Origin of the sequence: Enterobacter sp. DTU_2021_1002640_1_SI_PRY_ASU_LCPMC_013 (assembly GCF_032389435.1) — a bacterium.
In the GTDB taxonomy this organism is placed as follows: domain Bacteria; phylum Pseudomonadota; class Gammaproteobacteria; order Enterobacterales; family Enterobacteriaceae; genus Enterobacter; species Enterobacter hormaechei_C.
Genome location: NZ_CP135594.1, coordinates 4,480,347 through 4,538,017 on the forward strand (window position 1 = coordinate 4,480,347; position 57,671 = coordinate 4,538,017).

The window sequence follows — 57,671 nt, forward strand, 5'->3', positions numbered from 1 at the left end:
GATTAACAACATCCCGTCACATTTTTATTATTGCTGATAAAAACTATTCTCATTATCATCGCAGTGTAGATTATTTAACCTATCGTGGAATCAGGCGCTATGCAATTCACTCCAGACAGTGCGTGGAAAATTATCGGTTTTACCCGTGAGATAAGCCCGGCCTATCGGCAGAAGCTCCTGTCACTGGGCATGCTACCCGGCTCATCATTCCAGGTTGTGCGCGTTGCGCCGTTGGGCGATCCAGTTCATATCGAAACCCGACGCGTTAATCTGGTTCTGCGTAAAAAAGATCTCGCATTAATTGAAATTGAATCTTTATCCCGTTAACAAGCCAGCGGTTTCAGTGAGTCTACTACAATGAAAAAATTAACTATTGGCTTAATTGGCAATCCTAATTCCGGCAAGACAACCTTATTTAATCAGTTAACTGGCGCACGCCAGCGTGTGGGAAATTGGGCAGGCGTGACGGTTGAACGCAAAGAAGGCCAGTTCACCACGACAGATAATCAGGTCACACTGGTTGATTTACCGGGGACCTATTCCCTCACCACGATTTCATCCCAGACCTCTCTCGATGAGCAAATTGCCTGCCACTATATTCTGAGCGGCGACGCGGATCTGCTTATCAACGTGGTGGATGCCTCTAACCTCGAACGAAATCTGTATCTCACGTTACAGCTGCTGGAGCTGGGTATTCCCTGCATCGTGGCGCTTAACATGCTCGACATCGCGGAGAAGCAAAAGCTGCGCATCGACGTCGATGCCCTCTCCGCCCGTCTGGGCTGCCCGGTGGTTCCGCTGGTTTCCACCCGCGCTCGCGGCATTGACGCCCTGAAGCTGGCGATTGACCGCCACACGGGCAATGCCGACGTCGAACTGGTGCACTACGCCCAGCCGCTGCTGCGCGAAGCCGGGCAGCTGGCGCAGGAGATGGATAACAGCATGCCCGCCAGACAACGTCAGTGGCTTGGCCTGCAAATGCTGGAAGGCGATATCTACAGCCGCGCCTACGCAGGCGATGCGGCGGATAAGCTGGATGTCGCACAGGCTCGCCTGAGCGACGAGCTGGATGACCCGGCCCTGCACATTGCGGATGCGCGCTATCAGGCCATCGCCGCTATCTGTGACGTGGTCAGCAATGCATTAACCGCTGAACCCAGCCGCTTCACCGCCGCCGTGGATAAGATTGTGCTCAACCGCTTCCTCGGTTTACCGATCTTTTTACTGGTGATGTATGTGATGTTCCTGCTCGCCATTAACATCGGCGGTGCATTACAACCTATCTTTGATGGCGGCTCTGTCGCTATCTTCGTGCACGGTATTCAGTGGCTGGGCTACACCCTCCACTTCCCGGAATGGTTGACCATCTTCCTTGCGCAGGGGATCGGCGGCGGGATCAATACAGTCCTGCCGCTGGTGCCGCAGATCGGCATGATGTACCTGTTCCTCTCCTTCCTTGAGGATTCCGGTTACATGGCGCGCGCCGCCTTCGTGATGGACCGCCTGATGCAGGCGCTGGGGCTGCCGGGCAAATCCTTCGTGCCGCTGATTGTCGGCTTTGGCTGTAACGTGCCGTCAGTCATGGGCGCGCGTACGCTGGATGCCCCGCGCGAACGCCTGATGACCATCATGATGGCGCCGTTCATGTCCTGCGGCGCGCGGCTGGCGATCTTCGCGGTCTTTGCCGCGGCGTTCTTTGGTCAGGAAGGAGCGCTGGCCGTCTTCTCCCTGTATGTGCTGGGTATCGTGATGGCTATTCTCACCGGCCTGATGCTGAAGCACACCATCATGCGTGGCGAAGCGTCGCCGTTCGTGATGGAACTGCCGGTTTATCACGTTCCGCATCTGAAAAGCCTGATTATTCAGACATGGCAGCGCCTGAAGGGCTTCGTTCTGCGCGCCGGTAAGGTGATTGTGGTGGTCAGCATTTTCCTGAGCGCCCTGAACAGCTTCACTCTGAGCGGCCAGGCCGCGGACAACATTAATGACTCTGCCCTGGCCTCCGTCAGCCGGATCATTACGCCGGTCTTCAAACCGATTGGCGTTCAGAAAGACAACTGGCAGGCAACCGTGGGCCTGTTCACCGGCGCGATGGCAAAAGAGGTGGTTGTCGGCACCCTGAACACGCTTTACACCGCGGAAAACATCCAGGAAGAGGAGTTTAATCCGGCAGCGTTCAACCTCGGCGATGAACTGCTTGGCGCGGTGGAAGAAACCTGGCAGAGCCTGAAAGACACCTTCAGCCTGAGCGTACTGGCGAACCCGATTGAAGCCAGCAAAGGCGACGGCGAAATGGCGACCGGAGCAATGGGCGTGATGGGCCAGAAATTTGGCAGCGCGTCGGCGGCCTACAGCTACCTGATCTTCGTCCTGCTCTATATTCCGTGCATCTCGGTCATGGGCGCCATTGCCCGTGAGTCCAGCCGTGGCTGGATGGGCTTCTCCATTCTGTGGGGGCTGAACATTGCCTACTCGCTGGCGACCGTGTTTTATCAGGCCGTCAATTATAGCCAGCATCCGCGCTACAGCCTGGTCTGTATCCTCGCGGTGATCCTGTTTAACGTGATGGTGATTGGCCTGCTGCGCCGGGCGCGTAGCCGCGTTGACGTTAACCTGCTGGCGACGCGTAAAACCCCGACAACCTGCTGTAGTAGCCCTGCGGGCGACTGTCACTGAGGGAAAAAAACATGGCATCGTTGATTCAGGTTCGTGACTTACTGGCGTTACAGGGACGAATGGAGGCGAAGCAGCTCAGCCTCAGCCTGCATACGCCGCAGCCGATGATCGATGCCATGCTGGAAAGGCTGGAGGCCATGGGGAAAGCCGTGCGCATTCAGGAAGAGCCGGACGGTTGTCTGTCCGGCAGTTGTAAGAGTTGTCCTGAAGGTAAAGCCTGTCTCAGGGAGTGGTGGACGCTTCGCTGATAAAACCGGACAGCGCCGAACAAAACTCAGCAGGATGAGAGATGAACGGCGCATGTGCCGCTTTGGCAACCACCATTGATTTACTCTCCGGCCACAGCGCATCCAGCAGCGGAACCACCTTGCGCGGAACCAGTCCATCCAGATAGCCATAAATACGCAGATGCGGCACCGTTAACGACGCCAGCGGCTCGCGCAGATCGGCCGTTTTCAGGATTTCCAGCCCTCCGTTCAGCACCTCAACCTCCGGCATCGGCAGAGAAAGCACCGTCTGCTTCAGCGTCCGCGCATCCTGACGGGCGGTTTCTGTTCCCATCGTCTGTAATGCCAGGAAACGCTCCACCGTCCGCTGGAAGTCTTCGCTCAGCTGATGCTGGAACCCGGCCAGCACCTCAGGTTTGATGCCCGGCCACGCCTCGCGGGCGCTGAAACAGGGTGATGAGGCCACGGTCACCAGCGCCTGGACCCGTTCAGGATGGCGCAGCGCAATCTGGCTTGCCACCAGCCCGCCCAGGCTCCAGCCGAGCCAGACGGCTTTTTGCGGCGTCGCTTCCAGAACCTGCTCCGCCATGTCGTCGAGCGTCATCGCGCCGTAGCCGTGGCTGCGGCCATAGCCCGGTAGATCCACCAGGTGTACCGTGAATTGCGAGGCCAGTTCCTCACTTATGCAACGCCACACTTCGGCGTTCAGTCCCCATCCGTGCAGCAGCACAAGATGACAATTTCCCGTCCCAACGGTCTGCCACCACAGCGTCTTCATCAGTTAACGTTCTCTTTTTTCACATGGAGGTTGCGTATGCTAACAGTGCCCGGCTTGTGCTGGCTATGCCGAATGCCACTTGCGATGAGCGCGTGGGGCGTCTGTTCCGTTTGCACGCGAGCGCTGGGTTACCTGAAGGGCTGTCCGCAATGCGGCTTGCCTGCCGTAAGCCAGACGCTCCCCTGCGGCCGTTGCCTGAAAAAAGCGCCGCCGTGGAGCGCGCTGGTGGCGGTGGATGATTACGTTTTGCCGCTGAGTCGTCTGGTTCATCAGTTTAAGTTTTCCAGCCAGACTGCACTGGCGCAGCCCCTGGCACGCCTGTTGTTACTGGCGGTATTACAGGCGCGAAGAACGCGCGGGCTGCCGCCGGTCGACACGCTTGTGAACGTGCCACTGTTTCAGCGTCGGCACTGGCGGCGGGGATACAATCAGAGCGACCTGCTGTGCCGTCCGCTCGCCCAATGGCTGGGTTGCCGGTACCCAGCCTCTGCGCTGAAACGTACTCATGCCACTGCCGTTCAGCACCGGCTCAACGCCCGGTCGCGCAAAAGGAACCTGAAAAACGCCTTTCGCCTTGAATTGCCGGTCAACGGCCTCCATATCGCGATTGTGGATGATGTCGTCACCACGGGCAGTACCGTGGCTGAACTTTCCCGACTGCTTTTGCAAAGCGGCGCCGCGTCAGTTCAGGTATGGTGTCTGTGCCGTACCTTGTAGCCCTTCTTCAATGGGCGTATGATTATACCCAGGTAATTTAGTCAACTATTAGGCCAAAGCTATGATCCGTATTTCCGATTCTGCACAAGCGCACTTTGCCAAACTGCTGGCAAATCAGGAAGAAGGGACGCAGATCCGCGTGTTTGTGATCAATCCAGGCACTCCGAATGCAGAATGTGGTGTCTCTTATTGTCCTCCGGATGCTGTGGAAGCAACTGACACTGCCCTTAAATTTGAACAGCTCACCGCGTACGTTGATGAGCTGAGCGCGCCGTATCTTGAAGATGCGGAGATTGATTTCGTCACTGACCAGCTGGGTTCTCAGCTGACGCTGAAGGCGCCAAACGCGAAGATGCGTAAAGTTTCTGACGATGCCCCGCTGATGGAGCGTGTGGAATATCTGCTGCAATCGCAGATCAACCCGCAGCTGGCCGGCCACGGGGGACGTGTTTCCCTGATGGAAATCACCGAAGATGGTCTGGCGATCCTGCAATTCGGCGGCGGCTGTAACGGCTGCTCCATGGTTGATGTAACCCTGAAAGAAGGGATCGAGAAGCAGCTGCTGAACGAATTCCCGGAACTGAAAGGCGTGCGCGATCTGACCGAGCACCAGCGCGGCGAGCACTCTTACTACTGATTCAGTACCCGTCTGTATTGCCCGGTGGCGCTGCACTTACCGGGCCTACAAAAACAGTGCGGTCTGATGCCCTCACCCCGGCCCTCTCCCACGGGAGAGGGTGAAAACATTAAAAACGGTAACCTCAGGGTTACCGTTTTGCGTTTACCTCTCCCTCTGTATGTTGACCTGCGTCTCATAATTTAAATTTTACCTGCCTGGGTGATTCTCAATCACCGCATGTTACCCGTATCATTCTCGTGGGCACTCAACACCCTTATAACAGCCGACTAAACTTAACGTTTTCGCAGGCATCAGTATGAGTGCCGTTAACACTCTGTTCCCAGTTGGGACAACCGGAATTTGTCGTTGAAACAATGACGTTACCCATAACAATTCAAAGGCCAGGTCAATCATGCCATTAGTCATCGTCGCTATCGGTGTTGTGTTATTACTGCTCTTGATGATCCGCTTCAAAATGAACGGATTTATCGCTCTGGTTCTGGTGGCACTTGCAGTCGGTCTGATGCAGGGAATGCCGCTGGTTAAAGTTATCAGCTCCATTAAAGCCGGTGTCGGCGGTACGCTCGGCAGCCTGGCGCTGATCATGGGCTTCGGCGCCATGCTCGGTAAAATGCTCGCGGACTGCGGTGGCGCACAGCGTATTGCCACCACGCTGATCGACAAATTTGGTAAGAAGAACATTCAATGGGCGGTGGTGTTAACCGGTTTTACCGTCGGTTTCGCGCTGTTCTATGAAGTGGGCTTCGTGCTGATGCTGCCGCTGGTGTTCACCATCGCCGCTGCCGCCAACATCCCGCTGCTGTTCGTGGGTGTGCCGATGGCTGCGGCGCTGTCCGTCACCCACGGTTTCCTGCCGCCGCATCCGGGCCCAACGGCTATCGCCACCATCTTCCATGCCGATATGGGTAAAACCCTGCTGTTCGGTACGATTCTGGCAATCCCAACCGTGATTCTGGCAGGCCCGGTGTATGCGCGCTTCCTGAAAGGCATTGATAAGCCTATCCCGGAAGGGCTGTACAGCGCCAAAACCTTTACTGAAGAAGAGATGCCAGGCTTTGGCGTCAGCGTCTGGACCTCACTGGTACCGGTGATCCTGATGGCGATGCGTGCCATAGCAGAGATGGTTCTGCCGAAAGGTCACGCGTTCCTGTCCGTTGCGGAGTTCCTGGGCGACCCGGTGATGGCGACGCTGATTGCGGTCCTGATCGCCATGTTCACCTTCGGTCTTAACCGTGGCCGTTCCATGGATCAGATCAACGACACGCTGACTTCTTCCATCAAAATCATTGCCATGATGCTGCTGATCATCGGCGGTGGCGGCGCGTTCAAGCAGGTGCTGGTCGACAGCGGCGTGGATAAATACATCGCGGCCATGATGCATGAAACCAACGTCTCCCCGCTGCTGATGGCATGGTCTATTGCCGCGGTGTTGCGTATCGCGCTGGGCTCTGCGACCGTTGCGGCGATTACCGCGGGCGGTATCGTTGCGCCGCTGATTGCGACCACGGGCGTCAGCCCTGAGCTGATGGTTATCGCGGTTGGTTCCGGTAGCGTGATTTTCTCCCACGTGAACGATCCGGGCTTCTGGCTGTTCAAGGAGTACTTCAACCTGACCATCGGTGAAACCATCAAGTCCTGGTCCGCGCTGGAAACCATTATTTCGGTGTGCGGTCTGGTCGGGGTGCTGCTGTTGAATATGGTGGTTTGATGTAAAAAAGCCGGGTGGCGCTAACGCTTACCCGGCCTACATTCTATTCCCCCTCCCCCTGGGAGAGGGTTAGGGTGAGGGTGAAACTACCGCTTCTTACCCACCGCTCTTCTGCGCTTGTCCAAATCCTTAATCAACCTGTTCACCCCGTCATCGGCAAACATCGCTTCAAGCGTTGTGGACAGCTTGCGGCGCCAGTTTTTGTACTGATAGCTGGTGCCGGGGATGTTTACCGGCTCCGCCATATCAATCCAGTCTTCCGGTTGCAGACCGAGCAACGCGCTGTTGCTGTCGGCAATATAGCGCTGTAAGCCACGGTTAAGCGTTGGCGTCATCGACATCAGCGACGCCTTATGCCCGGCGCGCTTCGGCAGACAGCCATGCTTATGCAGCGCATCCAGCAACCCCTGCTTCGCCAGCTCGCGATCCTGATACAGCCCACGCAGAACCTCTTCATCCGGGTAGAGACCCAGCGTTTTGCCGAGCGTCAGGTCGCCGCTTTCCCAGTAGCCTCTGAGCGTAGGAAGATCATGCGTCGTCGCGACTGCCATTGACTGTTCAGGGTACGCTTTCGGCGCGCGGAAGGTTTTCTCATGGTCGTTTTCAAAATAGAGCACTTTGTAGGAGTAAACCCCGCTGTCGCGGAGCTTGCTGACAATTTCCACCGGCACGGTACCGAGATCTTCGCCAATCACCATGCACTGATGACGTTTACTCTCCAGCGCGAGGATTGAGAGCAGGTCGTCCACCGGATACTGCACGTACGCCCCGTGGTCAGCCGTTTCACCGTACGGGATCCACCACAGGCGCAGCACGGACATCACGTGGTCGATACGCAACGCACCGCAGTTCTGCATGTTAGCGCGCAGCAGGTCGATAAACGGCTCGTAGGCACGCGCCGCCATCACGTGCGGATCCATCGGCGGTAAGCCCCAGTTCTGACCGAGCGGGCCCAGAATATCCGGCGGCGCCCCCACAGAAGCTTTCAGGCAGTAAAGTTCACGGTCACACCAGGTTTCCGCCCCGCCTTCCGCCACGCCGACAGCCAGATCGCGATACAACCCGATCAGCATGTTATAGCCCTGGCTCACCTGCCAGCAGGCGGCAAACTGGCTGTACGCCAGCCACTGCAACCAGAGATAGAAATCCACCTCGTCGGCATGCGTCTCACAGAATGCCTTCACTTCCGGGGTATCAACGGACTGATAGGCTTCCGGCCACACCGGCCAGCCCCAGCGCATCTCGTCCTCCTGAACCTGATACGCATGCAGCGCATCAAACGCTGCCTGCCAGTAAAGGCTCTCACCTTCCTGCATCACAAACTGGCGGAAGGCTGCCATCTGCTCGTCGTCACGCTTCGCAAAGCCCTTCCAGGCCAGACGCAGAGCCGCCATTTTCAGCGCGGTAACGGAGGCGTAATCAACCCAGTCCGCATCGCGGGCCTGTTTCAGCAGCTGTTGCGTGGTCTCAAGCTTCCACCACGCCTGCGCCTCTTTGCTGTTTTTGAAATCGTCTAACGCGTTAACGTCGATGTAAATCACGTTCAGCCAGCGACGGGAAGACGGGCTGTACGGGCTGGCGCTTTCCGGATTCGCCGGATAGAGGGCGTGGATCGGGTTGAGGCCGATGAACGCGCCGCCGCGCTCACCAACAGATGCCAGCATCTTTTTCAGGTCGCCAAAATCGCCAATGCCCCAGTTGCTGTCCGAACGCAGGGTATAGAGCTGCACGCAGGCGCCCCACAGCTTTTTGCCTTCACGCAGCGCCTGCGGCTCATAGCAGCGCTTTGGCGCCACAATCACCCGACAGTGAAAACGCTGGTCGTCCCGGGTAAGCGTAAGCGTGTGGTAGCCCTCCGGCAGCTTCGCCGGAAGGTTGAGGGTTTTGCCGCCGGTGGCATGGCCTTTGTGCTGATGCCCCTCTTCGGTAGTGAGCAGCCAGCTGAACTCGCCGCGCCCTTCCACCGCCAGCGGCATCTTTTTGCCCGCGGTAAAGACCTTGACGTTCGGCACCGGCGCACCCGACGCTTTCGCGTCGGTTTTGTGCATGGCATCCAGCAAACGTCTTTTGGTGTCCGCACCAATAGACTGCGGTTTGCCGTGCGCATTGATGTAACTGAGGCTAATTCTCGCCGCCTGCGCGGCACTGTCCAGACGTTTACTCTCCATCGCGCTTCCTTAGCGTTTTGCCTGCCAGATACGAGCCTGATAATCACGGATTGAGCGGTCAGAGCTGAACATACCGCAGCGCGCGGTGTTCAGGATACACGCGCGGGTCCAGGCATCCTGGTCGCGATACAGCACGTCGACCTGCTTCTGCGCTTCAACGTAAGCCGAGAAGTCAGCCATCACCAGGTACGGGTCGCCGCCCTGTTTGTCCATGCTGTGCAGCATCTGGTCAAACGCGTGCTTGTCGCCGTCGCTGTACTTCCCGCTTTCCAGCTCTTTGAGCACCGCATCCAGCACTTTATCTTTTTTACGCCATTTCACCGGGTCGTACCCTTTGGCTTTGATGGCTTTCACTTCTTCAACAGTATGGCCGAAGATAAAGATGTTCTCTTCGTCGACCTTCTCGGCGATTTCGACGTTCGCACCGTCCAGCGTGCCGACGGTCAGCGCGCCGTTCAGGGCCAGCTTCATGTTGCCGGTACCGGACGCTTCTTTACCGGCGGTAGAGATCTGCTCGGAAATATCCGCCGCCGGGATCAGCATTTCAGCCGCAGAAACGCAGTAGTCCGGCAGGAACACCACCTTCAGCTTGTCGCCCACTTTCGGATCGCTGTTGATCGCCGCCGCCACTTTATTAATGGCAAGGATAATGTTTTTCGCCAGGTAGTAGCCCGGCGCCGCTTTCGCACCGAACAGGAACACGCGCGGGACGCGGTCGGCCTGCGGGTTCTCGCGGATCTCTTTGTACAGCGCCAGAATGTGCAGCAGGTTCAGGTGCTGACGTTTGTACTCGTGCAGTCGTTTGATCTGGATATCGAAAATCGCATTCGGGTTAATCTCAATTCCGGTGCGCATTTTCACAAACTCGGCCAGACGAACCTTGTTCTCCAGCTTAATGGCGCGGTACTGCTCGCGGAACTTCGCGTTGTCGGCCTGTTTTTCCAGGTTGATGAGCTGGTCCAGGTCGTTGGCCCACTCTTTCTTCAGGGTCTTGTCCAGCAGGCCGGCCAGCAGCGGGTTGCACTGCTTAATCCAGCGACGCGGCGTGATGCCGTTGGTCACGTTATGGAATTTGGTCGGCCACAGCTGGTGGTATTCCGGGAAGAGATCTTTCACCACCAGATCCGAGTGCAGCGCGGCCACGCCGTTCACCGCAAAGCCGCTGACCACGCACATGTTCGCCATGCGCACCTGCTTGTCGTGCACAACGGCCAGCTTCGCCCAGACGGCCTTATCGCCCGGCCAGGTTTTCTCCACCAGCGTTTTGAACTGGTCGTTAATCTTGTTGATGATCTGCATATGGCGCGGCAGCAGCGTTTTCACCAGCTTCTCATCCCAGCACTCGAGCGCTTCCGGCATCAGGGTGTGGTTGGTGTAGGCGAAGGTGCGGCTGGTGATGGCCCAGGCGTTGTCCCAGCTCAGTTGATGCTCGTCGATCAGCACGCGCAGCAGCTCCGGGATGGCAATGGTCGGATGCGTGTCGTTAAGCTGAATAACTTCGAAGTCCGGCAGCTGAGCCAGCTTGCGGCCCGCCAGGTGGTGGCGACGCAGAATATCCGCCACGGAGCAGGCGCACTGGAAGTACTGCTGCATCAGACGCAGCTTTTTACCCGCCAGATGATTATCGTTCGGGTAGAGGACTTTGGTCAGCTTCTCGGCGTCGATCCCCTGCTGCTCGGCGCGCAGGAAATCACCGTCGTTGAATTTGGTCAGGTTAAACGGATGCGCGTGCTTCGCCTGCCACAGGCGCAGCGGCTGCGCCACGCCGTTACGGTAGCCGAGTACCGGCAGGTCCCAGGCTTCACCGGTAATGGTGAACGCCGGTTCCCAGAGTCCCTGCTTCGTGACTTTCCCGCCAATCCCGACCTGCACATCCAGCTGCGCGTTGTGGCGGAACCACGGATAGGTATTGCGGTGCCAGTCATCCGGCGCTTCCATCTGATGGCCGTCGGCAAATGACTGACGGAACAGGCCGTACTGATAGTTCAGGCCATAGCCAATCGCCGACTGGCCCACGGTTGCCATGGAATCCAGGAAACAGGCTGCCAGACGTCCCAGACCGCCGTTACCCAGCGCCGGATCAATCTCTTCTTCCAGCAGATCGGTCAGGTTGATGTCGTGTTCTTTCAGCACGTCACCGACCTCCTGATACCAGCCAAGGTTCAGCAGATTGTTACCCGTCAGACGGCCAATCAGGAACTCCATTGAAATGTAGTTGACGTGACGCTGGCCTTTCACGGGCTTCGTCACAGGCTGAGCGTCCAGCTGCTCTGCGAGCGCCCCGCTCACCGCCTGCCACCACTGGTGAGGCGTCATTTCGTTTGCAGCATGAAGGCCAAAACGCTGCCACTGACGCGTCAGGGCAGCCTGAAATTGAGCTTTGTTGAAAGTAGGCTGTGACATAGGGAATCGGCATCCTGTAGAGAGTAAAAACATTTAGCGCTAGTGTGCCTGGCTCATTGCGCCTCTTCCTCCTCCTGTCGGGGATTAGACAGGGAGGAGTAGCGGGGATGAGCATAAAAGTGTGATCGAGGCCACTGTGTGAGTGTGCGCTTCGCTGAAAAAGCGATCCCGGAAGAGCGTCAAAGAAATGAAATGCAGTTTCGGAGGAATTAATCATCGCTGAAATGATTACTTACGTAGAATAATATTTCCGCGCGTCGCGATTATTCAGCACCCCTATTAAGCCGATGCAACTTTCCCCGAAGTTAATTAACTTCAGCGTCATTATCTCTTTCTGAAACCAGTTTCAGCGCAACCGCGACTTATGCACACAAGCCAGAAGCAGCGCGGCATCCAGCCATTTACGGAAAGTTCCATCAGTGATGAGAATGTTTTGTGACAGAGTGCAAATTCAGAGCCTCCAAACCCAGACATAACTTGCAATAGTTCCTCTATTGGCCGAACTTATAGATATTAATTACGAAGCGCAAAAAAAATAAATTCTCTCGTTCCCCACAGTGAAGTGAAAACTATGTTGATTCCGTCCAAATTAAGTCGCCCGGTTCGTCTTGACCATACTGTGGTCCGCGAGCGCCTGCTGGCTAAACTTTCCGGTGCGCATAATTTCCGACTGGCGCTGGTTACGAGTCCTGCGGGTTATGGAAAAACAACGCTCATTTCGCAATGGGCGGCAGGTAAAAGCGATCTTGGCTGGTACTCCCTGGATGAAGGGGATAACCAGCAGGAGCGTTTTGCCAGCTATTTAATTGCCGCGATTCAGCAGGCAACCAACGGACACTGCGTCACCAGCGAGGTGATGGTGCAAAAGCGCCAGTACGCCAGCCTGTCCTCTCTTTTCTCCCAGTTGTTTATCGAGCTGGCCGAATGGCATCGCCCGCTGTATGTGGTGATTGATGATTATCATCTGATCACCAACCCGGTTATTCACGAGTCCATGCGTTTCTTCCTGCGCCATCAGCCGGAAAACCTGACGCTGGTTGTCCTGTCGCGTAACCTTCCGCAGTTGGGCATTGCCAACCTGCGCGTGCGCGATCAGCTGCTGGAAATCGGCAGTCAGCAGCTGGCCTTTACCCATCAGGAAGCGAAGCAGTTCTTTGACTGCCGCCTGACGTCTCCGATTGAGGCGTCGGAAAGCAGCCGCCTGTGCGATGACGTTGCCGGCTGGGCCACGGCGCTTCAGCTGATTGCCCTCTCCGCGCGGCAAAACAACAGCCCGACGCATCAGTCCGCACGCCGCCTGGCGGGCATCAACGCCAGCCACCTGTCGGATTATCTGGTGGATGAGGTACTCGACAGCGTTGACCTCTCCACCCGCCATTTCCTGCTGAAAAGCTCCCTGCTGCGTTCCATGAACGATGCGCTGATTGTGCGCGTCACCGGCATTGAAAACGGGCAGCTTCAGCTCGAAGAGATTGAACGTCAGGGTCTGTTCCTGACGCGCATGGACGATCCCGGCGAATGGTTTAGCTACCATCCGCTGTTTGGCAGCTTCCTGCGCCAGCGTTGCCAGTGGGAACTGGCCGCAGAGCTGCCTGACATTCACCGCGCCGCCGCCGAAAGCTGGATGGCGCAAGGTTTTCCGAGCGAGGCTATCCACCATGCGCTGGCCGCCGGGGATGCCGGTATGCTGCGCGATATTCTGCTCAACCACGCGTGGGGACTGTTCAACCACAGTGAACTGACGCTGCTGGAAGAGTCGTTAAAAGCGCTGCCGTGGGAAAGCCTGCTGGAGAATCCGCGTCTGGTGCTGCTCCAGGCCTGGCTGATGCAGAGCCAGCATCGCTACAGCGAAGTGAACACCCTGCTGGCGCGCGCCGAGCAGGAGATGGAAAGCGAGATGGATACCACCCTGCATGGCGAATTTAACGCCCTGCGTGCGCAGGTGGCGATTAACGACGGTGACCCTGAGGAAGCCGAACGGCTGGCGATGGTCGCGCTGGATGAGCTGCCGCTGGCGAATTTTTACAGCCGTATTGTGGCCACCTCGGTACACGGCGAAGTGCTGCACTGTAAGGGCGATCTCACGCGTTCGCTTTCACTCATGCAGCAAACCGAACAGATGGCGCGCCGCCACGATGTCTGGCATTACGCCCTCTGGAGCCTGATCCAGCAAAGCGAGATTTTATTTGCTCAGGGGTTCCTGCAAGCCGCCTGGGAAAACCAGGAGAAAGCGTTCCAGCTGATCCGTGAACAGCATCTGGAACAGCTGCCGATGCACGAGTTCCTGTTGCGTATTCGCGCTCAGCTGCTGTGGGCATGGTCGCGTCTGGATGAAGCAGAAAGCAGCGCCCGCCAGGGTCTGAATGTCCTTTCGAGCTTCCAGCCGCAGCAGCAGCTCCAGTGTCTGGCTCTGCTGGTGCAGTGCTCGCTGGCGCGCGGCGACCTGGATAATGCCCGCAACCATCTTAACCGCCTGGAAAACCTGCTCGGCAACGGGCAGTACCATAGCGACTGGGTATCCAACGCCGATAAGGTGCGGGTGATTTACTGGCAGATGACCGGCGATAAAAAGTCCGCCGCCAACTGGCTGCGTCATACGCCTAAACCGGAATTTGCCAATAACCACTTCCTGCAAAGCCAGTGGCGCAACATCGCCCGCGTGCAGATCCTGCTGGGTGACTTTGAGCCTGCCGAGATTGTGCTGGAAGAGTTAAACGAAAACGCCCGCAGCCTGCGCCTGATGAGCGATTTAAACCGCAACCTGCTGCTGTTAAACCAGCTTTACTGGCAGGCGGGACGTAAAAACGATGCCCAGCGCGTACTGCTGGAAGCGTTGCAGCTGGCGAACCGCACCGGGTTTATCAGCCACTTTGTGATTGAGGGTGAAGTGATGGCCCAGCAGCTGCGCCAGCTGATTCAGCTCAACACACTGCCAGAACTCGATCAGCATCGCGCCCAGCGCATTCTGCGCGAGATTAACCAGCACCACCGCCACAAGTTTGCGCACTTCGATGAGAACTTTGTTGAACGTCTGCTGAACCATCCGGAAGTGCCGGAGCTTATCCGCACCAGCCCGCTCACCCAGCGTGAATGGCAGGTGCTGGGGCTGATCTATTCCGGCTACAGCAACGAGCAGATTGCCGGTGAGCTGGCGGTGGCGGCGACCACCATCAAAACGCACATTCGCAATCTGTATCAGAAGCTGGGCGTAGCGCATCGACAGGATGCGGTGCAGCATGCGCAGCAGCTGTTGAAGATGATGGGATATGGAGTGTAATTCCTCTGCGGTCTGATGCCCTCACCCCGGCCCTCTCCCACAGGGAGAGGGAGAAAATTTTGTAGGTCGGGTAAGCGCAGCGCCATCCGACACAACTGCTAGCACAATTCCAGCTGCAAATTGTTATCCTTAATTACCTGCATCACGCCCGCCGGCGGCATTACGTCGGTGTAAACCGCATCCACCATGCTGATGCTGCCCATGTTGACCATCGCGTTACGGCCAAATTTGGAGTGGTCCACCACCAGCATCACGTGACGTGAGTTTTCAATGATCGCGCGCTTGGTGCGCACCTCGTGGTAATCAAACTCCAGCAGCGAGCCGTCGCTGTCGATGCCGCTGATCCCCAGAATGCCGAAGTCGAGGCGGAACTGAGAGATAAAATCGAGCGTCGCTTCGCCGATGATGCCCCCGTCGCGGCTGCGCAGTTCGCCGCCCGCGAGGATGATGCGGAAATCGTCTTTCTGCATCAACGTGTTGGCCACGTTCAGGTTGTTGGTCACCACGCGCAGGTTCTCGTGGTTCAGCAGCGCATGGGCGACCGCCTCCGGAGTGGTGCCGATATCAATAAACAGCGTCGCGCCGTTCGGGATCTGGCTCGCCACTTTACGGGCGATACGCTCTTTCTCTGCCGTTTGCGTCGCCTTACGGTCATGCCATGAGGTGTTCACCGAGCTGGACGGCAGCGCGGCGCCGCCGTGGTGACGCAGAATACGGTTCTGATCGGCCAGGTCGTTGAGGTCACGACGGATGGTTTGCGGGCTGACGGCAAACTGCTCCACCAGCTCTTCAGTACTGACGTATCCCTGTTTTTTTACCAGTTCGATAATGGCGTCATGACGTTGTGTTTGTTTCATGAAATATCCCTGGGAATTATGTTCGTTTTCGCGCATGGAGCGTATCGGCCAGCGCCATCGCCAGCCCGACCGCCAGGCCGGTAACGTGCGCACCATTGGCGATAGACATACCAAACAGATCAAACCATCCGGCAATAAGCCATATTAACGCAAAGGTTATTAATCCACGTTGTAAATAGATGCCGCTATCCGGGTCGCGCTCGCCTCTGAGCCAGGCGTAACCCATCAGGGCGTACACCACGCCGGATAACCCGCCAAACCATGGACCGCTGAATTTGTGCTGCACGTAGCCGCTTAACAGGGCGCTGATAAGGGTGATCACAATCAGCTTGCCGCTGCCGAGTCGCTTCTCCACCGCCCCGCCGAGATACCACCACCACAGCAGGTTAAAGAGGATATGCATCACCGAGAAGTGCATCAGCGCATGCGTGAAGTAGCGCCAGACGTCAAATTGCAGGGAGGGATCGTACGGCCATGCGAGGGCAATCATCACGCTCTGGTCGCCCACCACGCTCATAATAATGAAGACGATGATGCAGGCTGCCATCAAAAGCAGCGTAAACGGCCCTGCGCGCTCGCGGAGGGTGGCGAGAAACGGAAAACGTTGATAGTGCAGGCCACTGCCGGTCTGGCCGGATTGCCAGCTTGCCGCCAGATAACGCGGGTCGCCCGGGTTTTCCAGAAAACGCGCCAGCTCGTCGTTCACTCGGCCGGCCTGGCTTTCGTCTGCCAGCCAGACATCCGTCTGTGTATGCTGCTGAATAGTCAGGATAATGCCCTGCGTCGCCATATAGTCGACAAACGCCTGGGCGACGCGCGGGTTGCTAAAAGAGGTGATCATCAACATGGGCAGCGGTCGCTTATTTCCACACAAAAGGGGACAGTATAGCGGGATCAGCGCTCAAACGCGTATTCAACTTCTGCCGGGAAATGACGATGCCAGGCATCGAAGCCGCCATCGACGCTGTACACCGCGTCGTAACCCTGCTGGAGCAGATACTGCGCCGCGCCTTTACTGCTGTTGCCGTGATAGCACATCACCATCACCGGGGTATCGAAGTCGTTATCGCGCATAAACGCGCCCAGCGTGTCGTTGGTGAGATGGAATGCGCCCGGCGTGTGGCCCATCGCAAAGCTCTGCGGATCGCGGATATCCACCAGCACCGCTTGTCCCTGGTGCATCTTCTGATGGGCTTCTTCTACGTTAATACATTCAAACTGATCCATGGTGTTCTCATCTTATATTCAGGTGTGGTGCGGTTTTCCCTCACCCCAGCCCTCTCCCGGAGGGAGAGGGAAACGGATCACCCTCTCCCCGTGGGAGAGGGCTGGGGTGAGGGCATCAGACCGCACTATTTTACCGCGTAGTGTACGTCCTGGCGGCGGGTAAACGCCATTATGTTATCCATATCACTCTAAATTGTTTTTTTGATGTTACCAAAGGCGCGTTCCTTTGCTATTATGAGCGATATCGAACATTTTTGAGCTTTAACGAAAGTGCATGAGGGTGTTATGGAAACCAAAGATCTGATTGTGATAGGCGGTGGCATCAACGGTGCCGGTATTGCGGTTGATGCCGCAGGACGCGGTTTATCCGTGCTGATGCTGGAAGCTAACGATCTCGCCTGCGCGACGTCGTCCGCCAGCTCCAAGCTGATCCACGGTGGCCTGCGCTACCTGGAACACTACGAATTCCGCCTGGTCAGCGAAGCGCTGGCCGAACGCGAAGTACTGCTGAAAATGGCTCCGCATCTGGCGATCCCGATGCGCTTCCGCCTGCCTCATCGCCCGCACCTGCGTCCAGCGTGGATGATCCGCATTGGTCTGTTTATGTACGATCATCTGGGTAAACGCACCAGCCTGCCGGGTTCGACCGGTTTGCGTTTTGGCTCAGAGTCGGTCCTTAAGCCTGAAATCGTGCGCGGTTTCGAATATTCCGACTGCTGGGTGGACGATGCGCGTCTGGTACTGGCTAACGCGCAGATGGTCGAGAAGAAAGGCGGCGAGGTGAAAACCCGTACCCGCGCGACCGCCGCACGCCGCGAAAACGGCCTGTGGATTGTGGAAGCGGAAGACGTGGATACCGGTGAGAAGTTTAGCTGGAAAGCGCGCGGCCTGGTGAATGCCACCGGCCCGTGGGTAAAACAGTTCTTCGATGACGGTATGCACCTGCCTTCTCCGTACGGCATCCGCCTGATCAAGGGCAGCCACATTGTGGTGCCGCGCGTGCATACCCAGAAACAGGCTTATATCCTGCAAAATGAAGACAAGCGCATTGTGTTTGTGATCCCGTGGATGGACGAGTTCTCCATCATCGGCACCACCGACGTGGAGTACAAAGGCGATCCGAAAAACGTTGAGATCGACGAGAGTGAAGTCAGCTACCTGTTGAAAGTGTACAACGCGCACTTTAAGAAACAGCTGGCGCGCGATGACGTGGTCTGGACCTACTCCGGCGTGCGTCCGCTGTGTGATGACGAGTCTGACTCACCGCAGGCCATCACCCGTGACTATACGCTTGATATTCATGACGTGGACGGTCAGGCGCCCCTGCTGTCGGTATTTGGCGGTAAGCTCACCACCTACCGTAAACTGGCGGAGCACGCGCTGGAGAAACTGGCGCCGTATTACAAAGGCATCGGCCCGGCGTGGACGAAAGGCGCCGTGCTGCCTGGCGGCGATATCGGCGATAACCGCGACGATTACGCCGCGAAGCTGCGTCGCCGCTTCCCGTTCATTACCGAAGGAATGGCGCGCCACTATGCCCGTACCTACGGCAGCAACACCGAACTGTTCCTCGGCGAGGCGAAAGAGATTGCCGATCTGGGCGAGCATTTTGGCCATGAGCTGTACGAAGCGGAACTGCGCTACCTGGTGGAACACGAGTGGGTGCGCCGTCTGGACGATGCTATCTGGCGTCGTACTAAAGAAGGGATGTGGCTGAATGCCGAGCAGCAGTCTCGCGTGGCGCAATGGTTGCAACAACATGCGGGAAAGCGTGAATTGTCGTTGGCGTCGTAATTGAAAAAAAGCCGGGTGGCGGCTCCGCCTTACCCGGCCTACTCGATCCCGTAGGCCCGGTAAGCGCAGCGCCACCGGGCTTTGTTTTTACAACCGCACCGGATCAATATGCCAGATATTCTCGGCATACTCTTTGATGGTCCTGTCCGACGAGAAGTATCCCATGTTGGCGATGTTATGCATCGCGGCGCTGGTCCACTTCTCCTGCTGACGGTACAGTTCGTCCACCTTATCCTGACAATCCACGTAGCTGCGGTAATCCGCCAGCACCTGATAGTGATCGCCAAAGTTAATCAGCGAGTCCACCAGATCGCGATAGCGTCCGGGCTCCTCAGGGTTAAACACGCCGGTGGCGATTTGCGTCAGCACCTGGCGTAACTCTTCATCCTCTTCATAATACTCACGCGGCGAGTAGCCCTGCTTGCGCAGCGCCTCCACCTCTTCCGCCGTATTCCCGAAAATAAAGATATTCTCCGCGCCCACATGCTCCAGCATTTCGACATTTGCGCCGTCCAGCGTGCCGATAGTCAGCGCGCCGTTCAGGGCAAACTTCATGTTACTGGTGCCGGATGCTTCCGTCCCCGCCGTGGAAATCTGCTCAGAGAGATCCGCCGCCGGAATAATCAGCTGCGCCAGGCTTACGCTGTAGTTCGGGATAAACACGACCTTCAGCTTATCGCCAATGTCCGGATCGTGATTCACCACCTTCGCCACATCGTTGATGAGATGAATGATGTGCTTCGCCATGTAGTACGCGGACGCCGCCTTACCGGCAAAGATTTTCACGCGCGGCACCCACTCCGCCGTCGGGTCAGCCTTAATGCGGTTGTAGTGGGTAATAACGTGCAGGACATTCATCAGCTGACGCTTGTACTCGTGGATACGTTTGATCTGCACGTCGAACAGCGCTTTCGGGTTCGCCACCACGTTCAGATGCATCGCCAGCCAGACCGCCAGACGCTTCTTGTTCAGCAGCTTGGCTTCCCGTACCGCTTTATTCACCGTCGGGAAATCAATGTGCTGCTCCAGCTCGCTCAACTGGCTCAAATCGGTGCGCCAGGTGCGGCCAATGTTCTCATCCAGAACGTCGGAGAGCGGCTGGTTCGCCAGCGCCAGCCAGCGGCGCGGGGTGACGCCGTTGGTCACGTTGCAGAAACGCGTCGGGAAGATCTTCGCGAAGTCCGCAAACAGGGACTGCACCATCAGGTTCGAGTGCAGCTCTGACACGCCGTTCACCTTGTGGCTGATCACCACCGCCAGCCAGGCCATGCGTACGCGACGCCCGTTGGATTCATCAATGATCGAGGCGCGGCTCAGCAGACCGGTATCGTTCGGGTACTGCTCCTGCAAGGTCTTGAGGAAGTAGTCGTTGATCTCGAAGATGATTTGCAGATGGCGCGGCAGAATTTTGCCGAGCATATCCACCGGCCACGTCTCCAGCGCTTCACTCATCAGCGTATGGTTGGTGTACGAGAACACCTGGCAGGTTACTTCAAACGCGTCATCCCAGCTGAACTTATGCTCGTCAATCAGCAGGCGCATCAGCTCAGGGATCGACAGCACCGGATGGGTATCGTTAAGGTGAATGGCGGTTTTTTCCGCCAGATTCGCATAGGTTTTGTGCAGCTGATAGTGACGGCTAAGGATATCCTGAATCGTTGCCGAGACGAGGAAATACTCCTGACGCAGGCGCAGCTCGCGGCCTGAGTAGGTCGAGTCATCCGGATACAGGACGCGTGACACATTCTCGGAGTGGTTTTTATCTTCCACCGCCGCGAAGTAGTCACCCTGGTTGAATTTACCCAGGTTGATCTCGCTACTGGCCTGCGCGTTCCACAGGCGCAGCGTATTGGTCGCATCGGTGTCGTAGCCGGGGATGATCTGGTCATAGGCCACGGCGAGGATCTCCTCGGTTTCCACCCAGCGGGATTTTTTCCCTTCCTGCTGAATACGCCCGCCAAAACGCACCTTGTAGCGCGTGTTGTGGCGCTTGAACTCCCACGGGTTACCGTACTCCAGCCAGTAGTCTGGAGACTCTTTCTGACGACCATCCACGATGTTCTGCTTGAACATACCGTAGTCGTAGCGAATACCGTAGCCGCGCCCCGGCAGCGCCAGCGTCGCCAGTGAATCGAGGAAACAGGCGGCAAGACGCCCGAGACCACCGTTACCCAGCCCCGGGTCGTTCTCTTCGTCAATCAGCTCTTCTAAATCCAGCCCCATCTCTTCCAGTGCGTTTTTGACGTCGTCATAAATCCCGAGCGATAACAGCGCATTGGAGAGGGTGCGACCAATCAGAAACTCCATCGACAGGTAATACACCTGTCGCGTCTCCTGCGAAAGCTGGGCGCGGTTGGAGCGCAGCCAGCGTTCGACCATACGGTCACGCACCGCAAACAGCGTGGCGTTCAGCCACTCATGTTTGTTGGCAATAACGGGATCTTTCCCAATGGTAAACATCAGCTTATAGGCGATGGAGTGTTTCAACGCCTCAACGCTGAGCGTGGGGGAAGAGTAGCTAAATGGAGCATTCATATCAGTAACTTCGCCTCGTTACATCAAGCGTTGATAAAGGTCGCGGTAGGACTGCGCCGCAACGTGCCAGCCAAAGTCCATGGACATCGCCTGACGTTGTACGTAACGCCACAGGGATGGACGGGACCACAAGACGAAAGCACGCCGGATCGCCCGAAGCAGCGACCAGGCATTACTGTCCTCGAAAACAAACCCGCTGGCGATACCGTCCGCCAGGTTTTCCAGGGAGCTGTCAGACACCGTATCCGCCAGCCCGCCCGTGCGGCGTACCAGCGGCAACGTGCCGTATTTCAGACCATAGAGCTGCGTCAGGCCGCAGGGCTCGAAGCGGCTCGGCACCAGAATCACGTCCGCGCCGCCCATGATGCGGTGCGAGAACGCTTCGTGATAGCCAATCTGCACGCCCACCTGCCCCGGATGTTCCGCCGCGGCCGCGAGGAAACCTTCCTGCAATACCGGGTCGCCCGCGCCGAGCAGCGCCAGCTGGCCGCCCTGCTCCAGTAATCCCGGCAGCGCTTCCAGCACCAGATCCAGCCCTTTCTGGCTGGTCAGGCGGCTGACCACCGCAAACAGCGGCACCTTGTCGTTGACCTTCAGCCCCATCGCAATCTGTAGCTGGCGCTTGTTCTCCGCTTTGTCCTCCACGGAGTCGCGACCATAGCGCGCCGCCAGCAGGAGGTCCGTTTCCGGATTCCAGATCTGTTCATCCACGCCGTTCAGAATGCCCGACAGGCGACCTTCACGGTGGCGCTGTTGCAGCAGCCCTTCCATACCGTAACCGAACTCCGGCTGGGTAATTTCCCGCGCGTAGGTTGGGCTGACCGCCGTGATGTGGTCGGCGTAGTACAGACCCGCCTTCAGGAACGAAATCTGTCCGTTAAACTCCAGTCCGTGCATGTTAAAGAACGACCATGGCAGATCGATGTCATTCATATGATGCGCGTAATACATGCCCTGATACGCCAGGTTGTGCACCGTAAACACCGATTTGGCCGGGTGCCCCTTCGCCGCCAGATACGCAGGAGCCAGCCCCGCATGCCAGTCATGCGCGTGCACCACGTTCGGACGCCAGAACGGATCCAGTCCGACGGCCATTTCCGCCCCCACCCAGCCGAGCAGGGCAAAGCGCATCACGTTATCGGTATAGGCGTACAGGTTGGTATCATGATACGGGCTGCCGGGTCGATCGTATAAATGCGGGGCATCAATCAGGTAAATCCCTACGCCATTGTAATGTCCAAACAGCAGGGTGATACGTCCCGCGAAGGTCTCGCGACGGGTAACAACCTTTGCATCGGGAATACCGCGCCGGATATCCGGAAAAGCGGGCAACAACACGCGGGTATCCACCCCTCCGGCGATTTGCGCCGCTGGTAATGCACCAAGAACATCCGCCAGGCCGCCCGTTTTTAACAACGGGAACATCTCAGAACATACGTGTAAAACCTGCATCATCGCTCCTGTTTGATTTGCAGCTTCCGCAACATTTCCCGTGTTACTAACACGATCCCCTCTTCCGAACGGTAGAAACGACGCGCATCTTCTTCCGCGTTTTCCCCAATCACCATCCCTTCGGGAATGATGCAGGCACGATCGATAACGCAGCGACGCAGACGACATGAGCGTCCTACCCAGACATCCGGCAGCAGAACTGCCGAATCGATATTACAGAATGAGTTTATACGCACGCGCGGGAACAGCACGGACTGCACCACCACCGAACCGGAGATAATGCACCCGCCAGAGACCAGCGAGTTGAGCGTCATGCCGTGGCTGCCGGAGCGATCCTGAACGAACTTCGCCGGCGGCAACGATTCCATATGCGTGCGAATCGGCCAGTTCTGGTCGTACATATCCAGCTCAGGCGTGACGGACGCCAGGTCGAGGTTGGCTTTCCAGTAGGCTTCCAGCGTACCGACGTCGCGCCAGTAAGGTTCCGCATTCGGGTCTGACTGCACGCAGGACAGCGGGAAGGGATGTGCATACGCCATGCCAGCTTTGGTGATTTTCGGGATAATGTCTTTACCGAAGTCGTGGCTGGAGTTTTCGTCTTTGTCGTCCTCTTCCAGCAGTTCATAAAGATAATCGGCATCAAAGACATAGATCCCCATGCTGGCGAGCGATTTGGTGTCGTCGCCCGGCATGGTTGGCGGGTTCGCCGGTTTTTCGACAAAGTCGATAATCTTGTCATCGCCATCTACATGCATCACGCCAAACGCGGTTGCTTCCGCAACAGGCACCGGCAGACACGCCACGGTGCAGCGCGCCCCTTTTTCGACGTGATCGATCAGCATGTGGGAGTAATCTTGCTTGTAGATGTGGTCCCCGGCGAGGATAACGATGTATTCCGCGCTGTAGCGACGAATGATGTCGAGGTTCTGGGTCACGGCATCCGCCGTGCCGCGGTACCAGTTCTCCCCATGAACGCGCTGCTGCGCCGGGAGCAGATCGACAAATTCGTTCATCTCTTCGCTGAAGAATGACCAGCCGCGCTGAATGTGCTGCACCAGCGTGTGCGACTGATACTGGGTAATGACGCCAATACGGCGAATGCCTGAGTTCAGGCAGTTGGAAAGTGCAAAATCGATAATACGGAACTTACCACCAAAGTGAACGGCCGGTTTGGCGCGCTTGATGGTCAAATCTTTCAGACGGGTACCACGCCCGCCCGCGAGTATCAGGGCAACTGTTTTTAATGGTAGCTGGCGCGCCAACATTAACGGATCGTTCTTCTCTAATCTAACCATGACTAACTCCTTTTTTATCATCTTTGGAATACGCACACTCCGTGCGCAGGCCCGTGCCAGACAGCCATAACAACCGGATTATCCGCTCCGGCAAAGGGAGGAATGGCTCGCCATTCCCCGTCAGGTAAAACAATCTCTGCGACGTCATCCGTCGCGTTCAGCGTCACCAGCCACGTATCCGAAAGCAGGATTTGCAGACAGGGTATGCCGTGTTGCCACTCTTGCGCGCTTAACGGTTGCGCGTCTTTATTCAGCCAGCGAACGTTTCCGTCGCCCTCTTCCCACCAGCGGTCGGCGGTGAGCGCGGGGATGCGCTGGCGAAGATGGATCAGCGCCGCGGTGAAATGGGTCAGCCCGCTGTTCGCTTCTCCCCAGTCGAGCCAGGTCAGGGTGTTGTCCTGGCAATAGGCGTTGTTGTTGCCGTGCTGGCTGTGGCCGTGCTCATCGCCCGCCAGCAGCATCGGCGTGCCCTGCGACAACAAAAGCGTCGTCAGCAGCGCATGAACGCTGGCGCGTCGCCGCTCGATCACATCCAGACTTCCGCCTAACCCTTCTATACCATGGTTGAAGCTATGGTTATTGTTAGTCCCATCGCGATTCTCCTCGCCGTTTGCCTCATTGTGTTTCTGATTGAAACAAACGCAGTCGCGCAGCGTAAAACCGTCGTGTGCCGTCAGCAGGTTAATGGTGGCCGACGGACGTTTGCCGTCACGCTTGAAGAGATCGCTGGAGCCGGCAAAGCGACCGGCAAACTCCCCCAGCGACAGATCGCGCGTCAGCCAGAAGCGGCGGATGGCATCGCGGAAGTGGTCGTTCCACTCGGCAAACAGCGGCGGGAAATTCCCCACCTGATAACCGCCCTCTCCGATGTCCCAGGGCTCCGCGATCAGCTTAACCTTTGAGAGCACCGGGCAGTTTTTGATGGCCTCAAACAGCGGCGCCTGCTGGCTGAACGCCGGGGTGCGCCCCATCACCGGCGCCAGGTCGAAGCGAAAACCGTCCACGTGGAACGTCTCAACCCAGTATTTCAGGCACTCGTACGCGTAATGCGTAACGGCCGGATGACTGAGGTTGAGGGTGTTACCGCACCCGGTCCAGTTCTCGTAATCGCCGTCGTCCCTGATCCAATAATAGCTACGGTTATCGATTCCGCGCTGTGAGAGCGTCGGGCCGTCAAGATCGCTTTCCGCACTGTGGTTCAGCACCACGTCCAGAATGACCTCGATACCCGCCGCGTGAAGCGCCTTCACCGCATCGCGAAACTCATCCCGTGCCTTCTCCGGCTGCACCGCGTAGCGCGGGTCGAGGGCGAACATCGCCAGCGGGTTGTAGCCCCAGTAGTTGCTTAACCCAAGACGCTGTAGCCGCGGCTCGCTGGCGAAATGCGCCACGGGCAACAGCTCCAGCGCGGTGATCCCTAAGTGCTTCAGGTACGCGACCATCGTCGGATGCCCAAGCGCTTTGTAGGTGCCGCGCATCTCTTTAGGGATTGACGGGTGCAGATACGTCAGCCCTTTGACGTGGGCTTCATAAATAACGGTGTTGCCCCACGGCGTGCGCGGCGGGGCATCGTCTTCCCAGTCGTAGAGATCGTGCACCACCACGCTTTTGGGCGCGACGGGCGCGCTGTCGCGGTGGTCAGGTTCGCCGTAGCCAACGTGGAACAGCGAGTCATCTTTAAACTCACCGTCCACGCGGTGCGCGCACGGGTCAATCAGCAGCTTCGCCGGGTTAAACCAGTGCCCCTGAGAGGGCTCCCAGGGGCCGTGTACGCGAAAACCGTAGTGCATCCCCGGCCGTCCTCCGGCCAGGTAGCCATGCCAGGTATCCCCCGTGCGCGCCGGTAAATCGTAACGGTGCTCGTTACCTTCCCCGTCAAACACACAGAGTTCCACCCGCTCCGCATGGGCGGAAAAGAGCGTGAAGTTCACCCCCTTTCCGTCAAAACTCGCCCCGAGCGGTTCGGGTTTACCTGCCGTAAGCTGCGTCATTCACCCTCCCGCACCAGCCAGATTGTGCCAAGCGGCGGCAGCGTCAGGCTCAGGGAGTTCGGACGGCCGTGGCTTTCAATGGCATCGCTCTGCACCAGACCACCGTTACCGGCGTTGCTGCCGTGGTAGTGCATGGAGTCGGTATTGAGAATTTCGCGCCATTTGCCCGGCTGGTTAATGCCGAAGCGGTAGTGTTCGCGCGGCACCGGCGTGAAGTTGCTGGCGACGATGATCTCGTTACCCGCCTTGTCGCGGCGCACAAAGACAAACACCGAGCGCTCGTGGTCGTCCACCACCAGCCACTCAAAGCCGTACGGATCGAAGTCCAGCTCGTGCAGCGCTTTGTGGTGGCGATAAGTCAGGTTCAGGTCACGGACCAGACGCTGTACGCCGTGGTGCCAGTTGTCCGCACCTTCCAGCAGATGCCAGTCAAGGCTGGTATCGTGGTTCCATTCGCGGCCCTGAGCGAACTCGTTACCCATAAACAGCAGCTTTTTACCCGGAAAAGCAAACAGCCAGCCGTAGTAAGCGCGCAGGTTGGCAAACTTCTGCCACGCCTCCCCCGGCATGCGGTCGAGAATGGATTTCTTGCCGTGCACCACTTCATCGTGCGACAGCGGCAGCATGAAGTTTTCGGTGTAGTTATAGAGCAACCCGAAGGTGAGCTTATCGTGGTGATACTGACGATAAACCGGGTCGAGCTTCATGTAGTCGAGCGTGTCGTGCATCCAGCCGAGGTTCCATTTGTACCAGAAGCCCAGACCACCCATTGCCGGTGGACGGGAAACGCCCGGGAAGTCGGTGGACTCTTCCGCCATGGTCACGGCGCCTTCCACCTGCTCGCCGATAATGCGGTTGGTGTTGCGCAGAAACTCAATCGCTTCGAGGTTTTCACGGCCACCATACTCGTTCGGGATCCACTCCCCCTCTTTGCGGCTGTAGTCGCGGTAGATCATCGACGCCACCGCATCCACGCGCAGGGCATCAATGCCGAAGCGTTCGATCCAGTACAGCGCGTTCCCGACCAGGTAGTTCGATACTTCACGGCGACCGTAGTTGTAGATCAGCGTGTTCCAGTCCTGGTGATAGCCTTCGCGCGGGTCGCTGTGCTCGTACAGCTTTGTGCCGTCGAACTCTGCCAGCGCAAAATCATCCGACGGGAAGTGGCCCGGCACCCAGTCGAGGATCACGTTCAGCCCGGCGGCGTGCGCGGCATCGATGAAATAGCGGAAGTCATCGCGCGTGCCGAAGCGGCGCGTGGGCGCATACAGCCCGGTTGGCTGATAGCCCCAGCTGCCGTCAAATGGGTGTTCGTTGATCGGCAGCAGCTCCAGATGGGTAAAGCCCATCCATTTGGCGTACGGCACCAGCTGGTCCGCCAGCTCGCGATAGCTCAGCCAGAAGTTGTTATCGGTGTGGCGACGCCACGAGCCGAGATGCACTTCATAGACGGAGATTGGCGCATCAAAGCGGTTGGCCTGCTTGCGCTCCTCGCTCTGGACAACCTTCTCCGGCAGGCCGCAAATCAGCGAGGCGGTATTCGGGCGTAGCTCTGCCTCAAAGGCGTACGGGTCGGATTTAATGCGCAGCTTGCCGTTGGCATCGATCATCTCGAATTTGTAGAGCTGACCGTTGTGCGCGCCGGGGATAAACAGCTCCCAGATGCCGGTTTCCCGGCGCAGGCGCATGGGGTGACGACGACCGTCCCAGTAGTTGAACTGCCCGACGACGGAGACGCGCTGGGCGTTTGGCGCCCATACGGCAAAACGCGTGCCGGTGATACCGTCCATGGTATCCGCATGGGCACCCAGCGTTTCGTAGGGGCGTAAATGGGTCCCTTCGGACAGCAGCCAGGCGTCCATCTCTTTTAAGAGCGGGCCGAAGCTATAGGGATCGTCAATCAGGTTTTGCTGACCGTGCCAGATAACGGCAAGCTGATAACGAAAAGGATTTTTACGGCGGGGCATGACGCCCGAGAAGAAGCCACGCGAGTCGAGGCATTCCAGATTACCCACCTTGCGGCCGGTTTTGGGTTCGATAACCCACACTTCTGTTGCATCCGGTAACAGCGCCCGAACTTCCAGTCCGGCCTCTGTACGGTGCATCCCTAGCACAGAAAAGGGGTCGGCAAAGTGACCCGCAATAAGCGCATTAATCACGTCTCTCGAAATACGATCGGACATGGTGTTCATCCTGTTTTTTTATGTCGCCCTTTTTACGCGCTCCGGGACGACTTTTAATGTGACCTAAACGGTGCAGTTAATCCTCTCTGCTCCGCCCTACCCTCAGGTGAGAAATAAATCTTCCTTAAAGCATAGCCAACGTCGTGGGTCCTCCTGATAAAAAATAAGACATCTGCGTTTTACTCCATGTAGTACGCAAAAAAAGGGGGTGACAATCACCCCCCGTGTTTAACAAATTATTACGCCAGCTGGCGCAGCATGCGGCGCAGAGGCTCGGCTGCACCCCACAGTAGCTGATCGCCAACGGTGAACGCGGAGAGGTACTCCGGCCCCATGTTCAGCTTGCGCAGACGGCCAACCGGGGTGGTCAGCGTGCCGGTAACGGCTGCCGGGGTCAGTTCGCGCATGGTGATATCGCGATCGTTTGGCACCACTTTCGCCCACGGGTTGTGTGCGGCCAGCAGCTCTTCCACGGTCGGAATAGACACATCTTTTTTCAGTTTAATGGTAAAGGCCTGGCTGTGGCAGCGCAGCGCGCCGATACGCACGCACAGACCGTCAACCGGAATGGTGTTCGCGGTGCCGAGGATTTTGTTGGTCTCAGCCTGGCCCTTCCACTCTTCGCGGGTCTGGCCGTTATCCAGCTGTTTGTCGATCCACGGGATCAGGCCACCGGCCAGCGGTACGCCAAAGTTATCCACCGGCAGCTCGCCGCTGCGGGTGAGCTGAGTGACTTTACGCTCGATATCGAGAATCGCGGACGCCGGGTCTGCCAGCTCGGCAGCGACGCTCTGGTGCAGCTGGCCCATCTGGGTCAGCAGCTCACGCATATGACGCGCGCCGCCGCCGGAGGCCGCCTGGTAGGTCGCCACGGAGACCCACTCCACCAGATCCTGTGCGAACAGGCCGCCGAGGGACATCAGCATCAGGCTGACGGTGCAGTTACCGCCAACAAAGGTTTTCACGCCGTTGTTCAGGCCGTCGGTGATGACGCCCTGGTTAACCGGGTCAAGAATAATGATCGCATCGTCTTTCATGCGAAGCGAAGAGGCCGCATCAATCCAGTAGCCCTGCCAGCCGCTTTCACGCAGCTTCGGATAGATTTCGTTGGTATAATCGCCGCCCTGGCAGGTCACAATAATGTCGAGTGCCTTCAGCGCTTCCAGATCGTAAGCATCCTGCAACGTGCCTGTGGTACCCCCAAAGGACGGTGCAGCCTGGCCGAGCTGGGAAGTGGAGAAGAAGACCGGGCGGATGGCGTCGAAATCGCGCTCTTCAACCATGCGTTGCATGAGTACAGAGCCGACCATACCGCGCCAGCCGATAAAACCAACGTTTTTCATAGCATTTTTTTCCTGCAAGGGGTGTGTGCTGATTGTGCAAGCCAGTATTGAACTGGGATATGCTTCACATTACAAAATGCTGCCAAAGTCGCAAGCGAAATTAATCGATGATTGCCCGGCAATCAGAAAAAGTGCTAATCATCGCAATGACCACAATAAGTATCAGGGATAATTTAAGATGAGTGAAATCATTTCCGCAGCGGTTTTATTGATCCTGATTATGGATCCGCTCGGTAATCTGCCGATCTTCATGTCGGTGCTGAAGCACACCGAGCCGAAGCGCCGCCGGGCGATCATGATCCGCGAGCTGCTCATCGCCCTGCTGGTGATGTTTATCTTCCTGTTCGCCGGTGAAAAAATCCTCGCTTTCCTGAACTTACGCGCCGAAACGGTCTCCATTTCCGGCGGGATAATTTTGTTCCTGATTGCCATTAAGATGATTTTCCCGAGCGCGGAGGGCAGCAGCAGCGGCCTGCCTGCGGGTGAAGAGCCGTTTATCGTGCCGCTGGCAATTCCGCTGGTCGCCGGGCCAACGATTCTGGCGACGCTGATGCTGCTGTCGCATCAGTATCCGAATCAGATGAGCCATCTGGTGATTGCCCTGCTGATCGCCTGGGGCGGGACATTTATTATCCTGTTGCAGTCGTCGCTGTTCCTGCGCCTGCTGGGTGAGAAAGGGGTAAACGCCCTGGAGCGCCTGATGGGGCTGATTCTGGTGATGATGGCAACGCAGATGTTCCTGGACGGGATCCGGGCGTGGATGAAAGGGTGAAGATGTAAAAAAGCCGGGTGGTGCTTGCGCTTACCCGGCCTACGGGACCTGAGTTTTTTGTAGGTCGGGTAAGGCGAAGCCGCCACCCGACAATATACGCCCTCTGCGGCCTAATGCCCTCACCCCAGCCCTCTCCCACGGGGAGAGGGAGAAAACCGGGATTAGCTCAGCAGCGTAAACGCAATCATCCCGACAACCGCACCCGTCGTGCCGAGGATGGTTTCCATCAGCGTCCAGGTTTTCAGGGTTTGCGCTTCGGTCGCGCCGGTAAATTTACCGAACAGCCAGAAGCCCGCGTCGTTCACGTGAGAAACCACAATCGAGCCACCCGCGATACAGATAGAGAGCGCCGCCATCTGCGCGCCGGAGTAGTTCAGCTGTTCAATCACCGGCATCACCAGACCCACGGCGGTTAAGCACGCTACGGTCGCGGAGCCCTGAATGATACGCACCGCCGCGGCCAGCACGAAACAGGTGACTGCAATCGGCAGCCCCATTCCGGTCAGCGCTTCGCCCAGCGCCGGACCAACGCCGGAATCCACCAGCACCTGCTTGAACACGCCGCCCGCCCCGATCACCAGCAGGATAATCCCCGCCGGTTGCAGCGCGGCACCACAGATCTCCATCACGCGGTCTTTCGGCATGCCCTGACGCATCGCCAGGCCGTAAATTGCTACCAGACACGCCACCAGGATCGCGGTGAACGGATGACCAATAAATTCGAACCATTCGTAAGCGGTTGACCCCACCGGCACAAAGCGCGCAGCGATGGTTTTCAGGCCCACCAGCACCAGCGGGAGCAGGATCAGCGACAGGCTGAAGCCGAAGGACGGCATTTTGCCCTCGCCCAGGTGCGGCTCGGAGATGTCATCCGGAATGTGCAGCTCAACGTAACGGCTGATGAAGTTGCCCCACAGCGGACCGGCGATAATCATCCCCGGAATTGCCGCGCACAGGCCAATCAGGATCATCCAGCCAAAGTCAGCATGCATCTGGGAGGCCAGCAGCATCGGCGCAGGCCCCGGCAGCAGGAACGCCGCCGCAGCCGCCACGCCCGCAAACAGCGGAATGACCAGCTTCACGAGGTTGGTACCAGTATGCCGCGCCATGGAGAACGCCACGCTAATCAGCAGCACCACCGCCACTTCAAAGAACAGCGGCAGCGCGCAAATCAGACCGGCCAGGCCAATCGCGTAGTGCGCACGGCTGTGCCCGAAGGATTTCAGCATCTTGACCGCAATCTGATCGACCGCGCCCGTCTCGTGCAAAATCTTGCCAAACATCGCGCCCAGCGCCACCACAATGGCCAGGAAGCCGAGCGTGCCGCCCATCCCTTTTTCCATCGTCGCCGCGATTTTGTCGAGCGGCATGCCGGAAAAGAGACCGGCACCAATAGAAACCACCATCAAAGCCACGAAGGCGTGCATACGTGCCTTCATCACTAAAAACAGCAGCAGCAATACGGAACCCACTGCTGTCAAAACTAGCGTTAATGTACTCAAAACTTACTGCCTTTTATTAATAACCTCGATGGTGCTGGCAACAACACCTTCCAGCGGCTGATCGATATCAACCACTAAGACATCCTGTTCGTCAGCTCCCGGCTCCTGCAACGCTTCGAACTGCGTTACCAGCATCTGGGTTTTGAAGAAGTGGCCTTTACGCGCCTTCAGGCGGCTTTCAATCACCCCGAAATCACCTTTCAGGTAGATGAAAGAGAGGTTCGGGTTGCCGTCGCGCAGCAGGTCGCGATAGGTTTTTTTCAGCGCGGAACAGACGATCAGGGAGACTTTATTGGTGCGCTGCATCGCGAACGCGGCGTCATTCAGCGCCTGCAACCATGGTTTGCGGTCGTCGTCGTTCAGCGGCTCGCCGGAAGCCATTTTCATGATGTTGCTGCGCGGATGGAGGAAGTCACCATCAAGAAACGCAGCCTGGAGTTGATGCGCCACTTCGCTCGCCACGGCAGATTTACCGCTACCGGACACGCCCATCAGGACGTAAACGTGGTGATCGTGATTAGTCGTGCTCAAAGGGTGTCCCTCAGTCAATTGTTACGGGTAACAGTTATCGGTAACATTGTCCTGCCGGGGCATAAGAGAAGCAATATCCAAACGTGCGCGAAGTGAATAAGTGTGAGCTACTTCAAATTTGTCGGATTAAATAGATCCACCCGGTGACAAGGTGAAACCTAAATCTAACATTTTCGGGGTAACTGCCTCACCACGAATGCGCGCCAGCAGGCGCTCTGCGCCAATGCGGCCCATGCGTTCACGCGGGGTCAGGACGCTCGCCAGACGCGGCTCCATCACCTGGCCAATGTCGTGGCCGTGGAAGCCGGCAATCGCCATATCATCCGGGATTTTTAAACCCAGACGCTGGCACTCAAACGCGGCGCCGACCGCAAGGTCATCGTTGGTGCAGAAAATACCGTCCAGTTGCGGATACTCGCGTCGCGCCTGACGCATCAGCTCAATACCCGACGTGTAAGAAGAAGATTGCTCCACCATCACGCTGTACGGGGTTAAACCGGCGTCGAGCATCGCCTGCTCGTATCCCTTCTGTTTGATGATAGTACGTTCATCCAGACGCGCACCCAGATAGGCCACATGGCGATGACCGCGGGCGATGATCGCCGCCGTCATCTGACGCGCCGCTTCAAAGTTATCGAACCCCACGGCGATGTCGAGGCACGGCGACTGGCTGTCCATCAGTTCCACCACCGGAATGCCTGCCACTTCAATCATTTTCAGCGTGCGCGGGGTGTGAGTACGTTCCGTTAAAATCAGGCCGTCAATGTTCCAGGAAAGCATCGATTCAAGACGTTCCTCTTCCAGTTCCGGCTTGTACCCGTAGTGGGCGAGCATGGTCTGATAGCCAAACGCATCGGTGACGCTTTCAATGCCACGCAGCACTTCGGCGAATACCTGGTTGGTTAAGGAAGGAAGCAGGACGCCCACCGCACGGCTGGTTGCATTGGAGAGAATATCGGGCGCGCGGTTGGGGATATAACCCAGTTCATCAAGGGCGGCGGCAATCTTGCCACGCAACGCCACGGAAACCTGTTCCGGGTTACGTAAAAAACGGCTGACCGTCATTTTGGTCACACCGACGCGATCGGCGACATCCTGAAGTACGGGGCGTTTCTTTTTCATCGTCCTGAGAAATCTTGAAGTGAGAGATTTGCTCAGTTTATCACGGACAAAGCTCAACCTTCCCCGTTTAAAGGGAAGGTTGAGAAATTATTTAGACTGGCGGCAGGTCAAACAGCAGAATTTCACTTTCGCTGTCGGCATGCACGGAGAGCGCCTGCTCATCCCAGACTGCCAGGCCATCGGCGGTTGTCGCTTTGGTGCCGTTGATGGACACTTCACCTTTCACCACCTGGATCCACACGCGGCGGTTAGCGGCAATCTGGTGTACAGACTGTTCATCTTTCGCCAGCGCCCAGCGGTACAGCTCCATATCCTGATGCACTTTCAGGGAACCTTCACGCGCATCCGGGGACAGCACCAGCTGTTTGCCCTGTTTCGCGTCGAAGCGGCGCTGCTCGTAGCGTGGCGTGATGCCGGTCTCTTCTGGAATGATCCAGATTTGATACAGGTGCAGTTTTTCCGTTTTGCTCGGGTTGTACTCAGAGTGACGCACCCCGGTACCCGCGCTCATAATCTGGAACTCGCCCGCCGGAACCTGCTCTTTGTTGCCCATGCTGTCCTGGTGCTCAACCGCCCCTTCCAGCACATAGGTCAGGATTTCCATGTCTTTGTGCGGGTGGGTACCGAAGCCCTGGCCTGCATCAATCACGTCGTCGTTAATCACGCGCAGTGCGGAGAAGCCCATAAAGTTCGGGTCGTAGTAGTCGGCAAACGAGAATGAATGCCATGAGTCCAGCCAGCCATGATTCGCGTGACCACGTTCGTTTGCTTTGCGTAAGTAGATCATTGTTTTTCACCCTCAGTTCGTTTCGATGGAGTAAGTGTGGACGCAAACCGCCGGGGATCATAGAGGGTGAAAATTGACTCCTCTGTTCAAAAATTATGAACAAGCGCAGAGGAGCCTGTTTTGCTTATTTCGCAAGGGTTACCGTGGCAGGAGAAGCCTGCTCGAAGGCGCGCTCAAGGATTTCCAGGTTGGTCAGAACGTCAGATTCCTTGACATAATTCGGCGCGCCGGTGGTGAGGGTGTCATACAGCGCATCGTATACGCGTCCATAGTCGCCCGTTTCCGGCTTCAGCTCTTCCCTGACCGTCAGGCCCTCGTCGTTCACGTACTCCAGCACGCCCACGGAATCATCTGCCGCAAAGCCCGGTTCGCCCGGCATGATGTTAGCCTTCAGGCTGGTCTCCTGCTGGTCAATACCGTACTTGATAAAGGAGCCTTTCTTGCCGTGAACGATAAATTTCGGGTAGTCGATTTTCACCAGATGGCTGGTTTTTACGATGGCTTTCAGGTCGCCGTAGAACAGCTGCGCTTCAAAGGTATCGTCCGGGTTGGCCTTATTGCGCAGGCTGCGGATGTCATACGCCACGTGGTCCGGGCGGCCAAACAGGGAGATGATCTGGTCCATGGTGTGCACGCCGAGACCGTAGAAAGATCCGTCCTGCGGCAGTCCGGGCTGGGTTTCCGCCACCGGGCGGTAGTAATCGAAGTGGCTTTCGATTTCCACGATCTCACCGAGTTTGCCGCTTTCAATTGCCTTTTTTGCCGTCAGGAAGCAGCTGTCAAAGCGACGGTTCTGGTACGGCGTGACGGTCAGCCCTTTGCTTTTCGCCAGCGCGAACAGCTCCTTCGCTTCGGCGATGGTCGGGGTGAACGGTTTTTCCACCAGCACGTTTTTACCTGCTTCCAGCGCGCGTTTCGCGTAGTCAAAGTGGCTGTCGGCGTGGGTACAGACCACCACCAGCTTCACCTGCGGGTCGTTAAGCACCTCATCAAGATCGCTGGTGAAATGAATATGGGAATACTGCGGAGACTGCTCTTCTGGCTTCGCGCGGCGGCGATAGATATGGGCCACGTGCCAGGTCTCTTTTCGGTTAAGAACATACGGAAGGTGGTAACGCGTGGTGCTTTTGCCAAATCCAATAAATGCACAATGTAGTGTCATGGCTCAGTCCTTTTGGAAGGTTACTGAGTCTAACCATAACAAAAAAAAAGCCAGCGAGAAGCTGGCTAAAGTAATACTGGAAGCAATGTGAGCAATGTCGTGCTTTCAGGTTCCCGTAGGAGGTCTTCCTGAATGCAGAGCAATAATAATCATTCTCATTCGCACTTGTCCAACACTTTTTGCAAAAAATAGCGATTGACTCAACTTTTAAAGTCACTGATGTTGGAGGGGACTTTTAACTGACTGAGGAACAAGGAATGAGTGAGATAGTGATACGCCACGCTGAACCGAAAGATTACGACGCCATTCGTCAGATCCACGCCCAGCCGGAGGTGTACCACAACACGCTACAGGTTCCTCATCCTTCAATGGAAATGTGGCAAATGCGGCTAGGCGAACAGCCGGGCATTAAACAGCTGGTTGCCTGCATTGATGATATCGTGGTCGGCCACCTCACCATTGATGTCGCCCAGCGACCACGCCGCAGCCACGTTGCCGATTTCGGTATCTGCGTTGGCGCGCAGTGGCATAACCGCGGCGTGGCCAGCGCGCTGATTCGCACCATGATCGATATGTGCGACAACTGGCTGCGCGTCGACCGCATCGAGTTAACGGTGTTTGTGGATAACGAACCGGCAATCGCGGTGTACAAAAAGCACGGGTTTGAGATTGAAGGCACCGGCAGGCGCTACGCCCTGCGCAACGGCGAGTATGTGGATGCGTATTATATGGCGAGGATGAAGTAGTGAGTTGCCGGGTGGCGGCTTCGCCTTACCGGGCCTACGTTCGTGCCATTGTAGGCCCGGTAAGCGCAGCGCCACCGGGCAACAAAATCAATACCCCGCCGTTAAATCATCCACCGAACGCGGGTCCGATGCGCCAAACAGCGCGCCGTCCGGCCCGACCATAATGCTCTGGGTGCTGCCCATCGCCTCCTTCACCGCCACCTTCTGGCCGCGCTGCTCAAGCAGCTTGAGGGTGTCCGGGCTAAAGCCCTTCTCCACGCGCAGCTCGTCCGGCAGCCACTGGTGGTGGAAACGCGGCGCATTGGTCGCTTCGGCGACGTTCATCCCAAAGTCGATACTGTTCACCACCATTTGCAGCACGGTTGTGATAATCCGGCTCCCGCCAGGGCTGCCGGTCACCAGCCAGGTTTTGCCGTCTTTCACCACGATGGTGGGCGACATGGACGACAGCGGGCGCTTCTTCGGCCCGACCGCATTCGCATCGCCGCCGACCAGGCCGTAGACGTTCGGCACGCCCGGCTTGGCAGAAAAATCATCCATCTCGTTGTTCAGCAAAATACCGCTGTTGCCCGCCACAATCCCGGTGCCGAAAGTGGTGTTAAGCGTGTACGTCACCGCCACCGCGTTACCGTCTTTATCTACCACCGAGAAGTGGGTGGTCTGGTTACTTTCATACGGCGCCAGCTTGCCCGGGCGGATCTCGCTCGACGGCTTAGCCTTATTGATGTCGATCTCGTCGGCAATCGATTTGGCATAGGCTTTGTTGGTCAGCGCCTGCCACGGCACCTTCACGAAGTCCGGATCGCCAAGGTATTCCGAGCGGTCAGCGTAGGCGCGCTTCTCCGCCTCCGCCATCACCTGCATGGCATCGGCGCTACCGAAGCCGAACTTGTGCATATCGAAGTTTTCCAGAATATTGAGGATCTGCACGATGTGAATGCCCCCGGAGGACGGCGGCGGCATGGAGAAGACCTCGTAGCCGCGATAGGTGCCGCTGATCGGCTCGCGCTCCACCGCCTTATATTCCGCCAGATCCGCTTTGGTGATCAGCCCGCCGTTCTTCTGCATCTCATCGGCAATCTGATCGGCAATCGGCCCCTTATAGAAGGCGTCCGGACCGTTTTCGGCAATCAGTTCGAGACTTTTTGCGAGGTTCTTCTGCACCAGCTTATCGCCCTTTTTCAGCGGCTCGCCGTCTTTCCAGAAGATAGCCTTGCTGTTCTCATGATTGGGAATAACTTCGCTGCCGTAGGTTTTGAGGTCGTCCGCCAGCGCGTCGTTGACGACGAAGCCGTCGCGCGCCAGCTTGATGGCAGGCTGCACCACTTTATTCAGCGGCAGCGTGCCGTATTTTTCCAGCGCCAGCGAGAAGCCCGCAACGGTGCCCGGCGTGCCGGAGGCAAGGTGCGAGGTCAGAGACTTTTTACTGTCCGGATTGCCCTGATCGTCGAGGAACATATCGCGGGAAGCCTGGTTCGGCGCCATCTCACGGAAGTCGATGGCCGTGGTTTTACCGTCTTTGGTGCGCAGCATCATAAACCCGCCGCCGCCCAGGTTCCCCGCCTGTGGATGCGTCACCGCCAGCGCATATCCCACCGCGACCGCCGCATCCACCGCGTTACCGCCCTGCTTAAGAATATCGACGCCCACCTGCGTTGCCAGCGCGTCAACCGAGGCCACCATGCCGTGCGTCGCCCGTACGGGGTGAAAAACATCCTCCTCCACGCCGTAAGAGACCGGAGGAGCGGCGGGCGGGTTGGCCGCCACGGTAAATGTGCCGCCTGCCATCAGCGCAGCGATGGCGACCCAGCGCAAAAAGGTTGGTTTCATCATTATTGTTCTCCAGGTGAAGGGGCCCATATTCCCCGCTTAAGCCTGGTTCACAACTCTTAAAAAATCATCGTTATGCCGGAATCAGGGTAAACTTAAGAGAAGCCTCAAAGGAGGAGATAACCATGAAACGATTACTGATCCTGACCGCGCTGCTTCCGTTCGCCGCGCTCGCACAGCCAATCAACACCCTGAACAACCCGAACCAGCCGGGCTACGTCATTCCGAGCCAGCAGCGTATGCAGACGGAGATGATGAGCCAGCAACAGCAGCAGAAAGGGATGCTCAATCAGCAGTTAAAAACGCAGACCCAGGTGCAGCAGCAGCACCTGCAAAACCAGATGAATACCAACACCCAGCGCGTGCAGCAGGGCCAGATGCGGGAGCAGCCGCTGCCAAACTCAAACGGTGGGATGTTAGGGGGCGGGGTGTCGCAAAGCAGCGGTCAGCAGCACATGCTGCCGACCCAGCAGAACGGCAGTATGCTTAATAAATAAAGTTCGGCCCAATCTGGTCAATCGCATCGGTACAGATGCTGTCCACGCCCCAGCGCAGCAGCTCGGCTGCACGCTGGGGTTTATTGACGGTATACACCAGGATATGCAGACCGGCCTCCTTCAACAGCGTCACGCGCGCTTCATCCAGCAGCTTATGGTTGAGGTGGATCGACACGCAGCCTAAGAAGGTCGTCAGCGCGCGCCAGTCTTCTCGCCACTCATCCAGCAGCAGCCCGCGCGGCAACTCCGGTACGGCAGCCTGTGCGGCTTCCAGCGCGTCGATGTCAAACGACGACAACAGCGGCGGGGTCATCCCTTCCCACAGTTCGCGCGCGGCGAGGGCAATCACTTTACCCGTCAGCGGCCCGGTGCCGGTGGTCGGTTTGATTTCGATGTTGGCCATCATGCCGTGTTGACGACAGCGGTCCGCCACTTCCGCCAGCAGCGGCAGCGGTTCGCCTTTAAATTCGCCGCTGTACCAGCTTCCGGCGTCCACCTTCAGCAGGTCACGCCACGGTAGTTCACCTGCCACGCCCCAGCCGTTGCTGGTGCGTTCGAGATTGTCGTCGTGCAGCAGGAAAATTTCGCCGTCATTCGACAGCTTCGCGTCGAATTCGATCATCGTGTGGCCGTAGCGCGCGCCAACGTCAATTGCCGCCAGGGTGTTTTCCGGCGCCAGCTTACCGCCGCCCCGGTGGGCGACGATGTGGGGGTAAGGCCAGTTGCTCATACTCGTTGTCCTGTTTCACCGTCAAATAAGTGCAGGTGATTTTCCGGCATATGCAGCCACAGCGTGCTGCCTGCCTTCGGGCGCTCCTGATGCGGCAGGCGCACCACCAGCTTTTGCTCGCCCCAGCGCCCGTGCGCCAGGTTGTCTGCGCCCAGCATCTCCAGCGTATCCATCACCAGCGGCACGCCGCCGTCCGCCTGAGACGTCAAACCAATATGCTCCGGGCGGATACCGAGCGTCATCTTACGCCCGGCGTAGCCACGATAGTACCAGTTGATCGGCAACGCCATCCCGCTTTCCAGCTCGAAGTGGGTTCCCGCCGCATTGATCCGCCCGTCCAGCAGGTTCATCGCCGGGCTGCCGATAAAGCTCGCCACAAAACGGCTGGCCGGTTTTTCGTAGACCTCCACCGGGGTGCCAATCTGCTCGGCGATGCCTTTGTTCATCACCATCACGCGCTGGGCGAGGGTCATGGCTTCAACCTGATCGTGAGTCACATAGAGGGACGTGGTTTTCAGGCGGCGATGCAGCTGCTGTAGCTCAAGGCGCATCTGCACGCGCAGTTTGGCGTCGAGGTTTGACAGCGGTTCGTCGAACAGGAATACCGCCGGGTCGCGCACGATGGCGCGCCCCATCGCCACGCGCTGACGCTGGCCGCCGGAGAGCTCGCGCGGGCGGCGCTTAAGCAGGCCGTCAAGTTCCAGAATGCGCGCGGCTTCTTTTACGCGCTCGTCGATATGACCTTTGCCCATACCGCGAATTTTCAGCCCCCAGGCCATGTTCTCTTCCACGCTCATGTGCGGATAGAGGGCATAGTTCTGGAACACCATCGCGATGCCGCGATCTTTGGGCTCCATCTCGGTGACGCGCTGGCGGTCAATCCAGATATCCCCGGACGTTACGCGCTCCAGCCCGGCCACCATACGCAGCAGGGTGGATTTTCCGCAGCCGGACGGGCCGACCATCACGATAAATTCCCCGTCCGCCACGTCAAGCGTCAGCGGCTGAATGACCTGGGTTTTACCGTCCCAGCTTTTGGTTACTGCCTGTAATTTTAAACCTGCCATCTTATTTCTCGCTATCGACCAGGCCGCGGACAAACGCGCGCTGCATGGCTAAAACAATGACTACGGGTGGGATAAGGGTGAGCAGCATCGCCGCCATCACCTGGTTCCAGAGGGTGGTGCCTTCGCCGGTGGCGATCATGCCTTTGATGCCTGCCACGGCGGTGCCGAGGTTGACGTCCTGAACGATCAGCAGCGGCCACAGGTACTGGTTCCAGCCGTAGATAAAGGTGATCACAAACAGCGCCGCGAGGTTGGTTTTCGACAGCGGCAGCACGATGTCGCGGAAGAAGCGCATCGGCGAGGCCCCGTCGATGCGCGCGGCTTCAATCAACTCATCCGGCAGGGTCATAAAGAACTGGCGGAACAGGAAGGTGGCGGTCGCCGAGGCCATCAGCGGCAGGGTTAAGCCCGCGTAGCTGTCGAGCATCTTCAGGTTGGCGATCACTTCCACCGTCGGGAAGATACGCACCTCTACCGGCAGCATCAGGGTGATGAAAATCATCCAGAAAAACAGGTTACGCAGCGGAAAGCGGAACCAGACGATGGCGAACGCTGAGAGCATCGACACCGTAATTTTGCCGACGGTGATGCCAAATGCCATGATGAAGCTGTTGAGCATCATCAGCCAGAACGGCGCGCTGTTAGCGCCCACGCCCTGGGTCCAGATAGTTTTCATGTTCTCGAACAGATGCCCGCCTGGGATCAGCGTCATCGGGGTGTCGAACACCGCTTTGGTGTCCAGCGTGGCGGCGACGAAGGCCACGTACAGTGGGAACAGGATGACGATAATCCCTAAAATCAGCATGGTATGGCTGAAAATCGTCAGCCCGCGACGGTTCTCAATCATTGGTAGCGCACCTTACTTTCGACATAGCGGAACTGCACCACCGTGAGGATGATGACGAGGAACATCAGCACCACGGACTGCGCGGCAGAGGCGGAGAGATCAAGCCCGGCAAAGCCTTCGCGGTAGATCTTGTAAATCAGCGTGGTGGTCGCCTGCACCGGACCGCCCGCGGTGGCGGCGTCGATCACCGGGAAGGTGTCGAAGAAGGCGTACACGAGGTTCACCACCAGCAGGAAAAAACTCACCGGGGCGATCAGCGGCAGCGACAGGCGGAAGAAGCGGCGCACCGGCCCTGCGCCGTCGATGGCGGCGGCCTCCACCAGCGAACGCGGGATAGACTGTAGCGCGGCAAAGAAAAACAGGAAGTTATAGCTGATCTGCTTCCACACCGAGGCGAACACCACCAGGAACATCGCCTGCCCGCTGTTCTGGGCGTGGTTCCAGTCGTAGCCAAATTCGCCCAGGAAGTGGGTAATCAGCCCGCGCCCTGGGTTAAACAGGAAGATCCACAGCACGGCGGCCACGGCAGGAGCCACGGCGTAGGGCAGCAGCATCAGGGTCTGATACAGACGGCTGCCGCGCACCACGTAATCCACCAGCGCGGCGAAAAACAGCGAGGCTAAAAGGCCGCTGACGGTCACCAGGGCGCTGAATTTGATCGTCGTCCAGAAGGAGTCCAGGTAGTAGCTGTCGTGGAACAGCGCGGTAAAGTTGTCCAGCCCGACAAACTGGCTGGAAAGCCCGAACGGATCGACGCTTTGTACCGAGTACCACAGCGCTTCGCCCGCAGGCCAGATAAAGAAGATAACGGTGATGACCAGCTGCGGTGCGACCAACAGGTACGGCAGCCAGCGTGAACGGAACACCGGACGGGATGAGGACATAGGTTAGCTCAAGTTGGTTTCCCCTCACCCCCGCCCTCTCCCAAAGGGAGAGGGGGTATACTTTCCCTCTCCCTTTGGGAGAGGGTTAGGGTGAGGGGTAAGGTTTTAATTACGATTTGGTCGACTGCTCAAAGCGGCGCAGCAGCTGATTCCCGCGCTCTACCGCAGCGTCCAGCGCCTGCTGTGGCGTTTTCTTCCCGGTCCACACGCTTTCCAGCTCTTCATCGACGATGGTGCGGATCTGCGGCATGTTGCCCAGACGCAGGCCTTTGGTGAACGGCAACGGCGGCTTGTTCAGCATCTGGCGCGTCGCGATGTCCGCCCCTGGGTTCTTGCTGTAGAAGCCCTGCTCGCGGGTCAGGTCGTACGCGGCTTTGGTGATCGGCAGATAGCCGGTCTTCTGGTGCCACTCGGCCGCGTTTTCCGGCTTCGCCAGGAAGTCGAGGAACTCGGCCACGCCTTTGTAGGTGCCTTTGTCCTTGCCCTGCATCACCCACAGGCTCGCCCCGCCGATGATGGCGTTCTGCGGCGCGCCCTTCACGTCGGCGTCATACGGCATCATGCCCACGCCGTAGTTAAATTTGGCGTAGTGGCGGATATCCGCCAGCGAGCCGGACGAGGCGGTGGTAATGGCACAGTCGCCGTTGTAGAACTTCTCGGTGGATTCGTCTTTACGCCCGAAGTAGCTGAAGTCGCCCTTCTTGTTGAGTGCTTCCAGCAGCGCGATGTGCTTCACCTGCTCCGGCTTGTTGAACTCCAGCACCGCGTCGGTACCGTCGAAGCCGTTATTTTGGGTGGCAACCGGCAGCCCGTGCCAGGCGCTGAAGTTTTCAATCTGGATCCAGCCCTGCCAGCCGCTGGCGTAGCCGCACTTCATCCCCGCCGCTTTCAGCTTCGCGGTGTACTCCGCCAGATCCTGCCAGGTTTTTGGCGGCTGCTCCGGATCTAAACCGGCTTTTTTGAAGGCGTCTTTGTTGTAATACAGCACCGGCGTGGAGCTGTTAAACGGCTGGGACAGCAGATGGCCGGTTCTGGAATCGGTGTAGTAACCGGAAACGGTCGGCACGAACTGTGATTCGTCGAAGTTGATGCCCGCATCTTTGAACACTTCGTAGACCGGCTTGATGGCTTTAGAGGCCATCATGGTGGCGGTACCCACTTCATAAACCTGTAACAGGGCAGGCGCGTTGCCGGTACGGAAGGCGGCGATGCCCGCGCTCAGGCTCTGCTCGTAGTTGCCTTTGTACACCGGCACAATTTTGTAATCCGGGTGGGTGTCGTTGAAACGCTGCGCCAGGGAGTCAACCTCTTTACCCAACTCCCCTTCCATGGAATGCCAGAACGGAATGGTGGTCACAGCCATTGCGTTCGTCGCAAAAGCCAGACCCAGTGCCAGACCCAAAGCTGTGTGTCGTAACGATGTCATTGTCATCTCTCTTATTGTGCCGGATGCGCGATATCACGCGTTTTATGCTCGCGAGGTAACATGACATGCTCGAATGACAGAAAAATAACTGTTTGTTTACAGATAAGTGACAGCCAGGCGTCAGGGGGATGATGGTTGTGTGAAGGGGTTGGGTGCGGTCTGGTGCCCTCACCCCGGCCCTCTCCCACAGGGAGAGGGAGAAAAGCGATCGGTTCCCTCTCCCTTGAGGGAGAGGGTTAGGGTGAGGGGGAAATGCGATTAACCGCCTAAATACGCGCTCCGCACCGCCTCGTTCGCCAGCAGCGCGTCACCGGTATCGGAGAGCACCACGCGGCCGTTCTCCAGCACGTAGCCACGGTCGGCGAGCTTCAGCGCCTGGTTGGCGTTCTGCTCGACGAGGAAGATGGTCATCCCCTCTTTACGCAGCTGTTCGATGGTGTCGAAAATCTGCTGGATGATGATCGGCGCCAGGCCGAGCGACGGCTCGTCCAGCAGCAGCAGGCGCGGCTGGCTCATCAGCGCGCGGCCAATCGCCAGCATCTGTTGCTCCCCGCCGGACATGGTGCCCGCTCGCTGAATACGACGCTCCCACAGGCGCGGGAAGAGTTCGTACACCCACTTGATGCGGGTCTGGAATTCATCCCGATGGGCGAAGAAACCGCCCATCGCCAGGTTCTCTTCCACCGTCATGCGGGAGAATACGCGGCGCCCTTCCGGGACAATCGCCACCGCTTCACGCATGATCTTAGCCGTCTGCCAGTCGGTAATATCTTTGCCGTCAAACACAATCCGCCCGCTGGTGGCGCGCGGGTCGCCGCACAGGGTGCCGAGCAGCGTGGTTTTACCCGCGCCGTTGGCGCCAATCAGGGTGACGATTTCGCCCTGATTGATGTGCAGGCTGACGTCGTGCAGCGCCTGGATCTTGCCGTAGTGCGCGTTGACCTTGTCGAACGTTAACATCGCTTTTTCCATCTTATGCCTCACCAAGGTATGCGCGGATCACGTCCGGGTTGTTGCGGATCTCTTCCGGCGTGCCGTTTGCCAGCGGCGTGCCCTGGTTTACCACGTAGATACGGTCCGAAATGCCCATCACCAGCTTCATGTCATGCTCAATCAGCAGGATGGTGGTGTCGTGATGGTCGCGCAGCTCGGCAATCAGCTCGTCCAGCTCTTTGGTCTCTTTCGGATTGAGACCTGCCGCTGGTTCGTCGAGCATCAGGATCTCCGGCTGGGTCACCATACAGCGCACGATCTCAAGGCGACGCTGATCCCCGTAAGCGAGGTTGCTCGCCTGACGGTTAGCGTGCTGGAGCAGGCCGATACGGTCGAGCCAGGTCGCGGCGCGGTCGAGCGCCTCCTCCTGCGTGCGGCGAAAGGCCGGGGTTTTCAGCAGGCCGGAGAAGAGGCCGGTTTTCAGCTGCTGATGCTGTGCCACCAGCAGGTTCTCAATCACCGTCATCTCGCGGAACAGACGCACGTGCTGGAAGGTACGCACCACGCCCATGCGGGCAATCTGCTGGCCCGGCAGCCCTTCCAGGTGCTGGTCACGCAGCATGATGGTGCCGCCCGTCGGCTTATAGAAGCCGGTCAGGCAGTTGAAGACCGTGGTTTTCCCCGCGCCGTTCGGGCCAATCAGGGAGACGATCTCTTTCTTATGCAGATCCAGATTTACGTTGTTGACCGCCAGCAGGCCGCCAAAACGCATCATCAGGCCGTTAACGGATAATAAAGGCTTCATGCCTGCTCTCCTTTCGCCTGTGTGCGTTTCAGCTTCAGCTGTGGACGGGTCATCGGCAGCAGACCCTGCGGACGCCAGATCATCATCAGCACCATCAAACCACCCAGCATTAACATGCTGTATTCGTTAAAGTCGCGCATCAGCTCGCGGGAGACCACCAGCAGGATAGCCGCGAGGATCACGGCGAACTGCGAGCCCATTCCGCCGAGCACCACAATCGCCAGCACAAAGGCGGATTCGGCAAAGGTGAACGATTCCGGGCTGACGAAGCCCTGACGCGCGGCAAACAGCGTTCCGGCGAAACCGGCAAACGCGGCGCTGATGGTAAACGCGGTCAGCTTGATGCGGGTCGGGTTCAGGCCCAGCGAGCGGCAGGCAATTTCATCTTCGCGCAGCGCTTCCCACGCGCGGCCGAGGGGCATGCGCAGCAGACGGTTGATCACAAACAGGGTAATCACCACCAGCAGCAGCGCCACCAGATAGAGCCAGATCACGCGGTCGGACGGGTCGTACTTGATGCCAAAGAAGTTGCTGAAGGTGTCCCAACCGCCTTCGCGGGCGGTACGGCTGAACTCCAGGCCGAAGAAGGTCGGTTTCGGGATCTGGCTGATGCCGTTCGGGCCGCCGGTCACTTCGGTATTGTTGAGCAGCAGAATACGGACGATTTCGCCGAAGCCTAAGGTCACAATCGCCAGATAGTCACCGCGCAGGCGCAGCACCGGGAAGCCGAGCAGGAAGCCCGCCGCGGCAGAGACCAGCCCCGCCAGCGGCAGACAGGTCCAGAAGCCGAGGCCGTAATAGTGGTTCAGCAGCGCGAAGGTGTACGCGCCGATGGCGTAGAAGCCGCCGTAGCCCAGCACCAGCAGGCCAGACAGCCCCACCACCACGTTCAGACCGAGCCCCAGAATCACGTAGATCATGGTCAGGGTGGCAATATCCACCGTCCCACGCGATACCATGAACGGCCACGCCACGGCAGCCACCAGCAGCGCCACAAGGAACAGCTTCTGTTTCACCGTTGTACCGTCGATCGCCGGCAGGACGAATTTCGGCCCGGAGACGTTTTTCAGCGTCTTCTGGAACAGCGGACGCAACAGCTGGAACAGGAACACCACAGCAGTGCCGATAAACACCCACTGCCAGCGGATGTCGGGAGCGGTATCCACCACCAGCTTCGTGCCGTCCAGTCCTAACTGGACGCCCATAAAGACGCCCGCCAGGACGAAGAACATGGCGGCAGAGAGCAGCGCCATCGCAAAATGCATCGGTTTCATACTTTCTCTACCTCCGGACGGCCCAGAATACCGGTAGGCATTACCAGCAGAACCAGAATCAGCAGGGCAAACGACACCACATCTTTATATTCGGTGCTCAGGTACGCCGAGGAGAGCGCTTCGGCCACGCCCAGGATCAGGCCGCCGATCATCGCGCCCGGAATGCTGCCGATGCCGCCCAGTACCGCCGCGGTGAAGGCTTTCATCCCGGCCATAAAGCCGATGTACGGGTTGATTACGCCGTAGAACTGGCCGAGCAACACGCCAGCCACCGCCGCCATCGCTGCGCCGATCACGAAGGTCAGGGCAATCACGCGGTCGGTGTTAATCCCGAGCAGGCTCGCCATCTTCAGATCTTCCGCGCAGGCGCGGCAGGCGCGTCCCATGCGGGAGTAGCGGATGAACAGGGTCAGGGCCAGCATGGCAATAAAGGTCACAACCCAGATAACCAGCTGCATGGTGGTGATGGTGGCAGAGAAGTTTTCGCTGGCCCCCACAATCCACTGGCCGTTAAACAGGCTTGGCAGCGCTACGTCGCGTGAACCTTCGGTCAGGCTGACGTAGTTTTGCAGGAAAATGGACATACCGATGGCGGAGATCAGCGCGATCAGGCGTTTGGAGCTGCGCACCGGCCGGTAGGCCACCCGTTCAATACTCCAGCCGTAGGCGCTGGCAATCACAATCGCGCCGACAAACCCGGCGGCGACCAGCAGCCAGCTGCTGTCGATGCCCATCATCATCAGCGCGGCGATAATCATAAAGGAGACGTAGCTACCGATCATGTACACCTCGCCGTGGGCGAAGTTGATCATGCCGATAATGCCGTAAACCATCGTGTAGCCGATGGCGATCAGCGCGTAGGTGCTTCCCAGCGTGACGCCGTTAAACATCTGCTGCAAGAAGTAGAGAAACTGCTCGGACATAAGAAAACCTTTTTATACCCGCCCGGTGAGCCGGGCGGTGGGATGATTATTTGGCGACCGAGGAAGACCCGTCGGCGTGCCACTTAAAGACACCAAACTCAAATCCCTTCAGATCGCCTTTCTCATCCCAGTTCAGCGGCCCAATCACGGTGTTCGCCCCGTGTGCTTTTAAATCTTTCACCAGATCCAGCGGCTCTTTACTGCCGGTACGGTCCAGCGCGGTGGCCAGAGACTGCACGGCCGCGTAGGTGATCCAGACGTACGGACCGCTCGGATCTTTCTTCTGCGCCTTGAGCGCATCCACGATAGCCTTATTCGCCGGATCCTGGTCATAGCGTTTTGGCATCGTCACCAGCATGCCTTCGGCAGAATCGCCCGCGATGTTGGACAGGGAGGCATTACCGACGCCCTCAGGCCCCATAAACTGGGTTTTCAGGCCGGTGGCGCGCGCCTGGCGCAGCATCTGCCCCATTTCCGGGTAGTAGCCGCCGTAGTAAACGAAGTCGATATTCTCTTTTTGCAGGCGGGCGATCAGCGCGGAGAAGTCTTTTTCACCGGCGGTAATGCCGTCGAAGAAGACGATGTTCGCGCCGCCTTTTTTCAGGCCATCCTGCACGGAACGCGCCAGGCCTTCGCCGTACTGCTGCTTGTCATGGATGATGGCGATACGCTGCGGCTTAACGGTTTCGAGGATATATTTGGCGGCGGTTGGCCCCTGAGAGGAGTCCAGACCGGCGGTACGCATGATGTGCTGGTAGCCGCGCTGGGTCAGTTCCGGGTTGGTGGCACCCGGGGTGATCATCAGAATGCCTTCGTCTTCGTAGATATCAGACGCAGGCTGCGTGGAGGAAGAACACAGGTGCCCGATGACGTACTGGATACCGTCGTTAACGATTTTATTGGCGACCGCGACGGCCTGTTTAGGATCGCAGGCGTCGTCATACTCCACGCCTACCAGCTTGTCGCCTTTGATGCCGCCTTTGGCGTTGATATCTTTGATGGCCTGACGCGCGCCGTTGAACTCCATGTCACCCCACTGGGCAACAGGGCCGGACATCGCCCCCACTACCGCAACTTTAATGTCGTCTGCCATAGCGGCATGCGAGATCGACAGTGCGACCATCCCCGCGATTAACGTCTTCGCGTTCCTTTTCATCTCTGAATCCCCATTCGTGATGTCATGTTTATATTTTGTTTTATTATGGTTAAAAAGCATTCTGTACTTTTTATGAACAACGCTATTTTTACCAGTGCCTTTAATGGTTTAGCGCAGTTTTTTGTCAAAAACCAGACTAAAATCTCTATTTTTCAGGCGATTAAGCAAAGATAATATTCTGAAATCAGGCGGAGATAAACAAATAAAAGCGCGGTTTGCAGCATAAAATAACGGTACAAAGCGCCGAATAAATCACTGCCCTTCAGGTTAAAATTCTGCTTATTTTTCGATCCATGTGTTTTCAAACTGCCCATCGCGCTGCCAAAAAACTAATCACCTGGTAAATGGGAAGAAAAAGAGAAAGCGCCTGAGCAAATAAATTGAGTACACTGGCCCTACTCTTTTTGATTTGGACAAGCAGCTAATGAAACTGACTATCGTGCGTCTGGTGACCTTTAGCGACCAGGATCATATCGACCTGGGCAAGATCTGGCCGGAATATTCCCCTTCATCGCTGGCCGTCGATGAAAACCACCGCATCTATGCCGCGCGTTTTAATGAACGTCTGCTGGCCGCCGTCCGCGTAACGCTGAGCGGCACGGAAGGGGCGCTGGACTCCCTGCGCGTGCGCGACGTGACCCGTCGTCGCGGGGTCGGGCAGTATTTGATTGAAGAGGTGATCCGCGAAAACCCGAGCGTAACCTCCTGGTGGATGGCCGACGTGGGCGTAGAGGATCGCGGCGTGATGGCGGCGTTTATGCAGGCGTTAGGGTTTACGGCGCAGGCGAACGGATGGGAGAAGCGCTAAAAGAGAGCCGGGGGCGGCTGCGAGGTGCTCATTGTAGGCCCGGTAAGCGAAGCGCCACCGGGCAAAAGAGGGCTAAGCGGGCTGATGCCCTCACCCCGGCCCTCTCCCACGGGGAGAGGGAGAAAACATCAAAAAAGGCAACTTGCGTTGCCTTTTTGCGTTTATTTTGCGTCAGTCGCCGTGCCGTTGGCATGCCAGTCAAACACGCCGAACTCGAAGCCCTTCAAATCGCCCTTCTCATCCCAGGACAGCGGCCCCATCACGGTTTCCACCGAGTTCGCTTTCAGCCAGGTGGCAATCTCCGCCGGATCGGCTGACTGGTTCAGGCCCGCTTGCAGAGACTGCAACGCTGCGTAGGTGGTCCAGACGAACGCACCGCTTGGATCCTGTTTCTTCGCCTTGATGGCATCGACAACAGGTTTGTTCGCAGGCACCTGGTCGTAGTTCTTCGGCTTGGTCACCAGCAGCCCTTCAGCGGATTCACCCGCGATATTAGACAGGGAAACGTTCGCGACACCTTCTGGCCCCATGAACTGCGTCTTCAGACCCGCCGCACGTGCCTGGCGCAGGATCTGCCCCATTTCCGGGTGGTAGCCGCCGTAGTAAACGAAATCGATATTTTCTTTCTTCAGACGCGCGACCAGGGTCGAGAAGTCTTTCTCACCGGCGGTGATACCGTCAAAGAACACCACGTTGGCGTTCGCTTTTTTCAGGTTATCCTGCACCGCACGGGCCAGGCCTTCGCCGTACTGCTGTTTGTCATGAACAATCGCGATGCGCTGTGGCTTCACTTTTTCCACGATGTATTTCGCGGCGGTTGGCCCCTGATCGGAGTCCAGACCGGTGGTACGCAGGATCAGCTTATAGCCGCGCGCGGTCAGCTCTGGCGCCGTCGCGGCCGGCGTGATCATCAGAATGCCTTCGTCTTCGTAGATGTCAGACGCGGGCTGGGTGGAAGAGGAGCACAGGTGACCAATAACGTATTTGATCCCGTCGTTTACCACTTTGTTCGCCACCGCGACCGCCTGTTTCGGGTCACAGGCATCGTCATATTTTACGATTTGCAGCTTTTCGCCCTTGATGCCGCCCTTGGCATTAATGTCTGCAACCGCCTGTTCCGCGCCGGTAAATTCCTGGTCGCCATACTGTGCTACCGGACCGGACATCGCGCCCACCACGGCCACTTTAATATCGGCCTGCGCCATAGTGCTGAATGCCAACGCGATACATCCTGCCAGTAACGCTTTACCCTTCATGTTCATCCTGAGATTCCCCATTATTATGGTTATAACGATTGTTGTGATGTTGTTGTGTAGCGCTTTATTTCAGTTATAGGCGTGCTGTTCGCGCTTTTTCAGCATACTCTGCTAAAACATACCCCATTTTTATGATTTTGGAATAGCTAATTTGAAATGTATATATGCTAAGCCCGACAGAGATTTCCGTCGGGCTTCTGGCTTTAACGAGTCAGCGCCGCAGAGATAATGTCCAGTGCCTTGCGGAACTGAACCTCAGGGATGGTGAGCGGATACAGGAAGCGGATGACGTTGCCATAGACGCCGCAGCTCAGCAGCAACAGCCCTTCCTGCAATGCACACGCTTGTACTTCACGGGTGAACTCCGGTGACGGCTGTCCGGTTTGCGGATCGGTAAATTCCACCGCCACCATCGAGCCCTGCCCACGGATATCGGCGATATACGGACAGCCATCCTTCGCTTTATTCAGCACCTCGACCAGATGATGCCCGAGATGCGCCGCGCGGGTGCAGAGATCGTCCTCGTCAATCACGTCCAGCACCGCATGGGCCGCCGCAATCGCCAGCGGGTTACCCGCGTAGGTTCCGCCCAGCCCGCCCGGGGCGGGCGCATCCATCACCTCCGCCCGGCCAGAGACGGCAGAGAGCGGCATCCCACCCGCCAGGCTTTTCGCCATGGTGATCAGGTCCGGCTTCACGCAGTGGTTTTCCATTGAGAAGAGTTTGCCGGTACGCGCGAAGCCGGTTTGTACTTCGTCGGCAATCAGCAAAATTCCGTGGGTATCGCACAGAGCACGCAGCGCCTGCATAAAATCAGCGGGCGCGACGTTGAACCCGCCCTCGCCCTGAACCGGTTCAATAATGATTGCCGCCACCTGATCGGGCGCGATATCGGCTTTGAAGATGCGCTCCAGGCTTTTTAGCGCTTCGGCGGTACTAACCCCGTGCAGGCTGTTGGGGAATTGCGCGTGGTACACCGAGCCGGGGAACGGGCCGAAGCCGAGCTTATAGGGCGCCACTTTGCCGGTCATCGCCATGGTCATAAAGGTACGGCCGTGGAACGCGCCGCCGAAGGTGATAAGGCCGGGACGTCTGGTGTACGCGCGGGCGATTTTCACCGCGTTTTCGACCGCTTCCGCCCCCGTTGAGAAGAAGGCGGTTTTGGCTGGCCCCTCTATGGGTACGCGCTGGTTGATGCGCTCGGCAAGCGCCACATAACCTTCATAGGGGACGATTTGATAAGCGGTATGGGTAAAGGCGTGAAGCTGTTTTTCGATGGCGGCGATAACTTTAGGATGGCGATGCCCGGTATTCAGCACGGCGATCCCGGCGGCAAAATCAATATACTCGTTACCTTCCACGTCCCACACCGTGGCGTTTTCGGCTTTATCGGCATAGAAGTTACACATGACGCCGATACCGCGCGGCGTCGCCTGTAAACGCCGGTCGTTCAGTTCGTTATTTTTCACCCTGTCACCCTCTGAAAGTCGCCTGCTTAGCGCATCAGTAAGTGTTTGCCAGGGGGAAGAAATTCGCCAGAGCGGGCGCTAAAAAAACAGAACCCCCGAATTTGCATTCGAGGGTTTTTATCCTTCATATTTCAAGCCGCAGGTGCGTTGGCTGCTCTCGTTCACCCGAATCACTTACTGATGTAAGCTCATCGGGATTCACTCGTTTGCCGCCTTCCCGCAGCCTGAACTATTTCGGCTAAAGGTGTACTTCGCGGAAATTACGCTTCGATAGCGGCGCGAAGTTTTTTCATGGCGTTCTTTTCAAGCTGACGCACACGTTCAGCGGAGACGCCGTAGCGGTCAGCCAGTTCCTGCAACGTGGACTTGTTATCTTCGTCCAGCCAGCGGGCACGGATGATATCCTGGCTACGCTCGTCGAGGCCTTCCATCGCGAAGGTCAGCTTGTTCGCCGCCTGGTCTTCCCAGTTATCCTCTTCAATGCCGTCAGCAAAGTTAGAGGTTTTATCCTGTAGATACAGAACCGGGGCCATCGGCTGGCTGTCGGACGCGTCATCGTCGGCAGACATATCAAACGTCATGTCCTGTGCGGCCATACGGGATTCCATCTCGCGGACGTCTTTGCTGGAAACGCCCAGCTCGCGCGCCACCATTTCCACTTCATCCTGATTGAACCAGCCCAGACGCTGCTTGGTTTTACGCAGGTTGAAGAACAGTTTGCGCTGCGCTTTCGTCGTGGCGACTTTCACAATACGCCAGTTACGCAGGACGTATTCGTGAATTTCCGCTTTGATCCAGTGCACGGCGAAGGAGACGAGTCGCACACCCACTTCCGGGTTAAAGCGACGTACCGCCTTCATCAGGCCAATGTTACCCTCCTGAATCAGGTCCGCCTGCGGCAGGCCGTAGCCCGCATAATTACGAGCAACGTGAACAACAAAGCGCAGGTGAGACAGGATCAGCGTTTTAGCTGCTTCCAGATCGCCCTGGTAATGCAGCTTTTCAGCAAGCTCCTTTTCTTCCTCAGCCGTTAACATCGGCCAGGTGTTCGCAGCCCGGATGTAAGATTCCAGGTTACCAACAGGGGCTAAAGCTAAAGTTTGCATTTCTTTGGTCATTCATTCCTCTCAATGTTTCTTCTGGTCCAGGTTGTCCCCGTCAGGCAACAACCATGCCAAAGCGTTTGAGCAACGAGATTAGCATTCACTCTTTTATCAGACAGTGATTTTATCCACAAGTTCCAGGTGCAACAGTGAATAAATTACGCACAAAATGTGACATGAAGATGATTACAGGGGAAGAGACAACAGGGACGCTTTCCCTGCAAGCGAACATCTCGGTGCAGGGAAAGATTATATCACGCTTTTATTAGTCGGGAGTAAAGTGGCGTAAATGTTGAACCGTTGCCAGCCATGCCGCCACCCAGCCGATCATGGAGCACACCAGCAGCAACAGCAGGCACTCATCGAACCCTAAGCCACTGATATCAAACTTAGTTCCGAAAACCTGCGCCACTTCAGTCACGGCAGACGACAGCCGCATCACCAAAATTTCTGACAATATCAATGAAAGAAATGCACCAGAAAAACCTAATAACGCGCCGCCGTAAAGGAACGGGCGGAGGATGAAACCATCCGTTGCGCCAATCAGTTTCTGCACGTTGATGGTATCGCGACGGGCGAAGATGCTCAGGCGCACGCTATTACCGATGACGAGGAACACCGCCGCCACCATCAGCACGCCGATCATCGCCGACACGCGTCCTACCAGCCCGGTCAGGGCGGCAAGACGGGCAAACCAGCTGTCGTCCATGCGCACTTCATCAATCCCGTTAATGCGGGTAATGCGGTCACGCAGGGTGTTGAGCGAATCCGTGCCCTGGAAATCGAGTTTCGGGATCACCACCGCCACCGCGGGCAGCGGGTTCTCTTCAAGCATATCCAGCGCGCCGCCGAATCCGGACCAGTTGCGGAACTCACCCAGCGCTTCATCGCGGGAAAGATAGTTCACCTTCTCCACGCCCTGCTCGGCCTGAATCTGCCCCACCACCTGAGCCGCCGCGTTATCGTCGAGGGCTTTATCCAGATAAACGGTGATCTGCGGCGACGGATAGTACTGGGACGCCGCCTGGTTTACGTTTTTGTAAACCATGTAGCAGACGCTGGGCAGCGTCAGGGAGATGGCAATCACCATCACCGTCAGGAACGTCGCCAGCGGTTTGCTTTTCAGATCCTGCAACGCGCCCTGGAAGGCGTACCGCACCTGCTCGTTAAAGACGTTGGTTTTGCGGGAGTTCGGTTTCGGTGCCGCTTTGGCACGCTTAGGCGCATTGCGATTGCCGTCCCCGCCGCCCTGAGGCTTGCGGAAACGGTCAAACCGGTTGCTGAACTGCCGAATCTGGTTCATTGCATCACGCTTATTCACCGTGGCCTCCGTGCAAATGCCCGTCGCTCAGGGTCAGCATGCGGTACGAACGGCGGGAGATCAGCCCCATGTCGTGCGTCGCCATCAGTACCGTGACCCCCACGCGGTTAAATTCCTCAAACAGACGCAGGATCCCTTCAGAGAGGGCATCGTCCAGGTTACCGGTCGGTTCATCCGCCAGCAAAACGGCAGGCTTGTTCACTACCGCGCGGGCGATACCCACGCGCTGCTGCTCACCGCCGGAGAGCTGGATCGGGAAGTTCTTCGCTTTGTCCAGCAGCCCGACCTTATCCAGCGCCGCCGAAACGCGACGGCGGATATCATCGTAACTGGCGCCAGCAATAATCAGCGGGATCGCGACGTTATCGAAAACCGTGCGATCCATCAGCAGGTGGTGATCCTGGAAAATCATGCCAATCTGACGACGCAGGAACGGCACTTCACGGTTCTTAAGACGGCTAATTTCATGGCCGCTGAACCAGATTTTCCCGGCGCTTGGCCGCTCGATCCCACAGATCAGCTTGAGCAGGGTACTTTTCCCCGCGCCGGAATGGCCGGTCAGGAATGCCATCTCGCCTGGCTGGAGGTGGAATGTCACCCCCTGTAGCGCTTGTCTCCCGCCGAGATAGGCCTTGCTGACGTGTTCAAAGCGAATCATTGTTAGTCCTCTCGGGCAAATAGTGCCTCAATAAAGTCGTCCGCTTTAAACGGACGTAAATCCTCAATACGCTCGCCCACACCGATGTAACGGATAGGAATGCCGAACTGGTCGGCCACGGAGAAGATCACCCCGCCTTTCGCGGTACCGTCCAGCTTGGTCAGCGCGATCCCGGTCAGTCCTACCGCTTCATGGAACAGTTTCGCCTGGCTGATGGCGTTCTGTCCGGTGCTGGCGTCGATAGTCAGCATAATTTCATGCGGTGCATCTTCGTCCAGCTTCTTCATGACGCGAACGATTTTCTTCAGCTCTTCCATCAGGTGCGATTTGTTCTGCAAACGCCCTGCGGTATCCGCAATCAGCACGTCCACGTTACGCGACTTCGCCGCCTGGATGGCATCGAAAATCACGGACGCGGAATCCGCGCCGGTGTGCTGGGCAATGACCGGTATATTGTTGCGCTGGCCCCACACCTGAAGCTGTTCCACCGCTGCCGCACGGAAGGTATCGCCCGCCGCCAGCATCACCGATTTGCCCTGCTGCTCAAACTGGCGCGCCAGCTTGCCGATGGTGGTGGTTTTGCCCACGCCGTTGACGCCAACCATCAGGATAACAAACGGCATTTTGCCTTCAATATTAAGCGGTTCGTCAACTTTTGCGAGAATTTCACCCATCTCGTCTTTCAGCAGGCCGTACAGCGCCTCGGCGTCACGCAGCTGTTTGCGGCTCGCCCCTTCGGTCAGGTTGGCGATGATCTTCCGGGTGGTTTCCACGCCCACGTCCGCAATCAGCAGCTGCTCTTCCAGCTCCTCAAACAGATCGTCGTCGATCTTTTTGCCGCGGAACAGACTGATAAATCCGGAACCTAAGTTTTCTTTGGTTTTGAGCAGGCTGCGCTTCAGGCGCGCGAAGAAACCTTCTTTGGTCGGTTTTTCCTGCTCCTGAACGATCTCTTCTTCGGCCTGCTCTTCCACCGGCACGACGATGACCGCTTCTTCAGCCGCTTCCGCCGCCAGCGCCTGGGCTTCCAGCTCTTCGTCGGTCAACTCTGGCTCAAGGGCCGCTTCTTCTTCCACCGCCTCAACAATTTCAACGGTTTCCGCTTCGGCCTGCCACTCTTCGGCAGAAACCTCTTCAGCTTTCACCTCTTCCGGCAGCGGCAGCTCTTCGTGTTCGATAGTGGCCTGCGGCGCTTCGTTAAGGGTTTCAACGATAACCGGCTCTGGTTTTTCGCTCTCCTGAACCTGTTCAGTAACCTCAACCACCTCTTCGGCAAAGGATTCAATCTCTTCTTTGCTGTGGGCTGGCTCTTCCGCTTCGACAACCGCAGCGGTTTCGACAGGCGTTTCAGGCTGTGACGGCTCTTCTACAACCTGCTGTTCTTCGGTTTTCTGTTCTGTTTCTTGCTCTTTTTCACCGAAACCCAACCAGGAAAAGAAGCCACGTTTTTTTTGTTTTGCCATCTGCGACTACACTCCTCGCGGCGCTATATACAGGGAAGCTAAAAAAATGATGAAATAGTCTAACACTTTACTTAATTGACATCACCGCCCGCAATCGCAGGGCAATGGTTAACAGAGCTTTCCTGAGATGAAGAAACCCACCCGCGCCCCGGCCGGTCAAATTCGCATTATCGGCGGACAGTGGCGAGGCCGGAAATTACCGGTGCCGGACAGCCCCGGTTTACGCCCCACCACGGACCGCGTTCGCGAGACGCTGTTTAACTGGCTCGCCCCGTCTATGGTAGACGCCAACTGCCTGGACTGCTTCGCCGGAAGCGGTGCATTGGGGCTGGAAGCGCTGTCGCGTTATGCCGCCAGCGCCACGCTGCTGGAGATGGAGCGCGGCGTCGCGCAGACGTTGCAGCAAAATCTGGCTACGCTGAAGGCAACCAACGCGAAAGTGGTGAATACCAACACGCTGAGCTTCCTCGCCCAACAGGGGACACCCTTCAACGTGGTGTTTGTTGACCCGCCGTTCCGTAAAGGGCTGCTGGAAGAGACATTATCGTTGCTGGAAAAAAATGGCTGGCTGGCAGACGACGCGCTGATTTACGTTGAAAGCGAAGTGGAAAATGGCCTGCCGCCCGTTCCCGTTCACTGGGATCTACACCGCGAGAAGGTCGCCGGCCAGGTGGCTTATCGTCTGTATCACCGTCAGGCACAAGGAGGATCCGATGCCAGTACTGATTAACGTAGGGCGCGTACTGATGCTGGGCGTCTGGGCATTTTTGATTTTGAATCTGGTGCACCCGTTCCCGCGTCCGCTGAATATCTTTATTAACGTGGCGCTGATTTTTACCGCGTTCATGCATGCCTTGCAGATGGTGATGCTGAAAAACGGTCTGCCGAAAGATGGCCCACCGATGACCGGCTGGCAGCAGCTGCGGGTGTTTATTTTCGGCGTGTTTGAGCTGCTGGTGTGGATGAAGAAGTTTAAGGCGCAGGTGAAGAAGTAAGGTGCGCTATTGCCCGGTGGCGCGCAGCGAGCCGGGCCTACGTAACACCATCACTGTGACGATACGCCGTCCAGCTGGTCATTCAGTTTTTTGATATCTCTGGCTCTTGTTTTAAGCAGGTATTTCACCTGCGTGCAAATCTCTTCCGTTTTGGTGTAATACGTTCCCGAAAAGGGCCCTGGACGTTCACATAAGACATAGTTGGTTCCCAGGGGATAAAATATGACGATAAACGAGAGTAGCATGCCAATAATGAATACTACACCGAAATAGTGATAAGCAAGGGTTATTCCTTTCGCCAGGAGCTTGGGAGCCTGAAGGTTTTTCGTAAAA

General features: G+C 57.4%; 49 protein-coding genes (1 of these 49 only partly in view). 14 read left to right on the forward strand and 35 right to left on the reverse strand.

The annotated features are described in order from the left end of the window. The first annotated feature begins 99 nt into the window (after positions 1–99). From feoA to feoC, 3 genes are read left to right on the forward strand one after another with little or no spacing between them, the layout of a single operon-like run. Positions 100–327, forward strand: a complete 228-nt coding sequence (feoA, locus tag RS584_RS21515; RefSeq protein ID WP_015571441.1) for a ferrous iron transporter A — start codon at positions 100–102, stop codon at positions 325–327. Positions 328–357: 30 nt separating this feature from the next. Further along, complete coding sequence (feoB, locus tag RS584_RS21520) at positions 358–2,676, forward strand: Fe(2+) transporter permease subunit FeoB (protein ID WP_315748603.1); 2,319 nt, start codon at positions 358–360, stop codon at positions 2,674–2,676. A gap of 11 nt (positions 2,677–2,687) precedes the next feature. Then, a complete protein-coding gene (gene feoC / locus RS584_RS21525) occupies positions 2,688–2,924 on the forward strand; it encodes a [Fe-S]-dependent transcriptional repressor FeoC (RefSeq protein WP_017384148.1) in 237 nt (78 codons plus the stop codon). Here the strand turns inward: feoC and bioH are convergent. Continuing rightward, positions 2,899–3,681: a pimeloyl-ACP methyl ester esterase BioH gene (bioH, locus tag RS584_RS21530; RefSeq protein ID WP_045339135.1), complete on the reverse strand. Its 783-nt coding sequence runs from the start codon at positions 3,679–3,681 to the stop codon at positions 2,899–2,901. The two genes, feoC and bioH, sit on opposite strands and share 26 nt — an antisense overlap. Before the next feature lie 36 nt (positions 3,682–3,717). Between bioH and gntX the strand changes: the two genes are divergently transcribed. The 3 genes from gntX (at position 3,718) to gntT (ending at position 6,746) form a co-directional block, all read left to right on the forward strand. Beyond that, positions 3,718–4,398, forward strand: a complete 681-nt coding sequence (gene gntX, locus RS584_RS21535; protein ID WP_315748604.1) for a DNA utilization protein GntX — start codon at positions 3,718–3,720, stop codon at positions 4,396–4,398. Positions 4,399–4,459: 61 nt separating this feature from the next. Then, positions 4,460–5,035 carry a Fe-S biogenesis protein NfuA gene (gene nfuA, locus RS584_RS21540; protein ID WP_003861601.1) on the forward strand — a complete coding sequence of 192 codons (576 nt, stop codon included), beginning with the start codon at positions 4,460–4,462 and terminating at the stop codon, positions 5,033–5,035. A 394-nt stretch (positions 5,036–5,429) separates the two neighbouring features. Further along, the gene (gntT, locus tag RS584_RS21545; protein WP_017384145.1) at positions 5,430–6,746 is read left to right on the forward strand and encodes a gluconate transporter; all 1,317 of its coding nucleotides are present in this window, start codon (positions 5,430–5,432) and stop codon (positions 6,744–6,746) included. An 86-nt stretch (positions 6,747–6,832) separates the two neighbouring features. Here gntT and malQ read toward each other — a convergent pair whose 3' ends face one another. Together malQ and malP are read right to left on the reverse strand one after the other, a co-directional pair. Continuing rightward, positions 6,833–8,914, reverse strand: coding sequence for a 4-alpha-glucanotransferase (gene malQ / locus RS584_RS21550; protein WP_315748606.1), 2,082 nt, complete (start codon positions 8,912–8,914; stop codon positions 6,833–6,835). Positions 8,915–8,923: 9 nt separating this feature from the next. Continuing rightward, positions 8,924–11,317, reverse strand: a complete 2,394-nt coding sequence (malP, locus tag RS584_RS21555; RefSeq protein ID WP_315748607.1) for a maltodextrin phosphorylase — start codon at positions 11,315–11,317, stop codon at positions 8,924–8,926. A gap of 571 nt (positions 11,318–11,888) precedes the next feature. Between malP and malT the strand changes: the two genes are divergently transcribed. After that, on the forward strand, positions 11,889–14,594 hold the full coding sequence (gene malT, locus RS584_RS21560; RefSeq protein ID WP_017384142.1) for an HTH-type transcriptional regulator MalT: 2,706 nt from the start codon (positions 11,889–11,891) through the stop codon (positions 14,592–14,594). A gap of 98 nt (positions 14,595–14,692) precedes the next feature. Here the strand turns inward: malT and RS584_RS21565 are convergent, their stop codons facing one another. The 3 genes from RS584_RS21565 to glpE are packed head-to-tail and all read right to left on the reverse strand — an operon-like array spanning position 14,693 to position 16,678. Further along, positions 14,693–15,451, reverse strand: coding sequence for a DeoR/GlpR family transcriptional regulator (locus RS584_RS21565; protein WP_017384141.1), 759 nt, complete (start codon positions 15,449–15,451; stop codon positions 14,693–14,695). 16 nt (positions 15,452–15,467) lie between these two features. After that, on the reverse strand, positions 15,468–16,298 hold the full coding sequence (gene glpG, locus RS584_RS21570) for a rhomboid family intramembrane serine protease GlpG (RefSeq protein WP_015571451.1): 831 nt from the start codon (positions 16,296–16,298) through the stop codon (positions 15,468–15,470). Positions 16,299–16,345: 47 nt separating this feature from the next. Continuing rightward, complete coding sequence (glpE, locus tag RS584_RS21575; RefSeq protein WP_015571452.1) at positions 16,346–16,678, reverse strand: thiosulfate sulfurtransferase GlpE; 333 nt, start codon at positions 16,676–16,678, stop codon at positions 16,346–16,348. Between the two features lie 285 nt (positions 16,679–16,963). Here glpE and glpD point away from each other — a divergent pair, with 285 nt between their 5' ends. After that, entirely contained in the window at positions 16,964–18,472 is a 1,509-nt protein-coding gene (gene glpD, locus RS584_RS21580; RefSeq protein WP_015571453.1) for a glycerol-3-phosphate dehydrogenase, read from the forward strand. Between the two features lie 87 nt (positions 18,473–18,559). Here the strand turns inward: glpD and glgP are convergent, their stop codons facing one another. From glgP to asd, 6 genes are all read right to left on the reverse strand, one after another. Next, positions 18,560–21,007 carry a glycogen phosphorylase gene (gene glgP / locus RS584_RS21585; protein ID WP_032103634.1) on the reverse strand — a complete coding sequence of 816 codons (2,448 nt, stop codon included), beginning with the start codon at positions 21,005–21,007 and terminating at the stop codon, positions 18,560–18,562. 18 nt (positions 21,008–21,025) lie between these two features. Beyond that, the gene (glgA, locus tag RS584_RS21590; RefSeq protein ID WP_017384140.1) at positions 21,026–22,459 is read right to left on the reverse strand and encodes a glycogen synthase GlgA; all 1,434 of its coding nucleotides are present in this window, start codon (positions 22,457–22,459) and stop codon (positions 21,026–21,028) included. Continuing rightward, positions 22,459–23,754 (reverse strand): glucose-1-phosphate adenylyltransferase, encoded by a 1,296-nt coding sequence (gene glgC, locus RS584_RS21595; protein ID WP_017384139.1) that lies wholly within the window; start codon positions 23,752–23,754, stop codon positions 22,459–22,461. The genes glgA and glgC overlap by 1 nt, the downstream gene beginning before the upstream one ends. 17 nt (positions 23,755–23,771) lie before the next feature. Then, complete coding sequence (gene glgX / locus RS584_RS21600; protein ID WP_284963487.1) at positions 23,772–25,745, reverse strand: glycogen debranching protein GlgX; 1,974 nt, start codon at positions 25,743–25,745, stop codon at positions 23,772–23,774. Further along, positions 25,742–27,928: a 1,4-alpha-glucan branching enzyme gene (gene glgB / locus RS584_RS21605; protein ID WP_315748608.1), complete on the reverse strand. Its 2,187-nt coding sequence runs from the start codon at positions 27,926–27,928 to the stop codon at positions 25,742–25,744. The genes glgX and glgB overlap by 4 nt, the downstream gene beginning before the upstream one ends. A 239-nt stretch (positions 27,929–28,167) precedes the next feature. Further along, positions 28,168–29,271 (reverse strand): aspartate-semialdehyde dehydrogenase, encoded by a 1,104-nt coding sequence (gene asd, locus RS584_RS21610; RefSeq protein ID WP_003861575.1) that lies wholly within the window; start codon positions 29,269–29,271, stop codon positions 28,168–28,170. A gap of 178 nt (positions 29,272–29,449) precedes the next feature. Here asd and yhgN point away from each other — a divergent pair, with 178 nt between their 5' ends. Next, a complete protein-coding gene (gene yhgN / locus RS584_RS21615) occupies positions 29,450–30,043 on the forward strand; it encodes an NAAT family transporter YhgN (RefSeq protein ID WP_003861574.1) in 594 nt (197 codons plus the stop codon). A 161-nt stretch (positions 30,044–30,204) separates the two neighbouring features. Here the strand turns inward: yhgN and gntU are convergent, their stop codons facing one another. The 5 genes from gntU to RS584_RS21640 form a co-directional block, all read right to left on the reverse strand. Next, positions 30,205–31,545, reverse strand: a complete 1,341-nt coding sequence (gene gntU, locus RS584_RS21620) for a gluconate transporter (protein WP_017693851.1) — start codon at positions 31,543–31,545, stop codon at positions 30,205–30,207. A 3-nt stretch (positions 31,546–31,548) separates the two neighbouring features. Next, positions 31,549–32,076, reverse strand: coding sequence for a gluconokinase (gene gntK / locus RS584_RS21625; RefSeq protein ID WP_003861569.1), 528 nt, complete (start codon positions 32,074–32,076; stop codon positions 31,549–31,551). A 126-nt stretch (positions 32,077–32,202) separates the two neighbouring features. Beyond that, positions 32,203–33,198 carry a gluconate operon transcriptional repressor GntR gene (gntR, locus tag RS584_RS21630; RefSeq protein ID WP_003861567.1) on the reverse strand — a complete coding sequence of 332 codons (996 nt, stop codon included), beginning with the start codon at positions 33,196–33,198 and terminating at the stop codon, positions 32,203–32,205. Positions 33,199–33,289: 91 nt separating this feature from the next. Continuing rightward, the gene (locus RS584_RS21635) at positions 33,290–33,985 is read right to left on the reverse strand and encodes a pirin family protein (RefSeq protein ID WP_003861565.1); all 696 of its coding nucleotides are present in this window, start codon (positions 33,983–33,985) and stop codon (positions 33,290–33,292) included. Between the two features lie 124 nt (positions 33,986–34,109). Beyond that, positions 34,110–35,147 (reverse strand): oxidoreductase, encoded by a 1,038-nt coding sequence (locus tag RS584_RS21640; protein ID WP_315748609.1) that lies wholly within the window; start codon positions 35,145–35,147, stop codon positions 34,110–34,112. A 257-nt stretch (positions 35,148–35,404) separates the two neighbouring features. Between RS584_RS21640 and yhhY the strand changes: the two genes are divergently transcribed. After that, the gene (yhhY, locus tag RS584_RS21645) at positions 35,405–35,893 is read left to right on the forward strand and encodes an N-acetyltransferase (protein ID WP_015571463.1); all 489 of its coding nucleotides are present in this window, start codon (positions 35,405–35,407) and stop codon (positions 35,891–35,893) included. Positions 35,894–35,980: 87 nt separating this feature from the next. Here the strand turns inward: yhhY and ggt are convergent, their stop codons facing one another. After that, a complete protein-coding gene (gene ggt, locus RS584_RS21650; RefSeq protein WP_072134592.1) occupies positions 35,981–37,726 on the reverse strand; it encodes a gamma-glutamyltransferase in 1,746 nt (581 codons plus the stop codon). A 122-nt stretch (positions 37,727–37,848) separates the two neighbouring features. Here ggt and RS584_RS21655 point away from each other — a divergent pair, with 122 nt between their 5' ends. Continuing rightward, positions 37,849–38,220 (forward strand): DUF2756 family protein, encoded by a 372-nt coding sequence (locus RS584_RS21655; RefSeq protein ID WP_017384131.1) that lies wholly within the window; start codon positions 37,849–37,851, stop codon positions 38,218–38,220. Here the strand turns inward: RS584_RS21655 and ugpQ are convergent. From ugpQ to livK, 10 genes are all read right to left on the reverse strand, one after another. Beyond that, on the reverse strand, positions 38,210–38,950 hold the full coding sequence (gene ugpQ, locus RS584_RS21660; RefSeq protein ID WP_033488071.1) for a glycerophosphodiester phosphodiesterase: 741 nt from the start codon (positions 38,948–38,950) through the stop codon (positions 38,210–38,212). The two genes, RS584_RS21655 and ugpQ, sit on opposite strands and share 11 nt — an antisense overlap. Next, positions 38,947–40,017, reverse strand: coding sequence for a sn-glycerol-3-phosphate import ATP-binding protein UgpC (locus RS584_RS21665; protein ID WP_017384129.1), 1,071 nt, complete (start codon positions 40,015–40,017; stop codon positions 38,947–38,949). Before RS584_RS21665 ends, ugpQ begins: the two co-directional genes overlap by 4 nt. A 1-nt stretch (position 40,018) precedes the next feature. Then, positions 40,019–40,864 carry a sn-glycerol-3-phosphate ABC transporter permease UgpE gene (ugpE, locus tag RS584_RS21670; RefSeq protein WP_015571468.1) on the reverse strand — a complete coding sequence of 282 codons (846 nt, stop codon included), beginning with the start codon at positions 40,862–40,864 and terminating at the stop codon, positions 40,019–40,021. Further along, entirely contained in the window at positions 40,861–41,748 is an 888-nt protein-coding gene (gene ugpA, locus RS584_RS21675) for a sn-glycerol-3-phosphate ABC transporter permease UgpA (protein WP_048246755.1), read from the reverse strand. The genes ugpE and ugpA overlap by 4 nt, the downstream gene beginning before the upstream one ends. Positions 41,749–41,857: 109 nt before the next feature. Beyond that, positions 41,858–43,174 (reverse strand): sn-glycerol-3-phosphate ABC transporter substrate-binding protein UgpB, encoded by a 1,317-nt coding sequence (gene ugpB / locus RS584_RS21680; protein WP_315748610.1) that lies wholly within the window; start codon positions 43,172–43,174, stop codon positions 41,858–41,860. A 258-nt stretch (positions 43,175–43,432) separates the two neighbouring features. Then, positions 43,433–44,146 carry a high-affinity branched-chain amino acid ABC transporter ATP-binding protein LivF gene (gene livF / locus RS584_RS21685; protein WP_015571469.1) on the reverse strand — a complete coding sequence of 238 codons (714 nt, stop codon included), beginning with the start codon at positions 44,144–44,146 and terminating at the stop codon, positions 43,433–43,435. A 1-nt stretch (position 44,147) separates the two neighbouring features. Continuing rightward, positions 44,148–44,912, reverse strand: coding sequence for a high-affinity branched-chain amino acid ABC transporter ATP-binding protein LivG (gene livG / locus RS584_RS21690; RefSeq protein WP_003861544.1), 765 nt, complete (start codon positions 44,910–44,912; stop codon positions 44,148–44,150). Next, positions 44,909–46,186, reverse strand: a complete 1,278-nt coding sequence (locus RS584_RS21695; protein ID WP_003861542.1) for a high-affinity branched-chain amino acid ABC transporter permease LivM — start codon at positions 46,184–46,186, stop codon at positions 44,909–44,911. Before RS584_RS21695 ends, livG begins: the two co-directional genes overlap by 4 nt. Next, positions 46,183–47,109 (reverse strand): high-affinity branched-chain amino acid ABC transporter permease LivH, encoded by a 927-nt coding sequence (gene livH / locus RS584_RS21700; RefSeq protein WP_015571470.1) that lies wholly within the window; start codon positions 47,107–47,109, stop codon positions 46,183–46,185. The genes RS584_RS21695 and livH overlap by 4 nt, the downstream gene beginning before the upstream one ends. A 46-nt stretch (positions 47,110–47,155) precedes the next feature. After that, the gene (gene livK / locus RS584_RS21705; protein WP_023295547.1) at positions 47,156–48,265 is read right to left on the reverse strand and encodes a high-affinity branched-chain amino acid ABC transporter substrate-binding protein LivK; all 1,110 of its coding nucleotides are present in this window, start codon (positions 48,263–48,265) and stop codon (positions 47,156–47,158) included. Positions 48,266–48,689: 424 nt separating this feature from the next. Between livK and panM the strand changes: the two genes are divergently transcribed. After that, positions 48,690–49,073, forward strand: a complete 384-nt coding sequence (gene panM / locus RS584_RS21710) for an aspartate 1-decarboxylase autocleavage activator PanM (RefSeq protein WP_003861532.1) — start codon at positions 48,690–48,692, stop codon at positions 49,071–49,073. A 161-nt stretch (positions 49,074–49,234) separates the two neighbouring features. On the opposite strand, the gene livJ is transcribed toward panM, so the two are convergent. From livJ to ftsY, 6 genes are all read right to left on the reverse strand, one after another. Then, a complete protein-coding gene (gene livJ, locus RS584_RS21715; RefSeq protein ID WP_015571474.1) occupies positions 49,235–50,335 on the reverse strand; it encodes a branched chain amino acid ABC transporter substrate-binding protein LivJ in 1,101 nt (366 codons plus the stop codon). Positions 50,336–50,532: 197 nt separating this feature from the next. Continuing rightward, complete coding sequence (locus RS584_RS21720) at positions 50,533–51,798, reverse strand: 4-aminobutyrate--2-oxoglutarate transaminase (RefSeq protein WP_315748613.1); 1,266 nt, start codon at positions 51,796–51,798, stop codon at positions 50,533–50,535. 260 nt (positions 51,799–52,058) lie between these two features. Beyond that, entirely contained in the window at positions 52,059–52,916 is an 858-nt protein-coding gene (gene rpoH / locus RS584_RS21725; protein WP_000159624.1) for an RNA polymerase sigma factor RpoH, read from the reverse strand. Between the two features lie 250 nt (positions 52,917–53,166). Then, a complete protein-coding gene (gene ftsX, locus RS584_RS21730; protein ID WP_017384126.1) occupies positions 53,167–54,222 on the reverse strand; it encodes a permease-like cell division protein FtsX in 1,056 nt (351 codons plus the stop codon). Continuing rightward, the gene (gene ftsE, locus RS584_RS21735) at positions 54,215–54,880 is read right to left on the reverse strand and encodes a cell division ATP-binding protein FtsE (RefSeq protein WP_006812284.1); all 666 of its coding nucleotides are present in this window, start codon (positions 54,878–54,880) and stop codon (positions 54,215–54,217) included. Before ftsE ends, ftsX begins: the two co-directional genes overlap by 8 nt. A 2-nt stretch (positions 54,881–54,882) precedes the next feature. After that, a complete protein-coding gene (ftsY, locus tag RS584_RS21740; RefSeq protein ID WP_150326135.1) occupies positions 54,883–56,343 on the reverse strand; it encodes a signal recognition particle-docking protein FtsY in 1,461 nt (486 codons plus the stop codon). Between the two features lie 127 nt (positions 56,344–56,470). On the opposite strand from ftsY, the gene rsmD reads away from it, so the two are divergent. Both rsmD and RS584_RS21750 read left to right on the forward strand, forming a co-directional pair. Then, positions 56,471–57,073, forward strand: a complete 603-nt coding sequence (rsmD, locus tag RS584_RS21745; protein ID WP_015571477.1) for a 16S rRNA (guanine(966)-N(2))-methyltransferase — start codon at positions 56,471–56,473, stop codon at positions 57,071–57,073. Next, a complete protein-coding gene (locus tag RS584_RS21750; RefSeq protein WP_015571478.1) occupies positions 57,057–57,338 on the forward strand; it encodes a DUF1145 family protein in 282 nt (93 codons plus the stop codon). The genes rsmD and RS584_RS21750 overlap by 17 nt, the downstream gene beginning before the upstream one ends. 50 nt (positions 57,339–57,388) lie before the next feature. Here the strand turns inward: RS584_RS21750 and RS584_RS21755 are convergent, their stop codons facing one another. Then, positions 57,389–57,671, reverse strand: partial view of a DUF1240 domain-containing protein gene (locus tag RS584_RS21755; protein ID WP_226875968.1) — the 3' portion only. The gene runs 239 nt beyond the window's last position; the window shows 283 of its 522 coding nt (coding positions 240–522); its start codon lies beyond the right edge, outside the window — the gene reads right to left on this strand; the stop codon is at positions 57,389–57,391.

Excerpts from the sequence above, each read along its gene's own strand:
- feoA (WP_015571441.1), top strand. The coding sequence starts at position 100 with ATGCAATTCACTCCAGACAGTGCGTGGAAAATTATCGGTTTTACCCGT.
- feoB (WP_315748603.1), top strand. The coding sequence starts at position 358 with ATGAAAAAATTAACTATTGGCTTAATTGGCAATCCTAATTCCGGCAAG.
- feoC (WP_017384148.1), top strand. The coding sequence starts at position 2,688 with ATGGCATCGTTGATTCAGGTTCGTGACTTACTGGCGTTACAGGGACGA.
- bioH (WP_045339135.1), bottom strand. The coding sequence starts at position 3,681 with ATGAAGACGCTGTGGTGGCAGACCGTTGGGACGGGAAATTGTCATCTT.
- gntX (WP_315748604.1), top strand. The coding sequence starts at position 3,718 with ATGCTAACAGTGCCCGGCTTGTGCTGGCTATGCCGAATGCCACTTGCG.
- nfuA (WP_003861601.1), top strand. The coding sequence starts at position 4,460 with ATGATCCGTATTTCCGATTCTGCACAAGCGCACTTTGCCAAACTGCTG.
- gntT (WP_017384145.1), top strand. The coding sequence starts at position 5,430 with ATGCCATTAGTCATCGTCGCTATCGGTGTTGTGTTATTACTGCTCTTG.
- malQ (WP_315748606.1), bottom strand. The coding sequence starts at position 8,914 with ATGGAGAGTAAACGTCTGGACAGTGCCGCGCAGGCGGCGAGAATTAGC.
- malP (WP_315748607.1), bottom strand. The coding sequence starts at position 11,317 with ATGTCACAGCCTACTTTCAACAAAGCTCAATTTCAGGCTGCCCTGACG.
- malT (WP_017384142.1), top strand. The coding sequence starts at position 11,889 with ATGTTGATTCCGTCCAAATTAAGTCGCCCGGTTCGTCTTGACCATACT.
- RS584_RS21565 (WP_017384141.1), bottom strand. The coding sequence starts at position 15,451 with ATGAAACAAACACAACGTCATGACGCCATTATCGAACTGGTAAAAAAA.
- glpG (WP_015571451.1), bottom strand. The coding sequence starts at position 16,298 with ATGTTGATGATCACCTCTTTTAGCAACCCGCGCGTCGCCCAGGCGTTT.
- glpE (WP_015571452.1), bottom strand. The coding sequence starts at position 16,678 with ATGGATCAGTTTGAATGTATTAACGTAGAAGAAGCCCATCAGAAGATG.
- glpD (WP_015571453.1), top strand. The coding sequence starts at position 16,964 with ATGGAAACCAAAGATCTGATTGTGATAGGCGGTGGCATCAACGGTGCC.
- glgP (WP_032103634.1), bottom strand. The coding sequence starts at position 21,007 with ATGAATGCTCCATTTAGCTACTCTTCCCCCACGCTCAGCGTTGAGGCG.
- glgA (WP_017384140.1), bottom strand. The coding sequence starts at position 22,459 with ATGCAGGTTTTACACGTATGTTCTGAGATGTTCCCGTTGTTAAAAACG.
- glgC (WP_017384139.1), bottom strand. The coding sequence starts at position 23,754 with ATGGTTAGATTAGAGAAGAACGATCCGTTAATGTTGGCGCGCCAGCTA.
- glgX (WP_284963487.1), bottom strand. The coding sequence starts at position 25,745 with ATGACGCAGCTTACGGCAGGTAAACCCGAACCGCTCGGGGCGAGTTTT.
- glgB (WP_315748608.1), bottom strand. The coding sequence starts at position 27,928 with ATGTCCGATCGTATTTCGAGAGACGTGATTAATGCGCTTATTGCGGGT.
- asd (WP_003861575.1), bottom strand. The coding sequence starts at position 29,271 with ATGAAAAACGTTGGTTTTATCGGCTGGCGCGGTATGGTCGGCTCTGTA.
- yhgN (WP_003861574.1), top strand. The coding sequence starts at position 29,450 with ATGAGTGAAATCATTTCCGCAGCGGTTTTATTGATCCTGATTATGGAT.
- gntR (WP_003861567.1), bottom strand. The coding sequence starts at position 33,198 with ATGAAAAAGAAACGCCCCGTACTTCAGGATGTCGCCGATCGCGTCGGT.
- RS584_RS21635 (WP_003861565.1), bottom strand. The coding sequence starts at position 33,985 with ATGATCTACTTACGCAAAGCAAACGAACGTGGTCACGCGAATCATGGC.
- RS584_RS21640 (WP_315748609.1), bottom strand. The coding sequence starts at position 35,147 with ATGACACTACATTGTGCATTTATTGGATTTGGCAAAAGCACCACGCGT.
- yhhY (WP_015571463.1), top strand. The coding sequence starts at position 35,405 with ATGAGTGAGATAGTGATACGCCACGCTGAACCGAAAGATTACGACGCC.
- ggt (WP_072134592.1), bottom strand. The coding sequence starts at position 37,726 with ATGATGAAACCAACCTTTTTGCGCTGGGTCGCCATCGCTGCGCTGATG.
- RS584_RS21655 (WP_017384131.1), top strand. The coding sequence starts at position 37,849 with ATGAAACGATTACTGATCCTGACCGCGCTGCTTCCGTTCGCCGCGCTC.
- ugpQ (WP_033488071.1), bottom strand. The coding sequence starts at position 38,950 with ATGAGCAACTGGCCTTACCCCCACATCGTCGCCCACCGGGGCGGCGGT.
- RS584_RS21665 (WP_017384129.1), bottom strand. The coding sequence starts at position 40,017 with ATGGCAGGTTTAAAATTACAGGCAGTAACCAAAAGCTGGGACGGTAAA.
- ugpE (WP_015571468.1), bottom strand. The coding sequence starts at position 40,864 with ATGATTGAGAACCGTCGCGGGCTGACGATTTTCAGCCATACCATGCTG.
- ugpA (WP_048246755.1), bottom strand. The coding sequence starts at position 41,748 with ATGTCCTCATCCCGTCCGGTGTTCCGTTCACGCTGGCTGCCGTACCTG.
- ugpB (WP_315748610.1), bottom strand. The coding sequence starts at position 43,174 with ATGACATCGTTACGACACACAGCTTTGGGTCTGGCACTGGGTCTGGCT.
- livF (WP_015571469.1), bottom strand. The coding sequence starts at position 44,146 with ATGGAAAAAGCGATGTTAACGTTCGACAAGGTCAACGCGCACTACGGC.
- livG (WP_003861544.1), bottom strand. The coding sequence starts at position 44,912 with ATGAAGCCTTTATTATCCGTTAACGGCCTGATGATGCGTTTTGGCGGC.
- RS584_RS21695 (WP_003861542.1), bottom strand. The coding sequence starts at position 46,186 with ATGAAACCGATGCATTTTGCGATGGCGCTGCTCTCTGCCGCCATGTTC.
- livH (WP_015571470.1), bottom strand. The coding sequence starts at position 47,109 with ATGTCCGAGCAGTTTCTCTACTTCTTGCAGCAGATGTTTAACGGCGTC.
- livK (WP_023295547.1), bottom strand. The coding sequence starts at position 48,265 with ATGAAAAGGAACGCGAAGACGTTAATCGCGGGGATGGTCGCACTGTCG.
- panM (WP_003861532.1), top strand. The coding sequence starts at position 48,690 with ATGAAACTGACTATCGTGCGTCTGGTGACCTTTAGCGACCAGGATCAT.
- livJ (WP_015571474.1), bottom strand. The coding sequence starts at position 50,335 with ATGAACATGAAGGGTAAAGCGTTACTGGCAGGATGTATCGCGTTGGCA.
- rpoH (WP_000159624.1), bottom strand. The coding sequence starts at position 52,916 with ATGACCAAAGAAATGCAAACTTTAGCTTTAGCCCCTGTTGGTAACCTG.
- ftsE (WP_006812284.1), bottom strand. The coding sequence starts at position 54,880 with ATGATTCGCTTTGAACACGTCAGCAAGGCCTATCTCGGCGGGAGACAA.
- ftsY (WP_150326135.1), bottom strand. The coding sequence starts at position 56,343 with ATGGCAAAACAAAAAAAACGTGGCTTCTTTTCCTGGTTGGGTTTCGGT.
- rsmD (WP_015571477.1), top strand. The coding sequence starts at position 56,471 with ATGAAGAAACCCACCCGCGCCCCGGCCGGTCAAATTCGCATTATCGGC.
- RS584_RS21750 (WP_015571478.1), top strand. The coding sequence starts at position 57,057 with ATGCCAGTACTGATTAACGTAGGGCGCGTACTGATGCTGGGCGTCTGG.